This is a genomic window from Prevotella sp. MA2016 (assembly GCF_000619825.1).
Lineage (GTDB): Bacteria > Bacteroidota > Bacteroidia > Bacteroidales > Bacteroidaceae > Prevotella.
This window is the reverse complement of sequence record NZ_JHUW01000006.1, coordinates 634386-675167: the sequence shown is the minus strand read 5'-3', so window position 1 is coordinate 675167 and position 40782 is coordinate 634386. Positions and strand designations below refer to the sequence as shown.

The 40782-nt window shown below is 49.3% G+C and carries 27 protein-coding genes (1 of these 27 cut by a window edge); 11 read left to right on the top strand and 16 right to left on the bottom strand.

Annotated features, from left to right (window positions below; genetic code table 11):
• Window positions 1-174 precede the first annotated feature (174 nt).
• Genes tsaB through rseP form a run of 6 tightly spaced genes read left to right on the top strand, consistent with a single transcriptional unit; the run spans window position 175 to window position 5898 of the window.
• The gene (tsaB, locus tag T360_RS0102490; protein WP_028911393.1) at window positions 175-876 is read left to right on the top strand and encodes a tRNA (adenosine(37)-N6)-threonylcarbamoyltransferase complex dimerization subunit type 1 TsaB; all 702 of its coding nucleotides are present in this window, start codon (window positions 175-177) and stop codon (window positions 874-876) included.
• A 35-nt stretch (window positions 877-911) separates the two neighbouring features.
• On the top strand, window positions 912-1502 hold the full coding sequence (locus T360_RS0102485) for a DUF4290 domain-containing protein (protein ID WP_028911392.1): 591 nt from the start codon (window positions 912-914) through the stop codon (window positions 1500-1502).
• Between the two features lie 5 nt (window positions 1503-1507).
• On the top strand, window positions 1508-2830 hold the full coding sequence (gene murA / locus T360_RS0102480) for a UDP-N-acetylglucosamine 1-carboxyvinyltransferase (protein WP_028911391.1): 1323 nt from the start codon (window positions 1508-1510) through the stop codon (window positions 2828-2830).
• Entirely contained in the window at window positions 2827-3336 is a 510-nt protein-coding gene (gene rimM / locus T360_RS0102475; RefSeq protein ID WP_028911390.1) for a ribosome maturation factor RimM, read from the top strand. Before murA ends, rimM begins: the two co-directional genes overlap by 4 nt.
• The gene (locus T360_RS0102470; RefSeq protein ID WP_028911389.1) at window positions 3333-4490 is read left to right on the top strand and encodes a 1-deoxy-D-xylulose-5-phosphate reductoisomerase; all 1158 of its coding nucleotides are present in this window, start codon (window positions 3333-3335) and stop codon (window positions 4488-4490) included. The genes rimM and T360_RS0102470 overlap by 4 nt, the downstream gene beginning before the upstream one ends.
• Before the next feature lie 22 nt (window positions 4491-4512).
• A complete protein-coding gene (gene rseP, locus T360_RS0102465) occupies window positions 4513-5898 on the top strand; it encodes an RIP metalloprotease RseP (protein WP_028911388.1) in 1386 nt (461 codons plus the stop codon).
• Window positions 5899-6010: 112 nt separating this feature from the next.
• On the opposite strand, the gene T360_RS14460 is transcribed toward rseP, so the two are convergent.
• Genes T360_RS14460 through T360_RS0102435 form a run of 5 tightly spaced genes read right to left on the bottom strand, consistent with a single transcriptional unit; the run spans window position 6011 to window position 18342 of the window.
• The gene (locus T360_RS14460) at window positions 6011-8230 is read right to left on the bottom strand and encodes a glycoside hydrolase family 2 protein (protein ID WP_081772660.1); all 2220 of its coding nucleotides are present in this window, start codon (window positions 8228-8230) and stop codon (window positions 6011-6013) included.
• A gap of 1 nt (window position 8231) precedes the next feature.
• The gene (locus T360_RS16690; protein WP_081772659.1) at window positions 8232-12854 is read right to left on the bottom strand and encodes an alginate lyase family protein; all 4623 of its coding nucleotides are present in this window, start codon (window positions 12852-12854) and stop codon (window positions 8232-8234) included.
• 9 nt (window positions 12855-12863) lie between these two features.
• A complete protein-coding gene (locus T360_RS0102445) occupies window positions 12864-13463 on the bottom strand; it encodes a hypothetical protein (RefSeq protein ID WP_155949355.1) in 600 nt (199 codons plus the stop codon).
• A 32-nt stretch (window positions 13464-13495) separates the two neighbouring features.
• Complete coding sequence (locus tag T360_RS0102440; protein ID WP_028911386.1) at window positions 13496-15169, bottom strand: RagB/SusD family nutrient uptake outer membrane protein; 1674 nt, start codon at window positions 15167-15169, stop codon at window positions 13496-13498.
• 50 nt (window positions 15170-15219) lie between these two features.
• Window positions 15220-18342 (bottom strand): SusC/RagA family TonB-linked outer membrane protein, encoded by a 3123-nt coding sequence (locus tag T360_RS0102435; protein WP_369793477.1) that lies wholly within the window; start codon window positions 18340-18342, stop codon window positions 15220-15222.
• Between the two features lie 281 nt (window positions 18343-18623).
• Here T360_RS0102435 and T360_RS0102430 point away from each other — a divergent pair, with 281 nt between their 5' ends.
• Together T360_RS0102430 and T360_RS0102425 are read left to right on the top strand one after the other, a co-directional pair.
• Window positions 18624-21347: a triple tyrosine motif-containing protein gene (locus T360_RS0102430; protein WP_197019254.1), complete on the top strand. Its 2724-nt coding sequence runs from the start codon at window positions 18624-18626 to the stop codon at window positions 21345-21347.
• A 44-nt stretch (window positions 21348-21391) separates the two neighbouring features.
• A complete protein-coding gene (locus T360_RS0102425; protein WP_231488040.1) occupies window positions 21392-22291 on the top strand; it encodes an AEC family transporter in 900 nt (299 codons plus the stop codon).
• Here the strand turns inward: T360_RS0102425 and T360_RS14445 are convergent.
• Window positions 22233-23417: a ComEC/Rec2 family competence protein gene (locus tag T360_RS14445; RefSeq protein WP_051523298.1), complete on the bottom strand. Its 1185-nt coding sequence runs from the start codon at window positions 23415-23417 to the stop codon at window positions 22233-22235. The two genes, T360_RS0102425 and T360_RS14445, sit on opposite strands and share 59 nt — an antisense overlap.
• Before the next feature lie 139 nt (window positions 23418-23556).
• Between T360_RS14445 and T360_RS0102415 the strand changes: the two genes are divergently transcribed.
• The gene (locus T360_RS0102415) at window positions 23557-24507 is read left to right on the top strand and encodes a TerC family protein (RefSeq protein ID WP_028911382.1); all 951 of its coding nucleotides are present in this window, start codon (window positions 23557-23559) and stop codon (window positions 24505-24507) included.
• Between the two features lie 3 nt (window positions 24508-24510).
• Window positions 24511-25572 carry a M20 family metallo-hydrolase gene (locus T360_RS0102410; protein ID WP_028911381.1) on the top strand — a complete coding sequence of 354 codons (1062 nt, stop codon included), beginning with the start codon at window positions 24511-24513 and terminating at the stop codon, window positions 25570-25572.
• Between the two features lie 11 nt (window positions 25573-25583).
• Here the strand turns inward: T360_RS0102410 and T360_RS0102405 are convergent, their stop codons facing one another.
• From T360_RS0102405 to dut, 4 genes are read right to left on the bottom strand one after another with little or no spacing between them, the layout of a single operon-like run.
• Window positions 25584-27185, bottom strand: coding sequence for a peptidoglycan DD-metalloendopeptidase family protein (locus T360_RS0102405; RefSeq protein ID WP_081772667.1), 1602 nt, complete (start codon window positions 27183-27185; stop codon window positions 25584-25586).
• A complete protein-coding gene (locus tag T360_RS0102400; RefSeq protein WP_028911379.1) occupies window positions 27185-28045 on the bottom strand; it encodes a DUF4292 domain-containing protein in 861 nt (286 codons plus the stop codon). The genes T360_RS0102405 and T360_RS0102400 overlap by 1 nt, the downstream gene beginning before the upstream one ends.
• Window positions 28045-29637 carry a tetratricopeptide repeat protein gene (locus tag T360_RS0102395; protein WP_231488036.1) on the bottom strand — a complete coding sequence of 531 codons (1593 nt, stop codon included), beginning with the start codon at window positions 29635-29637 and terminating at the stop codon, window positions 28045-28047. The genes T360_RS0102400 and T360_RS0102395 overlap by 1 nt, the downstream gene beginning before the upstream one ends.
• A gap of 9 nt (window positions 29638-29646) precedes the next feature.
• Window positions 29647-30084, bottom strand: a complete 438-nt coding sequence (gene dut, locus T360_RS0102390; RefSeq protein ID WP_028911377.1) for a dUTP diphosphatase — start codon at window positions 30082-30084, stop codon at window positions 29647-29649.
• Window positions 30085-30235: 151 nt separating this feature from the next.
• Here dut and dgt point away from each other — a divergent pair, with 151 nt between their 5' ends.
• On the top strand, window positions 30236-31573 hold the full coding sequence (gene dgt, locus T360_RS0102385; protein WP_028911376.1) for a dGTP triphosphohydrolase: 1338 nt from the start codon (window positions 30236-30238) through the stop codon (window positions 31571-31573).
• Here dgt and T360_RS14440 read toward each other — a convergent pair.
• The 6 genes in view from T360_RS14440 to T360_RS0102355 are tightly spaced (at most 49 nt apart) and all read right to left on the bottom strand, a layout consistent with a single transcriptional unit that may run on beyond the window.
• Complete coding sequence (locus T360_RS14440) at window positions 31570-32718, bottom strand: glycoside hydrolase family 18 protein (RefSeq protein ID WP_081772657.1); 1149 nt, start codon at window positions 32716-32718, stop codon at window positions 31570-31572. The genes dgt and T360_RS14440 overlap by 4 nt on opposite strands.
• 14 nt (window positions 32719-32732) lie before the next feature.
• Window positions 32733-34088 carry an IPT/TIG domain-containing protein gene (locus T360_RS14435; RefSeq protein ID WP_028911375.1) on the bottom strand — a complete coding sequence of 452 codons (1356 nt, stop codon included), beginning with the start codon at window positions 34086-34088 and terminating at the stop codon, window positions 32733-32735.
• Window positions 34089-34122: 34 nt separating this feature from the next.
• Complete coding sequence (locus T360_RS0102370; protein ID WP_231488050.1) at window positions 34123-35778, bottom strand: RagB/SusD family nutrient uptake outer membrane protein; 1656 nt, start codon at window positions 35776-35778, stop codon at window positions 34123-34125.
• 49 nt (window positions 35779-35827) lie between these two features.
• The gene (locus T360_RS0102365) at window positions 35828-38605 is read right to left on the bottom strand and encodes a SusC/RagA family TonB-linked outer membrane protein (protein ID WP_028911373.1); all 2778 of its coding nucleotides are present in this window, start codon (window positions 38603-38605) and stop codon (window positions 35828-35830) included.
• A 34-nt stretch (window positions 38606-38639) separates the two neighbouring features.
• Window positions 38640-40595: a RagB/SusD family nutrient uptake outer membrane protein gene (locus tag T360_RS0102360; protein ID WP_028911372.1), complete on the bottom strand. Its 1956-nt coding sequence runs from the start codon at window positions 40593-40595 to the stop codon at window positions 38640-38642.
• A gap of 11 nt (window positions 40596-40606) precedes the next feature.
• On the bottom strand, window positions 40607-40782 hold the final stretch of the coding sequence (locus tag T360_RS0102355; RefSeq protein ID WP_231488034.1) for a TonB-dependent receptor. 2938 nt of this gene lie beyond the right edge of the window; the window shows 176 of its 3114 coding nt (coding positions 2939-3114); its start codon lies beyond the right edge, outside the window; it ends in the stop codon at window positions 40607-40609.

The following is a 40782-nucleotide window of genomic DNA, read 5'->3' as shown; positions in this document are numbered from 1 at the left end:
CCTGCTCCCAAAAACCGTGAGTTAACTCAAAAGTCTTTCTGAGCTAATTCAAAAGTCTTTTTGAGTTAACTCACGTCATTTTGAGGGTTGATTCGTTAATTTCTGATAAAAAGGTGGCGGTTGATAAAAAAATGCGTACCTTTGCACTTTATTAAAATACGATTTTAAAAAAGTATGTCAACGATATTACATATTGAAACCAGCACGGATGTTTGTTCCGTAGCTGTTTCGGAGGATTCGCACGTCATCTTCCAGCAGGAGGATCATAGCGGTCCTAATCACGCTGAAAGTCTTGGTACCATGGTTGACGAGGCACTCTCGTTCACCGATAATCATGCCATTCCGTTTGATGCGGTGGCAGTGAGTTGCGGTCCTGGTTCTTATACAGGACTGCGTATTGGTGTATCGATGGCAAAAGGAATCTGCTATGGTCGCAACCTGAAGTTGATAGCTGTTCCTACTTTGGAACTGTTATGCGTACCAGTACTATTGAGAGAGATACCAGAAGAGAACGCCCTGCTCTGCCCTATGCTCGACGCACGCCGTATGGAGGTGTATGCCGGTATCTACGACAGAGCTTTGAAACCTGTTCGTGAGATAGGTGCCGACGTGGTGACTGCAGAGACCTACAAGGAATATCTGGACGAACGCCCTGTGTATTTCTTCGGCAATGGTGCCAAGAAATGCATGGAAACCATTAATCACCCCAATGCCCACCTGATAGAGGGCATCGAACCACTCGCCAAGTGGATGCAGCCATTGGCAGAGAAACGTCTGCTGAACGATCAGACCGAGGACGTGGCTTACTTTGTGCCTTACTATCTGAAGGACTTTGTGGCCAAGAAACCGAAGGACTTATTGAAGATTGAACGTTGAAGATTGAACGCTGAAGATTGAACATTGAACATTTTATGGATATAAAAGGATTAGATTACAACACACAGCGCGAGAAGCTGGTGATGTCGGAATACGGACGCGAGATCCAAAAGATGATTGAAGTGGCTTGCGAGTTGCCTACCAAACAGGAGCGACTGCAGTGTGCTCAGACCATCGTGAAGCTGATGGAGACCAAGAACCCTCAGTTGAGGGAGAACGACGACTATGAGCAGACCCTCTGGAACCATCTGTATCTGATGAGTCATAGAGAGTTGGAGATTGACTGGCCTTTCGACATCAGCGAAGCCGACAAGATTTTGGCCAAGCCCCAGCCCATGAAGTTGCCCAAGGACGGTGTACATCTGCGCCACTACGGCAGACTGGTAGAGGAGCTGTTCAAAAAGTTGAAGACCATGCCAGAAGGCGAAGAGCGTGATGTGTTGGTGAGATATACCGCCAATCAGATGAAGCGCGACCTGGCCCTGTTCGGACATGGTTCGATGGACGACGAGCGCGTGGCCAGCGACCTGGCTCGCTTTACCGACGGTGTTATCCAGATAGATCTGAACGCCTTCAGATTTGAGAAGGTGTCTCAGACAGACGAGAAAAAGAAGAAAAAGAAGTAACCTATATGGCATCATTTATCATCGAAGGCGGCCATCTGCTGCAAGGAACTATCACCCCACAGGGTGCCAAGAACGAAGCCCTGCAGGTTATCTGTGCTTCATTGTTGACAGAGGAAGAGGTGATTATCCGCAATATTCCCAATATACGTGATGTCAACAACCTCATCCAGCTGCTGCGTGATATTGGTGTACAGACCTCCCCCATCCCCTCCCAAGGAGGGGAGAATGCCTATTCCTTTAAGGCTGATGATCTGAACCTCGACTACTTGCAGAGCGACGAGTTCGTCAAGAAATGTGCAGAACTGCGTGGCAGTGTGATGATGATCGGTCCGCTGCTGGCCCGCATGGGAAAGGCAGTCATCACCAAACCAGGTGGTGATAAAATTGGTCGTCGCCGTCTGGACACCCATTTCCTGGGCTTCCAGAAGTTAGGTGCCACCTTCAACCGTGTGGAAGGTCGTGACGTCTTTGAGATTTCGGCTAAGGAGTTGAAGGGCTCATATATGTTGCTCGACGAAGCTTCGGTGACGGGTACTGCCAATATCATCATGGCAGCCGTGTTTGCCAAAGGCACTACTACTATCTATAATGCAGCCTGCGAGCCCTATCTGCAGCAGCTCTGTAAGATGCTGAACAGCATGGGTGCCCGTATCAGCGGTATCGCATCCAACCTGCTCACCATCGAAGGTGTGGAGCGCTTGCATGGCACCGACCATCAGATTCTGCCCGATATGATCGAGGTAGGCTCGTTTATTGGCATGGCTGCCATGTGTGGTGATGGCGTGCGCATCAAAAATGTAAGTGTAGAGAATCTGGGTATCATCCCCGATGCCTTCCGTCGCCTGGGTGTGAAAATCAAGGTTGAAGGCGATGACCTATGGGTACCACGCCAGAAGCACTATGAGATACAGTCGTTTATCGATGGTACCATCATGACACTTGCCGATGCTCCTTGGCCAGGTCTCACCCCCGACCTGCTGAGTGTGCTGATAGTAGTAGCCACCCAGGCTCGCGGCAGTGTACTGTTCCATCAGAAGATGTTCGAGAGCAGATTGTTCTTTGTTGACAAACTTATCGACATGGGTGCTCAGATTATCCTCTGTGACCCGCACCGTGCAGTGGTGGTGGGTCACGACCGTAAGATCACCCTTCGCGGTGGTCGCATGTCGAGTCCTGATATCCGTGCCGGCATCGCCCTGCTGATAGCAGCCATGAGCGCTAACGGTACTAGTCGTATCGACAATATTGAACAGATAGACCGTGGCTACGAGAATATCGAAGCCCGTCTGAACGCCCTCGGCGCGAAAATAACGAGAAGTGAGAAGTGATTAGACAAGAAGAAGTATATAAGATAGGTAAGCTGGGCAAGGCGCACGGCGTGAAGGGAGAGATCAGCTTTCTCTTCGACGACGACGTATTCGACCGTACCGATGCCGACTACCTGGTGCTCGATATGGATGGTATCCTTGTACCTTTCTTTATAGAGGAGTACCGTTTTAAGACCGACGATAATGCGCTGATGAAGTTTGAAGGCATCGATACTCAGGAGCGCGCTCGAGAGTTGACCGGCTGCGAGGTTTATTTCCCCCGTGAGATGGCCGAGGATGAAAACGAGCAGTTATCGTGGGCAGCCATTGTGGGCTTTGAGTTGGTGGATGCCAACACCGGTAAGACCGCAGGCAGAATTGCTTCGGTTGATGATGCCACCATCAATATCCTCTTTGAACTGGAAGACGGCAAACTGATTCCTGCTTCAGAAGAGTTGATTACCCAAGTAGATACAAAGAAACAACAAATAATAGTAAAACTGCCGGAAGGCATTTTAGAATTATGAAGAAACAAATAGCTATTCTCGGCTCTACGGGGTCGATAGGAACTCAGGCACTCGAAGTGATCGAGGAGCATAGCGACCTTTACGAGGTCTATTGCCTGACTGCTAATAATAAGGTAGAACTGTTGGCCGAACAGGCTCATAAGTTCAAGCCAGCTGCTATCGTGATAGCCAACGAGGCACGTTACGACGAACTGAAGTCGCTGATGAGTGATATGCCCGACGTAAAAGTATATGCCGGTGCACAGGCACTCAACGAGATAGTAGAAGCTGGTCCCATCAATATGGTGCTGACAGCGATGGTAGGTTTCTCTGGTTTGAACCCCACCATCCACGCCATCAAAGCTGGTAAGACCATCTGTCTGGCCAACAAGGAGACACTGGTTGTTGCCGGTGAGCTCATTCTGCAGTTGGCCCAGCAGTACCACACCCCTATCCTGCCTGTTGACAGTGAGCACTCTGCCATCTTCCAGAGTCTGGTTGGCGAGGATCAGAACCCGATTGAAAAAATTCTGCTGACAGCTTCTGGCGGTCCATTCCGTCTGAAGTCGATGGAGGAGATAGCCCACGTGACCAAGGCCGATGCCCTGCGCCACCCCACATGGGATATGGGTGCCAAGATCACCATCGACTCAGCGTCGATGATGAACAAGGGATTTGAGGTGATTGAGGCCAAGTGGCTGTTTGGTGTTGATGCCAAACAGATTCAGGTATTGGTTCACCCCCAGAGCATTGTGCACAGTGCCGTTCAGTTCCAGGACGGTTCGGTGAAGGCCCAGTTGGGTGTGCCCGATATGCGCCTGCCTATCCAGTACGCCTTCTCGTTCCCCCAGCGCCTGCACCTGAGTGGTGAGCGTCTCGACCTGTTCAAGGCCCAGCATTTGGAGTTCTTCGAGCCCGACTTGGAGAAGTTCCGTTGCCTGGCATTGGCTTTCGAGGCTATCGACAAGGGTGGTAACATGCCCTGTATCGTGAATGCTGCCAACGAGATTGTGAACCGTGGATTCCTGGAGGACAAGTGCGGTTTCCTGCAGATGGGCGACATCATCGCCGAGACCATGCAGCGTGCCACCTTCGATAAGAACCCCAGCTACGACACCTACATCCAGACAGATGCCGAGGCTCGTCGTATCGCGACAGAGTTGATGGGACGTTGAACATTGAATATTGAACATTGAAATGGAAATATTTTTAATTAGACTTTTACAATTCATGCTGGCCATTGGCCTGCTGGTGCTGCTCCATGAGGGTGGCCACTTCTTCTTTGCCAAGCTCTTTGGCATCCGTGTAGAGAAGTTCTATCTCTTCTTCGACCCCTCCATCTGGAAGTGGGACGGCAGTCTGTTTAAGTTCAAGCCCAAGAACAGCGACACGCAGTATGGTGTGGGCTGGTTGCCCCTGGGCGGCTACTGTAAGATTGCCGGAATGATTGATGAGAGTTTTGATACCGAACAGATGAAACAACCCGCCCAACCTTGGGAGTTCCGCAGCAAACCCGCCTGGCAGCGCCTGTTGGTGATGATTGGTGGTGTGCTGGTCAACTTCCTGTTGGCTCTCTTCATCTATTCAATGATTCTGTTCTACTGGGGCGACACCTATATCCCCACCAAGAACATGACCCTGGGTATGAAGTTCAACACCGAAGCCAAGCAGTATGGCTTTAAGGATGGTGATATTCTGGTAGGTACCGAGAACGGCGAGTTCAAGGACTTTTCTGCTGATATGTACCGTGCCCTGAGTGAGGCTACCCGTGCCGACATCATCCGTGATGGCAAGGAGATGAGCATCAGTCTGCCAGGAGACATCAACCTGTTGGGCATGCTTAAGGCAGAACCATCGTTTGTACGCCCCTTGATTCCTGCTACTGTAGATAGCGTCGCCGACAATTCACCTGCCGCACAGATTGGACTCAAAAAAGGTGATCAGATTGTGGGCATCAACGGCAAGCCCGTGGATAGCTATAATGAGTTTATCGACCAGCTCGGTGTGCTCGAGGATATGATGACCGATGCCAAGTCACAGGCCGACAGCTTGAAGATTCGCACCGCAACCATCATCTTCGCTCGCGGCGAAGCACAGGACACAGCCACCATCACCCTGACACCCGACCTGAAGCTTGGTTTCTTTGTGCAGACCATCGCCGGTCTCTACAAGCCCGTTACCAAGGAGTATGGTTTCTTTGAGAGTTTCCCCGCAGGTATTGCCTATGGTTTGAATGTGCTGAAGGGTTATGTAGGCGACATGAAATATGTGTTTACAGCTGACGGTGCAAAGTCGATTGGCGGTTTCGGAGCTATCGGTAGTCTGTTCCCACCCGTATGGGATTGGTATCTGTTCTGGAAGATGACTGCCTTCCTGAGCATCATCCTCGCCTTCATGAACATCCTGCCCATCCCAGCATTGGACGGTGGACATGTGCTGTTCCTGTTTTATGAGATGATTACCCGCAGAAAGCCATCAGAGACTTTCATGATCCGTGCCGAATATTTCGGTTTTGGATTGCTCATCCTACTGATGGTATTTGCCAACCTCAACGACATTCTTCGTTGGTTAGGTTACATGTAGTTTTTTGTATCAATAAGATACGAGAGTGATAGGTAATTTCAAACCATCACTCTCTTTTTCTTATCATCTTTCACAACAAAACAACTTGTTTTGCTATCTAAAATCTATTGTTTTACCTTGTAAAATGTATTGTTTTAGAGCACAAAACAAGTTGTTTTACTATCGAAGAAGTATGAGATAACCTTGCAGAAACTATCATTTTGCCCTTGATATCCACACGAATGGCAGCTCTGCCATTGGCAGCTTGGATGCGATAAGAACCAGTGTTGGTACCTTCGTTCTGATGCATCAAACCATCGCCAACCATCGAAAACTCCACCCAATCCTTTGAATCCAAACAAGGCACCCCATCTTGGTCGCATATCTGCGCTGTCACCAAACCATCCTGACAGGTCAGTTTAATCTGTGCAGGTGCGCCCCATTTGGCCGTTTGGTAGTCGCATGTGATCTCATCAGTCAGGCGCCCCGACACCGCACGGATGTGATTCTTCCCAGCCACAAACGGCACCATCCAATGAAAACCCTGTGCGGGATAATCGGTCAAAGAGCGCTGTTTCTTACCATACGAAACGCCGTTGACAAAGAGTTCCACCTCGGGTTCGTTAGAATATACCAGCACCTCTTTCTGTTCGCCCTCATTGCCCCAGCGGATAGGCCAGGTATGTCCATAGATATGCAGCATCGGTTTTTTCGACCAATAACTCTGAAACACATAATAGCTCTCCTTAGGTGTGCCATCGCGCTGGCAAACGCCCTTCTGATTTACATAGGGTATCGGGTTATTGGGGCGCAAGGGGGTACAAAAGTCCTTAAAAGTCCAGAAAGCCGACCCCGTCAGGTTGGGCATCTGTGCCTGTTCTTTCAGATGCCAGTCAAATAATCGCACCATATAACTCTCCGACCAATCGCCATTTCTGTCGCCAGCTTCTATGTCAAATCCGCTTTCTGCATGGCGCCCAGCATGACTGTCACCGCCCCATTCGGCATGTAAGAAACGCGGAAAACGGTTGATAGCCGTCTGTTCCATCTCGCGATAATCGGTAAACCTACGTGCATACCAACCGGCCCAGATGGAAGGCGAATATACATCCACGATGTCGGCACAGAAATCACAGCGCCGAATGGTAGTGAGGCGATTAGCATCCAACTGATGCGCCAAGGTATTCAGCGAAGTCATCAACCGTCGGATGCCCAGGGTGTCCACCTTCGTCCCGAAATCGCCCGGCCAGTCGTTCTCATTACCTAAGCCCCAGAGAATCACCGAAGGGTGATGGCGATGTTGCTGAATCATATTGGTCAGCATGCGATGCGCCTGTGCCTGATAGCGCTCGCCCCCCACTCCGCCTCGGCACCAGGGAATCTCTTCCCATACCAGTAAGCCCAGCGAGTCGCACAACTGTAGCACCAGATCATTCTGCTGATAATGTCCCAAACGGATAAAGTTTGCCCCCATATCCTTGATTTGTTGCATCTCACGACGAATCTGCTCGTCGGTCATGGCAGCCCCTACCCCGGCATGGTCTTCATGGCGGTGGGTACCATTGAGCAACAAACGGCGACCATTGAGATAGAACGGTCCATGCGTTTTAAACTCGAATGTACGCAATCCAAAATGTTTCTCTATCTGCTGCTCACCATAACGGATGCGAGCCGTATAGAGTTGGGGATGATCCACATCCCAAAGCACAGGCTTCCTAATGGTAATCGGTCGACGGTTGGTACCCTTAAACACGCGTTTGCCATCAGGCGCCATGATTTCTACCTGGAGTGGGTACTGCTGATCGATGACCACCTGGTTTCCACACACATCGATACGTACATCTTCGATATACTGCTTGGGCATATACAACAGATTGACGTGACGATAGAGGCCACCATAAAGACAGAAATCTGAGAGGTCCGAAGGTATCATCTGCACATCGCGACTGTTATCGCAGCGCACCACCACAGGCAGTCGGCCATTGCCATAACGTGTGATATCAACCGTCCAACGGTCGTAGCCACCCACATGTGTGCCAACCAGCATCGTATCCACATACACCTCGGTTTTCTGTCCTGCGCCTTCAAACTCCAGTAGCGTATACCCTCCAGGATACGGATTCGCAACCTGTAACGTGGTACGATACCAGCCCGCGCCCTGATAATATTTCACATCAGGGTTCACCCCATCGAGGGCATTATAGCAATGAGGCAGGTTTACCGACTGCCACGCATGAGCCGCATCCTGGCGTGCAAACTGCCAACCGGCATCAACACAAAGTTTAACCTGCGCGCTGGCAGAAGTCGCCAGCACACAGGCCGCAAGTATGAATCGAAAAGAATGTTTCAACATATTATAATCTCCTTATTTTAATACCCGACAAAGCAGTAACCGATGCCATAGGAATCACCAGACGGCTACCGGTATGATTCACAAAAAGTCTGCGTCGTGTAGCCACACCACCACCTCGTGCATCCTGTCGGCCTAACAGATAAGCACTCGACGATTGGGACTTGCGAGGTTCTACCAGCAACAGTTCAACCTCATACCGTCCAGTCGGCACGTCAAAGCAATAAGCCTCCATATTCTCGCGCATGGTCTGGTAGAGCGGTCCATCGGCCGTTAGCTGTATCTCCGTCTGCGTTTGAACGGCCTTACCGCCAATATATCCCCAGCCACCCTCGCTATAGGGCTGGTCGGGCAACCAAGTAAGTGCAGAGGCATCCGACTGGAAATAGCAGTTACTCCCCACATTCACAGCTATCTCGCCAGAAGGCTGTGCATAATTTACGATGGTCATATCCTCCACACCGTCAGCAACGGCATGCAATGTATTCCTGCCACAGGCAAAAGCCACATCAAACACGGTCTGATGGTTCTCAACCTTCTTTCTGCCTAACGAGCGGCCATTATGTATCAGCTCTACTTCCGACTGGTTTGAATAGACTTTCACAGGCATCACGCACTCAAACGAAGTACGTTCAGACCAGTCGCGTGTGGCAATGTGAACCACCGGTTTCGGCAACCATGAGGCTTGGAAGAAATAATAAATGTCCTTAGGCTTACGGTCGTTGGTTACCAGACCTTTATTGTTAATGCGGGGCATCGACTCATCACGATTGGCCGAAGCAAAATCGATGAAGTTCCAATAAGCAGCGCCACAAACATAGGGTGTTTGTTCTATCACAGGCAGGTAATGCTCGGCGTAACGCTGCTGGTATTCCATCGAGAAGTCGAACGCCACGGCATTGACAGGCTGATGCAGTCGGCGGTCGCTGCCTGCACCATACTCGCTCACGATGATAGGATGCGACGGCTGCTGACGATGCTGGCGATCCAGGAAGCGCTCAAAATCATGCATATCCGAACCATACCAACCCTGATAAAGGTTCCAACCCACCACCTGGGGGATATCACTCAAGCCCACCTTATTATAATCGTTGCTACCATGAAATGCCATCACGCTCACACGTGTCGGGTCTTCTTCACGAACGATATCCTCCAGGCGACGTGCCAATTGCAGTGTGCGCTGAATGGTAGCATCCAGTTGTGCCCCCTGATAACGGCGTTGCGTCTGCAACAGGATTTCATTCATATAGCCCCAGAGAATCACAGAGGTATGGTGCTTATGCTGACGAATCATCTCACGCAACTGACATTCGCAATTCTTGGCAAAGGCATCGCCTTCGGGTACGATATCCACCACAGGAATCTCCTCCCATACCAGCATACCCTCGCGGTCGCACATCTCCAACAGGGCCTCATCCTGCGGATAATGTGCCAGGCGCACAAAGTTCACGCCCATCTCCTTCATCAGTCGGAAGTCGCGACGATGCTGGTCGTCATCGAGTGCGATACCGAAAGGTTTCTGGTCCTGGTGAATACAAACACCATGTAGTTTATAGGGCTGGCCATTCAGCAGAAATCCCCGCTGGGCATCGAAAGCATACCAACGGATACCTACATAACGCTCCACGCGATCGAAAACCTCCTTACCGTCACCACGTTGAAGTGTGGTGACCACCTTATATAAGTAAGGTGTTTCGGGCGACCACAGTCGAGGCTGCTTGGGCAGGGGTAATTCCAGGCGGATACTATCTGCCGCCTGTTTTCTACTTTCCGATAGCAGATGTCCTTCGGCATCCAGCAATCTGGTCGTCACCTCACAGTCGGCAGCCCCAACCACCCTACAGTCAACAGTCACCTGACAAGTGTCGGCAGTCACGTTCACGCCATCCAACAGTTCAAAATGCTGTGGTGCCTTCTCTACCAGCCACACATCACGGTAGATGCCGCCCATAAAGGTAAAGTCAGCCGAGATGGGGGCAATGGTCTCATCCTGATTACCAACTTTTACCTGTAGCGTATTAGCACCTTCGTGCAGATAAGGCGTGAGGTTAAAGGCAAACGCCGTATAACCGCCCACGTGCTGGCCAACGGTATGTCCGTTAACCAGCACCTCGGCATGTTTAAAGGCCGCATCTATCTTCAGCCACGTTTCATGGTCGTTTCGCTCCCACATCAGTTGCCTCTCGTAAGTAAAAGTACCCTTTTGGTAGTCCTTCACCGTATAGGCATCGACATTCCACGTATGTGGCAGGTTAACGGGTGTTCCCTCGAATGTCCAACCATCGTTCAGGCTCCTCGTCGGCCAGTCAGCCGTCTGCCAGCCCGAGCGGTGCAGCGCCTCCAGGAAATAATAATCGGCATAGTTAATAGGCACATCAATCTCATCTTTGGCAGGATAGTTGCCTGTAGAATGTAGAAGCAGGAAGCCTTGCATGGTATTAGGTTCAGACCGATATCCTGACAACAAAGACGAGATGATTTTATCAGCGATACGCCGATATTGCTGAGCCTGTTGAGCATCAGAGTAAGTGGCCAGTTCATAGAGTCCCGATGCAAAGACAGCTGCCGCCGATGCGTCGCGAGGAGCATTGGGAATGGCAGGATCGCGCATATCCCAATAAGGTATCAGGTCGGTCGGCATCTGCTGCTGTCCAAAGAAGAAACGGGCAATTTTCTGAGCTTGGCGCAGATACGCCTCATCATGGGTATATCGATAGCACATGGTGAACCCATACAACCCCCACGCCTGACCACGACTCCACACCGACTCATCGAACAGTCCCTGATGGGTGATACGCTTGATGACCTTACCATTCTCGGGATTATAGTCAACCACGTGATACGACGAGCCGTCCTCACGGAAATGATTTCGCAGTGTGGTATTGGCATGACTCACTGCCATGTCGTAATAGCGCCGGTCGTTGGTGAGTCGCGACGCCTCGAACAGCAGTTCCAGATTAATCATATTGTCGATAATCACAGCAAACTGCCAACGGTCGGGCGTGCCCCAACTCCAGCTGCGGATACACCCCACCCGCTCGTTGAAACGCGTGGCAAGTGTCTTAGCCGACTGGATCACCACATCACGATAGGCCTGATCGCCAGTCAAGCGATAAGCCTGACCAAACGAATTATACATCATAAATCCCAGATCGTGCGTACCGCCATGATACTTCACGTTCTCAATCAGCCACGTGTTCTCTGCTGCCTTTTCACGCCAGAAATCATCTTTCGAGTACTCATACATCTGCCATAGCGAGCCAGGGAAAAAGCCCGAGCACCAGTCGCGCATGCCAACCAGACGCAAAGAGCCGTCTTTCTCCACACAGCGTGGCATCATCTTACTTTTGTCGGTCGCATGCTGTCGAGCAGCCTCGGTATTCTCCAGCAGGTAGCGCAACTGTGTGTCGGCAGCTGCAAAGGCATGATCAATGTTTCCTGGCCGATAATACAACAGGAAGAACCTATCGGCAAAATGCTTCACCACATGCTGCTGCGCCAAACGCAGATAATCAGAGCGTTTCGTATCCAACAGATACAAGCGATACAGGTCTTTGGCAAACAGGTTCTGCTTATAGTCCCACTCGCTAATCTGCTGATAAGGCCACTCCTGCACCTTCTTCCCTAAATACTTGGCCAGGAAGTCGGCAGCTTTCTCTAGCAGCGGAAGCGCTTCGGGCTGCATGCTGAACGATGCGGCGCGTGCTATCTGAAACACATCGATGATATGACTCAGGTTATACTGCGAATAGCCGAAAGCCAACGTGCGACGCAGTTCACGGGGCTGTTTGCCATCAGGTTCTATCTGCGCCACCATCCGCTTGGTAAAGAATTCACTCAGATACTGTTTCAATACCTTTTGATTATCCACATATCTGGCATAGGCTATCACCTGAACATCGCGCGCCGTAGAATGATTATTCAACTGCTGCCCTTCCTCTACACCTTGCTTACTGGTCAGTATCCAATTCAAGAACTGGGCAAACCAGCGCTTCATGCTTTTAGAATCGTTGACCGTAAACGCTTTTGAATGCTCTAACAATTGCACCGCATCCAGCATCTCTACAAAAGAGTAGCCATCAATCACCCCATAGCAGCGCCCCATACCGCCAAACTTACCTGGGATGGTTTGGGCATAGTTCAGATGAGGATTCATACGGGTGTGCTTATTGATAAACCACGCCCGCAACTGCTCGGTAGCTTTCTGGGCATAGCGCTCGTCGTTACTGAAGTACCATGCCAGCGCCAGGGTGGTTACACGTCCAGCCATCTCGGCCAGTTTGGGACGATCATAATGTTCGAGTTCGGGATTCGACTCGCCATCACGCACCACATAAGGCAATCCATCCGGTTCGTTGGGATCAGGCCAATAGTAGCGCGACAAACTCAGATAATCGTGTTTATTGCCACTCACAGCTGCTTTCTCCTTCATCATCACCGACACAGGTTCGGCAGTCATCAGCCTGTCGGCACTCCTTATCAGCTGGTGATAGGCCGTAGCATAGGCCGGCTGCTCCAGGCAGGATTTCACCTGGGCCAGGTGCGCGCTGTCCCAAATAGACTGCGCACCTGCCTCGGCAACTAACAAAACCAACTGTATGAATACAACTAACCTATTCTTTATCATACCAAGCAATTACTGAATAGTTACTTTCACCTTGTAGTTTTGTGTTAAGCAATGTACCTCGTACTGACTATTGATGTTGTTAGGCGTATAGATCACGCCATCGGTCGAGCCATTCGAGATTCTCACCTTACCATCGGCATCTACATCCTTCGGGTCGAAAGTAGTGATCGTTACATCGCCCTTGGCAACGTTAAGCGCCTTCAGGTAGATGTGCTGCACACGATGGTTGTTGGTTGTATCCGTGCCCGTAAGCTGCCATGTCATGGCGAAAGCACCTTTGGCGTCCTGCTGCAGTTGATGGCCATCAGCATCAACAATCAGGAAGTCGGTGCCCAGCGTCAGGGAGCTATCTACATAATAAAAAGCCTCAGCATCGAAAGCACGCGAGCCCGCACACCAGAACTGAACAGGTATCTCTACCGTCTGTCCCTGAGCTACGGTATAGCCCACACCATTGTTCAGTCGGCCCCAGTCTTCAAAGCCGAAGTAGAACACATTCTCTGTTTCGGGATTATCGTTTCCCCAGGCATCATCGCTACAGCTTGAGAGCGACATGCCCATGATCATTGTGCACAAGGCACAAGCAATTATATGATATATCTTTTTCATAAATAAGCTTCTTTTGAGTTTGTTTTTATTGTTTACCAGCCGGGATTCTGTACCACATTGCCTTCGGATGTAGCAATCTCATAGGTTGGTATCGGGTAATAATAGTCTCTGCCGGTATCAAACGAGCGTGTTCCTGCCTCCTCTATCACATAGATATCGGCCTGATCGCACACTTTCTGGCCCTTATACATGCCGCCCTCGGTGGTCAGCCTGCTCTGCAAGTCCTCGCGCTGGGCACTGGTGTCGTCTTCATGATACTTCAGTCCGAGCATGGTTACTGGCAGCACCTTTTCGGCTATCTTCCAGCGGATGATATCGTTGTAGCGCAGACCTTCGTCGATAAACTCTACCAGGCGCTCACGACGAATCTCATCCAGGATGTTCAAACCATTCTGCTTGGCAAAGTCATTGGTGAGTTTAGCCTCAAAGCCACTACGGGCACGTACGGCATTCACCGTCTGGTTCAACTGCTGGTCGGTGATGCTGCCATTCAACTCATACAGCGCCTCGGCATACGACAGCAGCACCTCGGCATAACGGATTATCATCTTATCAACCGTTTCCTTGCTGTTGGTGGTCCACTCATCGAGCATAAAGCCCTTCTTGATGCCATAGCCATTGCCATGCTGATTGCTGAACGGGGTATAGCCGCCTTTGTAGGCCTCCTCGTCCTTATGATAGATAGTCATAGCCAGACGTGGATCGCGGTTTTCGAACACATCGTCGTAGCGGGTCTCAGGTATCATCGCCAGGGCGCTCTTCTCGCGAGGCAGACCATCGGTATAAAGATACTGGTCGATGGTCTGACGGGTAATGCTCACGCCATTCTCCAACTGTCGCGAGTTACCATGCATGATGGTGGCACCGGCACCATTAGGACCATACACCTTTACAAACACGTTCTCCTTGTTTTGACGGCCTTCGCCATCAAAGTAGAACAGTTTCTGATAATCGGGATAAAGCGCATGCTTCCCGCTATTGATGATACGCTCAGCAGCATCTACTGCCACCTTGAGATGTGCTTTCGGGTCGCTGGTCAAACCATGATACTTAGCAAATGTACCCTCGTAGAGGCCAATACGCATCATCAAGCCACGTGCAGCCGACTTCGATACGCGCCCCCAATCGGCATCACTGCTCACGGCATCAATCTCGGGCAACCACTCCTCGGCAAACTTCAAGTCGCTATAGCACTGTTGGATAACCTCTTCGCGGGGTGTGCGTGGCATCTTGATATCTGGATCGCCAGTAGAGTCGAAAGCCTTCAGTATCAGAGGCACATCGCCATATTTCTTTACCAGATCGAAGAAGTGGAAAGCACGGAAGAAGTAAGCCTCGGCTATCCAGCGGTTCTTCTGGGCATCGCTCAAAGGCGCCTGACTGCCCTTGGTGATGATGTTATTACAGATACCTATCTTATTATAAGGGTTGGTCCAGTCGCCTGATGTCGAAGGCAGACTCCAGTTGCCGCTCGATGTGCCATTGGCTGCTGTGCCGATAATATCGTCGGCACGACGGTCGTGGTCGAAACCAGGCAAATCCACATATAGTTTATTACAAGCACCACGCAGGTCGGTCTCACTCTGCCAGAAGGTATTATCGGCAAGTGTTGTTTCTGGCAGGCGGTCCAACTCGCAGCTGATCAGCATCATGGCTCCACAAGCCATAGCCACAGCACTTATTGATTTGAATATATTCTTTTTCATATTACAATTTTTCAACTCTTCAATTCTTCAATTCTTCAACTCTTCAATTCTTACAAAGTCACGTTTACGCCAAAAGCCCAGGTACGGAAGAAGGGGTAGTAGTTACGTCCCACATTGTTGCCCGACTCTGGATCGAACACCTTCAGGATGTCCGACTTCTCCCATACATCATTACCGCTGATATAGACGCGCAGTTTCTGGATATAACGCTTAGATATGGGGATGGTATAGCCCAGTGTGATGTTCTTCAGTCGCAGATAAGCTGCATTCTGCACCCACTTATCTGATGGCTGAAAATTGAACATATCGCCATTATAGTTGTAAAGACGTGGCCATGCTGCCTGCTGATTATCCTCAGTCCAATAGTCGCGATGGATGGTCCAAGGCATCTGGTAGGTGCGCCCAAAGGGGGCGATGGCTTCGGTATCTATCAGTAGTTTGCGTTTGCCCACGCCCTGGAACATCATCGAGAGGTCGAAACCTTTCCACTGAGCCGAGAGGTTCAGGCCGTAGAGATAACGTCCGTTGGCATCGCCCAGATATACCAGGTCGCCGTGGTTTTCCTTGGTTCCATCGCCAGCACCTACCTGATGACCTATGTTACCATCCTTATCAGGCAGCGCAAGATAGCGCACATCACCACCATTCACCTTACCATCGCTGAACGACTTGTAGCCAGGATGGTCCTGCTTGTACTGTTTGTACTCATCAAGACTGTTCCAGTAGCCATCGGTTCTGTATCCCCAGATGGTGTTCATGGCATAGCCTTCGAGCAATCCTACTGTTCCGGCATAAATCACATCGGCACCGTCGTATTCCATCAACTTGTTCTGAGCGTCAGAGATATTGAATGCCACCTGATAGCTGAAGTCGCCAATACGGTCGTTCCACTTCACTTCGAACTCCCATCCCCATGTCTTCAGCTTACCAACATTCACATTAGGAATGCCGATACCGATGGTGTGTGGCAGCTGCAGTTTCGACAACATGTCGTTGTTGTACTTCCAATAATAATCGAAAGAAGCGTTCAATCGGCCATTCAGCAAACCTAAGTCGATACCCACGTTAGTGGTCTCGATGGTCTCCCAAGTCTTATCCTTCGAGGCCAGCTGACTCTGATAATACGACTTCTCACCCATATACACCGTGCTTTGAGCGATGGTAGGGATATAATCGTAGAGCCCCAGGATGGCACCGTTACCAAGTTGTCCCCACGAGGCACGCAGTTTCAGGTTGCTCACCCAGTCGAGTTTGAACCACTCTTCCTGACTGATACGCCAGGCAGCCGATACTGATGGGAAAGCCTTCCAACGCTTCTCTGGAGCCAGGCGCGATGAACCATCGTAACGGATGTTGGCCTCGAACAGATAGCGATCGGCATAGTTGTAGTTCAGACGACCGAAGTATGACATCATCGACCATGGGGCGATGTTATCCCCCAGCGTGGTGTTGGTAGCCTCGGCTGTGTCGTAATAGTTGAACGAATAGAAATCGTTAGAGTTCATGTTCTTGGCGGTAGCCGAGAACTCGTCCTTGCGGTAGTTCTCATACGAAGCACCAGCCAACAGTTTGAAGTTATGACGCTTCACGTCGAACTCGTAGTTCACGGTAGCCTCAAACAGATCGTGGAAATCGTTGTTTTTGATACGATACAGCGAGTTGGGATTATTATAAGTCTGACGAACATTATTGCCAGTCATGCCATACCATACCAGATAATGGCGCTCGGTACGACCGGTATAATAGCCAGCACGGCGACTGGCATTCAGGTTGATGCGCAGCCCCTTCACCAGGTTTTTAATCGTCAGGTCGCCCTTACCAATAAAGGTTTCATAAAGTGTTTCCGACTGTCCGCCCTCCTTCATCACCTGGATGGGGTTGAACTGCAGGTCGCCGTTATAGGGGTTCACATCGTAGTTCACGTCGTCGGTTGGGTTGTACACCAGCTGTCGGGCACGCGAGCCATACAGGTTATTCAGAATAGCACCTGCACCCGCCGAAGGCGCGTTGTTTTTCTTCGACTGGTACTGCATGTTCACACCCACGGCAATGTACTTATTCAGTTCGGCATTCACCTTGGCATGCAGGTTCACACGGGTATTATCGTTTTTACCATACTTCAGCATACCATTCTTATAGAAGTAGTTGCCCGAAATCAGGTAGTTGATATTCTTTGAACCACCCGACACCGAGATGCTGTGATTGGTCTGGTCGGAGTGATTACGCGTACCCTCGTCCACCCAGTTAGTGGCCGAGAACTGATCCCAGCGACCATTGGTGTTGTTAGGACGATAGTTAAAATTGCGGTTGCCCACCCAGCTCGACTGCTCTGGGTTCCACTCAGGTTTACCACCCTGATTCTGGCGACCGATGTTGATCCACTCCTGCTCTTCCCAGGCAGTCAGGCGCTCAGGCATGTTACCAGGCAGGTTGGTGGCATAATAACCGCTATAGCTGATTTTGGGTTTGCCCTCACCACCATTCTTAGTGGTAACCAGCACCACGCCTGCAGCAGCACGGGCACCATAGATGGCACAGGCCGAGGCATCTTTCAGCACCGAGATGCTCTCGATATCATCAGCATTGAGCAGCGACAAGTCGCCCTCTACACCATCTATCAGCACGAGTGTTGAGGTAGAGTTGACCGATGAGAAACCACGAATACGCATGCCACTGGTCTCGTTACCTGGCTCACCACTGCTACGCAGCACAGCCACACCAGGCAGTTCGCCCTGCATGGCATCCAGCACATTACTTGATGGTTTAGCAGCCAGTTTCTCGCCATCGACAGCCGACACAGCTCCCGAGAGATTCACCTTCTTCTGCGTGCCATAGCCCACAACCACAATCTCACTCAGCGTCTTGTCGTCTTCGCTCATCAGAATCTCACCATGAATCTTGGCTACCGGTAACGACTGACTCTTGTAACCGATAAACGAAAACTGGATGGTGGCACTGGCTTTTACACCCGACAGTGTAAAATGGCCATCGAAATCGGTAACGGTACCATTCGATGTTCCTTGCACCAGCACACTTACACCTATCATCGGCTCGTGCGTGTTCTTATCCAGCACGGTGCCTTTGATAGTCTGGGGGTTTTGTGCCCAAGCACCTACTCCCATGAGTAACAACATACAGCTCACCAGTAGCAGCTGTACGCTTCTTGTTGACAATGTTTTTTTTCTCATATAAAAACAGGTATTTAGTTTGATAATAAAAAAATTGATGGCGCAAAATTACGTCTTATCTGCACTCGCCACAAACTTTCGGCCACATCTTGATTACTACAAACCAGCAAAAGCGCTACATCATCTGTTTCTCAGCGAAACCCTATTCAACTATGAATCAAGCTGTTACAAAAGCGAATCACTACATCAGCTCCCATCATTATTTTCTCATATATTATTGCACGATTCAATAATTATGCTTATCTTTGCCGAAAAATATGATAGGTATGATGAAATGGTTATTAGCACTCATTGCCTTCGTTGCAATACCAGTGATGGCCCAGACGCCTTGGCAGCGGGCTGTGGTTAACTATTCGCGCCAATCTTACCAGTCGGGCAACCAGAACTGGCAGATAGGTCAGAGTCCTGAAGGATGGATGTACTTTGCCAACAACAACGGTCTGCTGGAATACGATGGCACCAACTGGACCACCTACCCCCTACCGGGCAACACCAAGGTGCGTTCGGTGCTGCCTGTAGGCGACACCATTTATGTGGGTGCCTTAGGACAGTTCGGCAGATACATCCGTAATGCCAAAGGAAAAATGATATACCAGAATCTATCAGGAAAGACCAACCAGAAAGAGCGTGTAAACATCTGGCATATCCACCGCATTGGCAACGACATATTTTTTCAGAGCGATGAGGCCTTTTATATCAACAATGATAAGATGCGGCTCGACTGCCGTCCTGGCGTACACTACTCGGCTGTGGTGTACAACCGACTTTACGTCACCTCTTACAAAGAGCTCTCGGTGCTTGTGGGCAAAAGGTTCGTACCACTGCCAGGCATCGACATCCGCAAAACGTCCGACATCGTGGCCATACTCCCCTGGCAACAGCAGTTGCTGATTGTGACAAGCCACAAGGGACTGTTTACCTACAGTCACCATCAACTACGACCTTTCGCCATTGCTACCGATATCAACAACCTGCAACTATCGTGCGCTGCATTGTCGGGATCAACGCTGGCCTTAGGAACCATGCAGGACGGGGTGATACTGATTGATATGAACCAGCATAAGGTGGAACGCCTGTCAACCAACAACGGCCTGCAAAACAAAACCGTGCTCTCGGCCACCTTCGATGCCGACAAGAATCTATGGCTGGCACTCGACAATGGTCTCGACTGCGTTCAGCTATGGTCGCCACTCCGCTTTCTCAACAGTCGCCAGTCGCCCATCGGTAGCGGCAACTGCAGTGTGAGCTATCAGGGCCAACTCTACCTGGGTACCAATCAAGGACTTTATGCCATGACCGATGGAAAGATAAGATTCATTGAGGGCACTGGTAGTCAGGTACTGTGCCTCGACACCATCGGTGGTCAGCTCTTCTGCGGCGGGCGCCAGTTCTTTCTCAGCATCAACGACCAGCACATCACCCACTACGACAACCGCGGTGTGTGGGCCGTACGCCCATTGGCAGGCCATCCCGATGTGCTGTTAACCAGTTCGTATTGGGGCCTGCGCCTCATGCGTCGCTCATCACAAGGCTGGCACATGGCCGAAGAGGTGAAGGGTGCCGGAATCTCGGCCAAGACGCTATACATAGAAGATATTACCAATGCTGTGTGGGTGGCCAATAAGGAGAAAGGCCTTTACCGACTGGTGCTCTCGCCCAATCTGCAGAACGTTGTCAGTAAGAAATGTTACAACTCAGCCACGCTGCCCAAGGGCGACAATGTTTTTATTGCCAAGGTGAATGGTGAGATGGTGATAGCCAGCCGACAAGGTTTGTTCCGCTATGATGCCAGCCACGACCAGCTGGTACGCCACACATCGCTCGAGGAACAGTTAGAGGGGCATACCGCCTACAACTATATCTCTCAGACGCCCGACGGACATATCTGGTATGCCACCGATGGTGCCATGCATGTGAGCAACGGCAAGTGGCACCGCAGCTATCTGAACAACTGTTTGATGGAGGACTTCGAGAGCGTGAGCTATACCAACCGACAGCAAGCCGTGATAGGCACCGAAGACGGCTTTGCCCTACTCTACACCCAACAGGCACAGGACAGCACACGCGCCATCCAGCCCTACATACGTCGTATCATCATTGGCAATAACGCCGACACACTCTACTATAAAGCCGAACAGCCACACATCAGTTGGAGGAATAACTCCATACGCTTTGAATACAGTGCCAACAGCTACGACCCTTCGCAAGCCGTGCGGTTCAGCTACTGGCTCGAAGGCTCTGGCGAACAAGACTGGAGCCCATACACCCGTCGGCACGTCAAGGAATATACCAACCTGACCGAGGGGCACTACACGTTCCACGTCAAAGTGATTAATCCCGACGGCAGCATTGGCAACGAAAACAGTTTTGAGTTTACCATCCTGCCACCCTGGTATCGCTCCTGGTGGGCCTATGCCCTTTATATCATCAGTATCATGGCAGCCATCTATGCACTGTATCATCGCATCATGAAGAGCAGGCAGCAACTGATTAAAGAGAAAGACGAACAGATTGAGAATCTGGAGGAAGAGAAGCTGCAGATAGAACTGCGCGCCCGCCAGGACGAACTGGTACGTTCGCGCATGAATGTGGTACGTAAGAACGAGATGCTGCAGGAGATTAAGAAGACTGCCGTGAGCATCAACAACGGACTGAGCGAGGAGAATCTGCCAGCCATCAAACGGCGTGTGGTGCGACTGATCGGACAGATTGATACGAATATCGAGCACGACGACGACCTGGAAGCCTTCCGCAACTCGTTCGACAATGTGCATCATCACTTTCTGAAGACCCTTGGAGAGCGCTATCCACAGCTGTCGCACAAAGAAAAAATGCTTTGCGCCTACATCCGTATGAACCTGATGTCGAAAGAGATTGCGCCGCTGCTCAATATTTCCATCCGTGGTGTAGAGATAGCCCGCTACCGCATTCGACAGAAGTTAGATTTGGAGTCAAAAGCCAACCTCACAGAATTCCTGCGGAATTTGTAGCATAACTAAAGAAAAAGTTGTACCTTTGCACCATGTTTGTAGTGATGATGACACTGTTTGTCATAGTATTAGTGGGCTATGGCGCAGGCAAATTGGGATATTTAGGAGGTGATTTCGATAGACAATTGTCGAGATTGGTAATCAACATGACTTGTCCGGCACTGATTCTGTCATCGGCAATGACAGGTGAGCTGCCCGACCGCGAGTATATTCTGCCCCTATTGCTGATCAGCGTGATTACCTATGTTGTGCTGACAGGAGTGGCTTATCTGCTACCACACTACCTGACCAAGAAAAAAGAAGATGAAGGCATCATCGGTTTTGCACTGATGTTTGGTAATGTGGGCTTTATGGGCTACCCCGTGGTGGCCTCGATATTCGGACACGAAGCAGTGTTCTATGCAGCTGTGCTGAATGTGGTGAACACATTTGCCGTGTTTACCGTTGGCACCTTTCTGATAACCGGTAAGAGCGATGTAGAGCAGAAGCGATTCGAGAAGAAGGTACTCTACTCCACCCCTATGCTAGCCTGCTATCTGACGATGCTGATTGTGGCCCTGCGCATTGATAACATCCCCGAAGCTATCAGTCAGCCACTCACGATGATTGGCAATATCACTGTGCCTGCAGCCCTACTGATTATCGGTTCGTCGATGTCGAACCTCCCACTCAAATCATTGTTGGGCAATGCCACCGTCTATGCCACCACCCTCTTCCGACTGGCTATCCTGCCCATCGGCATGTATTTCTTATGCAAAGCATTGGGATTCAGCGACTTTGTGGTGAATATCAACACCGTGGTGATTGCCATGCCCGTAGCCACCTATGGCACTATTCTCTGTCTGAAATACGGTAAGGACACCACCACGATAACCGAGGTAACCTTTATGACGACTCTGGTATCGATGCTCTCCATTCCAGCAATGGTTTTATTCTTCCTATAAGAAGATAGGTGCAGAAGATGATCACATAGGTCATCATCAACTGAATCAGCGACGGATGCAAGCCCTCGATACTAGCCCCCGGCAGTGTGGCGATGCAATGCAAAACGGCATACTGCATTTGCACTATATATAATAATAGGTACGCGAGGGAAGGAAACACCAATACCAGCATCGAAAGCCAGAGAATCACAAATGTTACTGGCACCACCACAAAGTTGGTGAGCAGGAAATAGGTTGAAAACCGTCCGAAATAATAGGCTATCAGCGGTGCCACACCCAGTTGGGCTGCACACGACACCGCCACCATGCCCCACACCCATTTGAACCAGCGATGGGTCATGAGATACTGTGCCGAGAACACCTGCTCGAACAACGGCACAAAAAGCAGGATGGCTCCTACAGCCATGAACGACATCTGAAAGCCTACATCAAAAAGCCATGAAGGATTCCATAAGAGCATCAGTATGAGTGTAAAAGCCAGCACGTTGACCGACATCTTCTGACGATGCCCCAACGACAGCAACCCATAGACCGTAAGCATGACAGCCGAACGCACAACGCTGACCGGCATGCCAACCAGAAATACAAACGCCCAGACTACCAGGATGGTGAACAACTGCGACAAGGCCGGCCATCGGCGACGAGGCAAAAACAGTGACAGCAGCATGTAGATGATGCCTAGATGCAAACCGCTGAGCGCCAACACATGTGAGGCACCACTTACAGAATAGGTATCCTTGACTGTCTGCGAGAGCGCCGACTTATCGCCTAGTGCCATGGCAGCCACCACAGCATAAGCATCGCCATCAAGACCATGACTGGTGAAGCGCGACAACAGTTTTTCACGTTGATCCAGGAAAAAAGACTTAGAAGACGTTATCATGGTGGTAGCAGACGACTCGGCCGACAGCTGCTGATGGTGTTGCATCACAAACATGCCCAACAACAGGAAACACACTATAACAGCTACCGACTGCGCATTTGAAAACCTATAAAGCAGACATGCGATGACCACCAGACCAGCCAGTACTGGTAGGACAGGCACGGGTATCGGCACACTGGCAGCAATGACAATGCCCACAATCAGGCTCACTGCCAAACGCACCAAAGGAAACTTATCGAACATCCGGTTTTGCATACCAAGGTACAAAAATACAACTATTTTTTGGAAAACCGAAGAACCTCTCAATTTTTTCCTCCATTTTGACACGAGTGAACGGAATTTTTCAGTACCTTTGCAGCGCATATAAAAGAAAAGAATAATAATGGAAATGATAAACTTACCTATTTGGACGTGGATTTTATTCTACATATTGGTGCTCATCATGCTGCTGATTGACCTAAAGTCGTTTGGTAAGAAAGGACAACATGAAGTGAGCGTATCCGAAGCACTGAAGATGACTGCTGTTTGGATTGGCGTGTCACTGTTGTTCTGCGGTGGCATCTACTTGTTTTATCCAGGCGATGCCCACGAGAAAGCCATGGAGTTTCTGGCAGGCTATCTGATTGAAAAATCATTATCGATGGACAACCTCTTTGTGTTCCTGATGCTCTTCTCCTTCTTTGGTGTGAAAAACAAGTATCAGCACGAGGTGCTGTTCTGGGGTATTTTCGGAGCATTGGTATTACGCAGCATTTTCATCTTTGCAGGCACAGCCATCATCTCGCAGTTTGAGTGGATTCTCGGGGTGTTCGGTTTGTTCCTTATCTATACGGGATTCAAAATGTTCAAGCATCATGATGACGAACAAGTTGATCCTTCAAAGAATATCTTTGTGAAGTTGTTCAAGAAGTTCTTCCCCGTGACCGACAAGATGCACGAAGACAAGTTTTTCATCATCGAAAACGGCAAACGCCTGGCCACACCACTCTTCATCACCCTGTTGGTGATAGAGACTACCGACGTAGCCTTCGCTGTCGACTCCATCCCAGCCGTCTTCTCCGTGAGCCGCGATCCGTTTATCGTGCTCACCTCAAACATTTTCGCCATCCTGGGCTTGCGCGCCCTCTACTTTGCACTGGCTGCCGTAGCCAAGTATTTCACCTATCTGAAATACGGACTGGGTATCATCCTGAGTTTTGTAGGCATAAAAATGCTGATGGAAGTTATCTGGCATTACAAGGTGCCCACACCCTGGTCGCTGGCCATCATCTTCGGCGTACTGGTGCTCTCGATGCTGCTATCAGTATGGATATCGAAAAACAAAAGCAAATAAGATATGGAAACCAAAAACTACACCTATGATGCCGTAGGACTGCTGAAGGAGTTGATCGCTACACCTTCTATCAGCAGAGACGAGACCAAGGCAGCAGACAAATTGTCAACCTACCTACAAATGTGGAACCTGCCGTTTGGTCGTGAAGGCAACAACCTCTGGGTGGGCTGTCCCGACTGGGACAACAACCGTCCGACAGTGATGCTGAACGCCCATATAGACACCGTGAAACCTGTTAGCTCGTGGACCCGCGACCCGTTCACCCCTACCCAAGAGGGTGACATTCTCTATGGACTGGGCTCCAACGACTGTGGTGGCGGATTGGTTGCGCTGCTACAAGCCTATCGCATCATGCTCTATCGCCCACGCAACTATAATCTGTTGTGGGTAGCATCGGCCGAAGAGGAGATTTCAGGGCAGAACGGTCTGACCAGAGTGCTGCCATTCCTACCACCAGTAGATGTAGCGATTGTGGGAGAGCCAACAGGCATGCAACCCGCCATAGCTGAGAAAGGATTGATGGTTATTGATGGTTATGCCCATGGCAAGTCGGGGCATGCAGCCCGTAACGAAGGTGTGAATGCCATCTATGAGGCACTAGACGACCTGGTATGGCTGCGCGACTATAAATTCAGGAAGGTGAGTCCGCTGTTAGGACCTACGAAGATGACCGTCACCGTTGTAGAGAGTGGTACCCAGCACAATGTGGTGCCCGACACCCTGCACTTTGTGATAGATGTACGCACAAACGAGTTCTATCAGAATGAATATCTGTTTAACTTTCTCTGTAAGAAGATGACCAAGTGCGAACTGCGGGCGCGTTCGTTCCGTTTGCACTCATCCGCCATCTCGCCCGAGCATCCGCTCATCAAGCGATGCCTGGACAGAGGTATGCAGCCTTTTGGTTCGCCCACACTGAGCGACCAGGCGCTGATGCCATTCCCCTCATTCAAGTTAGGGCCAGGCGAATCAAGCAGGTCGCACTCAGCCAATGAGTTTATTAAGATTTCAGAGATTGAGCAGGCTATTGATACCTATGTAGGTTTGCTGGATGGGCTATACTAACTAGACAGAGCCTATCTGGCCAGCCAGCCTTCGGGGTTCAGTTTTGCACTGCCGTGGCGCAACTGGAACTGCATCAAACCCTCAGCACCCACATGACCAATGGTCTGTCGGGTGCTTACTTTTTGACCGCGGCTCACATTGACAGATGCCAGATCGCAATAAACCGACAGGTAGCTACCATGGCGCACGATGACCACAGTGGTACCGGCATAACTGAACACCGCACTCACCTCACCATCAAACACACAGCGCACTGCAGCTCCCGGCTGTCCTTTGATATCAATACCTTTCTTATCTAGTGTCACATGACCTTTCACATCATTCACATGATTGGTACCGAAATGGTTCACGATACGATATCCACCTGTGATAGGCATAGGCAGACGCCCACGATTGCTCTCGAAGTTGCCACTGAGCTGACGGTCTTCGCTCGAAACTGTATAGACAGGTTCAGCCTTCTTGGCCTCAGCCAGTTCCTTCTCGTGCGCCTTAGCATCAGCCGCTGCCTTGCGCTCTGCAGCCAGGCGCTCACGCTCAGCTGCAGCGGCAGCACGTTCTGCGGCAGCTTTCTCTTCTGCATTCTTACGGGCAGCGGCAGCACGGGCTTCAGCCCTGGCTTTCTCCTCGCGCGCCTTAGCCTCAGCAATACGACGCTCATTCTCCCTGCGGGCAGCCTCAGCAGCAGCCTTCTTTCGAGCCAGTTCCTCAGCCTTACGTTTAGCCTCAGCCTCAGCAGCCTTACGACGCGCCTCAGCCTCAGCACGTGCTTTGGCACGAGCTATCTCCTGTGCAATCAGACGGTCGATCTGTGCATTCAACTCTGCATCACGTTTCTTCTGCTTGTCGATAATGCTCTGAATGGTCTTCTGCTGTTTCTGCAGTGACGACACCATCTTCTTCTGCTCCTCCTGCTTGCCTTCGAGCGAACGGCGCTCCTGCTCATCGCGTACCAACAAAACACTTTTCTGTTTCTTGGTATCGGTCAACTCATCATGCACCTCGGTCACCTGGTCTCTCATAGACTTCACAGCCTCGGCCTGATTCTGCTGGTAGGCAGCATACTCACGTACAAAACGCAAGCGGCGGTACATCTGCGACAGATTCTTGGCACTGAACACAAACATCAGTCGGCTTTGCAGATTACGATTGCGATGCATATACTTCATCGACTTGATGAAGCGCTGCTTACGCGCTTGAAGTTCCTTGTCCAATGTTTCTATCTGTACCTCTAAGGTATGGATATTACCATCCAAACGATTGATATCGTGACGGATGGTGTCGATAGACTTACGCTTATCGGCAATCTCATTATTGATAATCAGCAGATTCTGCAAACGCTTCTTCACATCACGCTCGTTGGCTTGCAACTTGCGCTGCTGCTCCTCAATCTGCTTGCGCACCCGCTGCTGCTCGTTTTTCAAACTGTTCACCGTCACAGGCTTGGCAGTAGAACTCTTCTTGGTGGTAGTCTTCTTAGTTGTTTTCTTCTTACCTGTTGTGGCAGTACGCTTAGGGGCAGATTTCCCCTTCTGCTGAGCAACAGCAGGTGTAGAAAACGCGATGAGTGCTGCCAGCACCATCACAACGAAATCAAAACGCAACACCCGATTCATCATAGTGCCATGAATCGGCGGAGTATCTCATCTACTGTCACCTCACGATATTTGTTAGACACTTCAGTACGTGCATCCCACTGTGAATCGGTGCCCAGATAATTCAGCACCAGACCTAACTTCACTTCCTTATCCGGCGTGGTCAGTGTGATGTTATGCTTCTTGGGGAACAACTTACGACCAAAAACCTCATAGTCGGCATAGTCCCAGTTGAGCTGGGTGTTACCCTTGAAGCGGTCCTTATAGAGGATGTTCGACATACGGATCAATGCTGTGTTCTTACTGGCCAGCCAGCTGTAGGACATCTTACCATCCTCCAGACCGATAATTATATCATCGCCATTCTCAACAGTGGTGAAATTACCTTCACCCTCCTTACTCTTATCGATAACCACGGCCTCGCTACCCTGGTTAGGTTCGAAGAGCTCGTTCCAGAACAGTGCCTGCAGCGCATTGAAATTCAAACCACTGTTACGCAGGAAGTCAATCTGACGATAAGGCGCCTTCAGGAACTGCTTATTGATACGGTCCATGATCAGCACGTATTCCTTGGTGAACTCCAGGCGTCCAGCCTCAACGAAACCAAAGGCCATCAGCTGCAATCTGATGACATCATTGCGACGCATCTTCAGATTGCCTGTCAGCGTAAGCTTCTGAGGACCAACCTCTACTGAGAATTTCACCTTTGAGGTGATAAACTTGTTGGTTTGCTGATTATCACGCACCTGATTCACAAAGTCAGTTGTCTGACGCTGTTCAAACATAGGTTTAGCATCGGTAACCTTTTTGTGCGACTTACACGAAACAAGCACCAATGGCAAAGCCAAAACGGCCATTCTTACGATACTCTTCAGTTTCATTATTGATTTGCTTTTTGTTTTATTTTATCTGCATGTTCCTTAATCACGGAGTTGTCTTGCGACTCATCCATATTCTGTAGAGCCTGGTCGATGTATATCTTGGCCTCGGAATAGCGTCCCATCATATACAAAATCCAAGCATAGGTATCCAAATAGGTAGCATTTTTTGGTTCGGCCTTGATGGTCTTAAAGCTCATCTGCTCGGCCTTGGACAGTTGCTCACCACTCTCGCTCAGGAAATAGGCGTAGTTATTCAGGCACCCGATATTATCATCCTTCCACTGTAAACAAGAGTCGTAGGCCTCGTAAGCCTCTTGTACCAAACCCTTCTGATGCAGGATGTCGCCCATCACGGCATAGAAGTCGGACACGATGGCAGGATCGCTATCCTCCTTGATCACGCCAATACCGTTTTTGAATGCCGAGAGTGCAGCATCCAAACTGTCGCGGCGGTAATAAGCCACACCTTGATAATAATAGAATGCCATCTCGTCGGGGTTATACTGTCGGGCATCCTGACAGAGCGAAATGACACGTTCCATGTCATCATTCTCCCAGGCATAACCTATCAGCTGCAAGCGTGCCGATGAGTTGTCGGGGGCTATCTGCAGTGCTTTGTCGAGCACCTTACTGATGCTATCCTTAGACATCTTCTTCACATTCATATACGAGGCACACAGGATGGCCATGTGCTCATCTGTCTGTGGCTGTTTCAGAATCATATCAAACAACTGCAGCACACGGGTACTATCGCCACCAGCATTCTCGCTGGCTGAGATCTCCTGGCGAAGCAGCTGCACCTTCTCCTCGATAGTGGCATTACGGTTCAGCAGCACACGCTCTGTCAGTGAGTCGGCAATTGCCTGATGCCCCAATGCCTGATGATAGGTGCGCAGCGACATGAGCACACGGTTATTATCGGGCTCGCCCTTCAAGATCTTGTCATACACCTTCAGTGCTTTCTTCAGTTGACCGTTCATCATCAGCGTCTCACCATACGAAGCCTGATAGTTGCCATCGTTGGGAAACTTCTCTGCCAGTGCCTTCATTTCGGCAATAGCTGCTTTCTTATTGCCCATACGGGTATAGAGTTCGCTCTTGGCTACCGACAGGCGCTCATTCTTACCGTCGATGGCCTCGATACGGTTCAGCACTTCTACCGCAGCATCATAATCGCGCACCTGCTGGTAGAGTTGGAACAGCATCTCCAGCAAGTCCTCACGCTCTTTATCCCGTTCATAAATCTTCTCAACTACAGGGATAGCAGCTTCATAGTCCTGCTGCCGGATATAAGCCTGTGCCAATGTTTCCATATAGGTAGCATTGTCAGGATCGAGCGAAGCAGCCTTTTTGATATAAGCCATACTTTTTTCCCCATCCTTCAAGGCATTATAATACTGCGCCAGGAAGTAGTAAGCCTCGGGAGCCTCAGGGTTGATTTCCAGACAGTGGCGCAACAGATCGAAAGCCGCGTCGTTGTTACCCTTCTGGCGCTGCACCATGGCTTCAAGAAAAAACTGGTCGTACTCACGCTGTCCGTAACCAGTGGTCACAGAGAGCAGTAATAACAACGACAGTCCTAATTTCTTCATCAACATGAGCTATTTCACACCAGTATGTCCGTAACCACCTTCGCCACGTTCTGTCTCGTCGAGCACCTCGACAGGGATAAACTCACCTTGCTCATGACGGGCGATGACCATCTGAGCGATACGCTCGCCATCCTCGACAACAAAATCCTCGTTTGAGAGGTTGATAAGCACCACGCCAATCTCGCCGCGATAGTCGGCATCAATCGTGCCAGGCGTATTCAGAACGGTGATACCCTTCTTCAGTGCCAAACCACTACGCGGACGCACCTGAGCCTCATAACCTACGGGCAGTGCGATATGCAAACCAGTGGGAATCAGGCGGCGCTCCAGAGGTTTCAGGGTGATGGCTTCATCTATATTCGCTCTCAGATCCATGCCGGCACTCTGCACTGTGGCATACTGTGGCAACGGCTGGTGACCTTTGTTTACAACTTTTATTTTCAGCATCTTTAAAATAATATTTTAATCTAATGTGCAAAGGTACGCCTTTTACCTTAGAAATCACCCTTTCATGGTCTATTTTTTTGATTTTTTCGTTAATTTCTGCGAAATATGCCGCTACTGCGCGTATTTTTCGTACCTTTGCAGTCTGATTATGATGAATTGGCAACAACTGATATCCAACAAACGGCTTGGTCAGGAGCACAGGCATCCTGAGCGCCATGATGACAGAACAGAGTTCAAACGTGATTACGACCGTTTGATTTTCTCTGCTCCGTTTCGCAGATTGCAGAATAAGACACAGGTATTCCCACTCCCAGGCAGTATCTTTGTGCACAACCGTCTGACCCACTCGCTCGAGGTGGCCAGTGTAGGTATGTCGTTGGGAAATGATGTGGCTGCCAAGCTCATCCAGAAGCACCCAGAACTGAAAGATACGCTGTTTCAGGAGATTGGACAGATTGTGGCTACCGCCTGTCTGGCTCACGACCTGGGCAACCCGCCCTTTGGTCATAGTGGCGAAAAGGCCATCCAGGCCTTCTTTACTGAAGGTGCCGGCTACGACCTGCAGCGCCAGGTGAACAGCAACTTCTGGAACGACCTCACCCACTTCGAGGGTAATGCCAATGCATTCCGTTTACTCACCCATCAGTTCAAGGGCAGAAGACCGGGCGGTTTTGTCATGACTTATTCCACTCTTGCCAGCATCGTAAAATATCCATATGCCTCGAGCGCAGCAGGTAAGAAAGGAAAGTTCGGATTCTTTGATTCTGAGAAAGCCGACTACCGTCGCATCGCTGACGAGTTGGGCATTCCCTGCAAATCCGAGATAGGCGAGTCCTTGCGTTATGCCCGTCATCCGCTGGTATATCTTGTAGAGGCTGCCGACGACATCTGCTATGAGATTATGGACATTGAGGATGCCCACAAACTTAAGATTATTTCGCACGACGAGACCATGCGCTTGCTACTAGGTTTCTTCGACGAAGAGACACAAAACCGCATTCAGAGCCGCCTCATCGAAGAAGGTGTGGACGACAATAACGAAAAGGTGGTATATCTGCGAGCCTGTGTGATTGGCAAACTCGAGAATGAATGTGTACGCGTGTTTGTAGAGCACGAAGACGAGATACTGAGCGGTGCGTTCCAAGGCAGTCTGATAGACCATATCAGCGAGCTTCCCCAACAGGCCTACAAGCACTGCTGCGAGCTCTCGGTAGAATATATCTATAAAAGCCGGCCAGTGCTGGATGTTGAACTGTCGGGTTATCAGATTATCCAGACCCTGATGGAGACGTTTATCAATGCCGCCGTTCATCCAGAGCGTTTCTACTCGAAGCATCTGATCAGTCGCGTGTCGAGTCAGTATGATATCGATGCCCCCGACCTGGAGACGCGTATCATGGCCATCATCGACTATATCAGCGGCATGACCGACGTGTATGCCCTCGACGTATTCCAGAAGATCAACGGCATCTCACTGCCGATTATTTAAAAATTCTGATAATACTTTCGCCCGTTCTTGATATATAAGCCTCCAGGTTTAGGTGAAGTAATGCGATGTCCCAGAAGGTCGTACAATCCCGTTTTGCGGTCGTCAGTCTCATCTAAAGTAAGTACTTCGGCTATACTTTCAGTGAGAGCACTACCTACCAGTTTTTGGTAAACAGTAGTGCGCTCAGTACCTTGATTATCATCATTACAATACTCCCAGTACATACCGCCAGCAAGATGGTTATCTATGATATACTGACACTTGATGGCAAGCGAACGGTCGTCATCATAGCCATAGGCAAACTTACCTTTGGAATCCGTTACATAGGGAACTTTCGCAACATCATCCCAATGATCAGTCCATTTGCCGCTCTCTATTCCCTTCTTAATCTCCTCCAGCGAAATCTGACTACCCGCACCGCTGTTACCATAGAAAGGCATGCCCATGACCAGTTTGTCGGCAGGGATACCAGCTTTCAGATGGTGCTGAATACTCTCATGAGTCACTAACCAACCATTGCCTACTGTACCACCACGATACAGCGCCGAATGATGGTTGGGAGGGCCCGACATATCGTAAGTCATCACATTCACGAAATCCAGATATTCTATACATCCCTTGAAGTCGTAGTACCCTGGATCGGCCGAAGAAGCCATTGTCAGCAGGTATTTCTCTCCTAAGGCCTCACGCAAGTCACGCATCAGAAGAGTGTAGTTCTTTTTCTCATCGCCAGGAGATTTCTCCCCACTTGAGTTGTTACCAGGAAACTCCCAGTCGATATCAATCCCGTCGAGATGATTATTCTCACAGAACTTAACGCACGACTCTGCAAAAACCTTACGTCGTTGAGCACTGGATGCCATCGGTGTAAAATTGCCACGTCCCCAGCCTCCAACAGAAATCAAAACCTTCAACTGCGGATTCTTTTCCTTGAGTTTCACGATCTTCTGCAAGCGACTTGTGTTATCACAATATACTTTGAAGTTATCGCCCACACCGCCAAAGGCATAGTTGATATGCGTCATCACCATCGGGTCAGGAATAGTCTGCGTCCATGATGTCACATAGGCGACCACGATTTTACCTGCAGCCTCTGTTTGAGTCCAGTAATTCAGGAACAACAATAATAATAAAAGTTTTCTCATTTCTAACAGGATGTTTAATCAGTTTTTATCTGAATCTTAGTGATGGTGATATCGCCACCAATGATAAGCGCTGTTTCTGAACCACCATTCATGGTAGCTGCCATACCTTCTGAAATTTCAAATTCCAAGAAATCTTCACCTGCAGAAAGTACAATATTATTATCGCTTTCGCCACCATCGCGAATGTAAGGAGCTCCCCACCATCCGTCGCACAAACAGAAAGTCTGCGGTGCATCATGGTGAGCAAAAGTAAACCTTATGATCTGCCCAGCCTCGGGTGTGATGCCCGAAAGATCGAGCTCGGAAGCAGGAAGATACCACCACCAGCCCGTCGTGTACTCACCCGACCAGAGTGTGGGATACTCACGAAACAGTTCAATCTTCTTCAGCGTGTAGTTACCACCACCAATGATGATGCCACCACCAGCAGTCAACGTTTCAACCATGCCCTGTGATATAGGAAATTCCAGTTCGGTGGTGCCTGCTGCTACCCACACGGTGTTATTACCCTGCCCATCAACATTAGGTGTACCCCAATTGGCATCACAGACACACACGCTGGCACCATCCGGATTATCAAAGGTTAGACGCATCATCAGTCCTTCGCGAAGCTGAATACCTTCAAGATTCAACTGATCTGAGCTCAGATACTGCCAATTAGCCCAATCATAAATATAGACATCATCTTGCCAGATGGGGACATATCTCTCACCGCCAGTCTCTTCGGTACCTCCTGACACCTCGTCAGACAATGTGACCTCTGGCAGACTATACTTCTTCCCGCTACAATCCTCGAGAACCACCTGGGCTAGTCCGGCCTTAACGCCCATGGGAGAATAGATTGAAAGAGCCCCTGTTGCCTTACGTCTAAACAGGTTGGCATTAACCACAACCTCATGCCCATCAGCACCAGGGAAATAGGCTTTAGTCATAAACTCGAGGTCCTTTCCATAGACTTCAACACACTCGTTGATTTTGATGGGTTGATCGAGTGGTGCTACGCGCAAAGGAGCAGGGTCGCCGACAGTCAGGCGCATAGGAGCTTCGGCCGATTCACCATTAGCTTCAACGATGATGGCTCCACCCCCTGCTGCAATACCAGCAGGGGTGGTTACTGTCATATAGTCGTTGCCCAACTTATTGATGTTGTTCACAGCGACATTGCCTGGGAACACAACTGACGTGGCACCATCAAGTCCCGTTCCTGTGATGGTGACAACCTGACCTTCCATGACTTTCGTGGGTAAGACAGACTTCACTTCAAGTAGCTGGTTGGCATCAACAGCATCGTCATGACTGCATGAGGACATCACCAGAACTGCCAGCGCTGTAAGACATGTGGCCAGAAGGCCTGTAATATATTTCTTCATCTTTTACTTATTTATTGATGTGATTGATTGAATTTTACCAATTGGGGTTCTGATTCAGACGACTGTTTTTCTGAATCTCAGACTGCGGGATGGGATAGAGATTGTATTTCTCGTCCCACTGGCGACTCTTAGTAATCCTATTAAGAATCAAGTGACCATTGTTGTCCAACTTGAATGAGGCCACGTCCACATTCTTAAAGAAAGCTGCACCTTTCTTCCAGCGGCGCACATCCCAAAAACGCTGACCTTCGAAAGCAAGTTCCACCATGCGTTCACGCATATAACGCTCTTCGAAACCTTTGTTACCATGAAATTCCGGCATCATAATATCAGGACGGTTGCGGAGCACATTAACAGCCTCATTAGCCGACAAGCCGAATTCTCCCTTTTCATCGGCATTACCATAGTAGTTGTACATCGCCTCTGCATAGTTAAGATAAACTTCGGCCAGACGCATCACAATCCAATTGTGGCGTGTGGAAGTCTGGTTATTAGCGGTGGTGATACAGTTACCATCAACAAACTTCTTCAAATAGTAGCCAGTAGGGGTAGCACCATATTTGGGCGCACCATTGAAACCATTCTGATAAGTCTCTATAGCGATTTGCTGAGCCGTATTGGCTGGCCATAGGTCGCCATTCTTTACAATTGTCAGTGCAAAACGCGGGTCAAGACCATCGTATGGTGTCTCGGTAGTCACATCAACATCACCTGGATGTTTCTCTTTGAACGTCCTGCCATCGGTCTGATATTCGTAAGCATCGACCAATGCCTGTGTGGGACAATTGCCCGAGTTTCCGTTCTCCACGCCGACAGGATAATTGTTGCACTCGAAGGTATTGCTGGCCTGAGTACCAAGGACAAAGATAAATTCGGGGTTCGTAAAAGTATCATGCCCCCAAAGGTTGGCATAGCTACTGAGTTTGTAGCCCCAACGTTGTGCATGATCGATAATCACCTTGCTGGCAGCAGCAGCCTCTTTCCACAGTTCTTTATTACCATTTGGATTAAACAGAGGCGAGGCCTGATAAAGCAATACGCGGGCCTTCAGAGCAAGTGCTGCGCCACGTGTTGCACGACCTATCTCCTGTCCTGGAATATCTTTGTACGAAACAGGCAGATATTCTGCCACAGCATCTAACTCATCAATAATAAACTTAAACACCTCGCTGGCTGGTGTGCGTTCCACGCTGTTGGCTTGTCCATTGGGCAGACTTGTAGTCACCAAGGGGACATCCCCATAGGCTCGTACCAGCTCAAAATAAAAATAGGCACGAAGGAAACGCAACTCGTAAGGAAACAGTTCGAATTGCTGCACCATATTCTGATAGTCGGGGGCATACTCATAATCCGACAGATCAATCTGATGGATGCGCTCAAGATACATATGTATCTGCGTGATGGCACGATAGGACCTATCCCATGTATCACGGAAGGGGTTAGATGGGTTCCATCCACCATTGTAATAGTTGTGAATGGCAGAGTATGAAAGCGAGAACTCAGCCTCATCCGTAGCACTGGCGGTCATTGCCCCCATACCATAGAAGTCATCCTTAAACTCACTTGGCATTTGTGCATAGACATCATAGACCAGAGCCTTGACGCCATTAAGAGGACTATTATAGGTCCACGCCTCATCACGACTTGAAGCCTCGTTGTAATCCAAGTCTGCACAACCGGCAAAAAACATTGTTGCCAAAGCCCAAAAAGACAATTTTATCTTATTCATAATCATCATATTAGAAAGTTAATGTAACACCAATGTTGACACCTTTGAACATAGGATAAGCGGTAGAAAGCACCTCAGCATCCATGGCATCCACATTATCGAAAGAAAGGAGGTTCTCGCCCTGTACAAACACCTTGGCATCGGTCAGTGAGAGTTTTGAGAGCACCTTGGCAGGAACTTTATAGTAAACCTCCACATTGCGCATTTTCAAGAAATGAACAGGCTTTATCCACACATCGCTTGCTTGATTGTTATTACTGCTATTCAGGGTTGTCAAACGTGGATAGAGCGCTTTGTCGCCAACCACATCCCAGCAGTTATTGAAGTAGTCAACAGACAGATTACCGTTATTGGCCATACCACCCCATATGGCAGAAGGGAGTGTCTTCATATAATTGCCCGTACCTTGGAACCAAGCATTCAGACCAAGCCCTTTATACTCTACCCCCACATTGAATGCATAGTTAAGTTCCGGGATGCCAGTAGGACCATCCAGACTGGTTTCATCGAAGGCATTGATAACCTGGTCGCCATTCAGGTCTTGGTATTTAATATCACCAGGTGTTACTACAGAATATTCCTGACGGTGGCTGGTGTTAACATCATCCTGGTTCATAAAGAAACCTGCCGACTTGAGTCCCCAAGCCTCGTTCACACGATGCCCCACAGGATCGAGCAAAGGATAAGTAGGTGTGCCGATATATCTGGTTACCTCATTGCGTGCCCATGATAAGTTGGCTCCAATATGAAGATGGAGGTCGCGCACAATCTGCTTGGCATATTTGGCCGCAACCTCAAAACCATAGCTCTTAACCTTTCCCACATCATTATATGACGACTGTATGCCTACTACCGAAGAGTTTTCATTGCTTGCAGAAAGCATGATATGACTGCGAAGCTGATAGAAAGCATCAAACGAGAGGTCGAGGGCATTTGCCAGACGCAGATCGGTGCCCAAATTGAAGTTTGTTGATGTCTCCTGTGAGAAATCGGTGGTAGGAAAAGAGCCGAGCGAGGCGCCCCATGTCGCGCTATAGTCATTACCAATAATCACATATCCATGCGAAGCATCCCAAGTGGGGAGCCACATGCCATAGGTAGGCATATAGTCGGTATGCTGTATGCCTGCCGAGGCGCGCAACTTGCCATAATTGAGCAGATGTTCATGGTCATTGGCATAGATCCAACCGAGCGATAAGGTGGGTGAGAATGCCCATTTTGTAGGATAGGTGCGATTAGAGCCATTACCAGCAAGTACAAGGTCGGCTATATAGCGATTCAGAAAGTCGTAGTGGAAGACACCCATGATATTCCGACGATAGATGGTGTTTCCCCGTCCGTCGGCACTGGAACCGCTATTGGTATAGATGGCTGTGGCACTGAAATGGTCATCGCCAAAGAACGACTGCTTATAGTGGAGTCCAATGCTGGATTTAGCTTTCCACCACTGACCAGCATTCCAATTACTGAAGGTGAGGTTAGTCTCCTTATTGCCGAATGTGGTCAGGGCAACATGACTGATATCACCGATAGCACCAGTGTAGCGTTCGTAACCATATTCATGCGCCTTGTGCATGTTCTCTGCATAGATCGAAGAGTTGGCATAGCCAGCACTGACAAACAGGTTCAAACCTTTGAGTAGGAAATCCAGACTCTGAGTCAGCTTAGCATCTACCCACAGTTGGCGCTGGTGAGTCTTATAGAAGCCTGACTCCTGAATTTTAGCAATGGGGTTAGCATCGCCAAAGGTCTCGTTACCACCCCACACACCTGTTGTTGTCATCAGGGGGAAGGCACTTGCCGGCAGACTATAGATAGCATAGACAGCATCGTCAGCCCCTAAATCAGAAGGGCGTTTGGTTTCCTGGAACATTCCAAAGAGGTTCACCGACATGAGCGTTGTCTTAGAGAGATTGAAGTCGAGATTGGTACGGATGTTTGCCTTCGATTGTCGCAGCTGCGCATTATAGTCGGTCAGTTTAGTATCCCTCAAAGCCCCTCGCGCATCGGTATAATCAATATGTGTATAGTATTTCACCTTAGCCGTTCCTCCATAGACAGAAAGATACGCATGATCTTCCTCTGCTTTGTTTTTGAAAGTCAGATTACGCCAGTTGATGTTGGGATAGAAGTATGGATCAGAACCATCCTTGAAGAGGTTCAGTTCCTGTTCAGTATATGCTGGTGCAAGTCCGTCGTTGATGCGTGCACGATTGAGTGCAGTAACATACTGGTAGCCATTCACCATATCCGCAAATTCCGGACTGAACAAGAACTTATGTCCATAGCCAGCCTTCACATGCGTTTTACCTTCAGCACCGCGTTTCGTCTTCACAAGTATGGCGCCATTGATTCCCTCGTGACCAAGAAGAGCAGTTGCCGCAGCATCTTTGAGCACAGTAACACTCTCTACCTCCTCTACGGTCAGGCGGTTGATAGGTCGCTCATAACCATCCACGAGTATCAGGATACTTTTGTCATTGAGTGTATGATAGCCTCGGATATTAAATGAAGCCCCCTTATCTTCGTCACCAGAAAAGCCACCTGTAGAAAGAGCCGTGAGACCAGGAAATCGCCCATAGAGTGCCTGAGCAAGGTTGGCTGCTGAAGTTTGTTGCAATTCTTCGCCTGTGACTGTGGTTGCGGAAGCCGTGCTAAAAAAATCGCTGATTTCCACACCATATCCCAAATCATAGGCATTTGCATTCTTATCGTTGAGTCTCACCTGCGCATTTGCCGTCAGAGAGAAAGCCACCGCTGCAACGATCAACATTCTATTTGTTTTCATATTCTTTAAGTCTTATTGATATTTTTAATCCGAATTACCAACCGGGGTTCTGGTTCAGACCATAGCCCTTATTGATTTCATCTCGTGAGATAGGTGAAAGATACCATTTATCGTTCCACTTGCTGGTCTGGCTATTGGTATCCCACCATACACGGATATTATTGGTACAAGGCACCTTTTCATAGATACAGTCAGGCCATGGTTCGCCAGGCTGAAGGCTCGTATCGCCATGATAGTCAGCAGGATCCATCTTCTTTCCATTGGCATCCTTACGCCATACACGTAATTGGTGCACCTGCTTCTTGAAGATATCTGATCTCTTGTAACGTATCAGGTCATACCAACGAGAGTCTTCATATCCAAATTCGCAAGCACGCTCTTTGAAAAGTTGCTCGATAAAGTTATCTTTGTTGGATGTGAGGTTGAGTTTTGGATTCATCACCTCTACCTTACCTAATCCTACACGTGCACGTACCTTATTCATTTCGTCGCAGGCTTTCTGCAAGTTACCTGTCTGTGCCAATGCCTCAGCATAGCAAAGGTGAATATCAGCCATACGCAGATAAGCATAATTGGTGGGATAGTAAGCAGCATAACCGTTGTCACGGAGATATTTAAATAGTTTCAGTCGTGTTGACCAAGGGTTATCGGTGACTTGGGGATTGAAGTTCTGATCGACATTACCACCCTGCCAGATTTCTGTGCTCGACAGTCCGTTATACTGTTCAACCAGATTATTGCGATTCACCACCATCGTCTCATAGAGACGTGGATCGCGATTGGCAAAAATATCCACATTATCGGAGTTATCAGTATTGAACACATCGTCGTAAGGGAAGTTACGTCCATCAGCCATACCAAACATCTCCATGTACTCTAGGGTGAAGAGGGCCATACCAAACTCATCCATACCTTCTACGTTCCAGTCACCATTCCAGGCATTGTTACCAGGACCAGCATGCACTTCAATCACCTTCTCGCTGTTGCCACGGAACCAGTAAGCTGCACGGAAAGCATTACAATAGTCTTGTTCAGTATTACCTTCAGGCTGAACAAGAGCGAAATAATTGCCATTCGCACTATTGGCCTGGAAGAAATCCTCGCAAGCCTTGAGCGCCTTCTGCCACAAATCCGCCTGATAGCCACCTGTCCATATCTGGTGAAGGTCCTGATTCTCTTCATGACGCGTAAACTGCAGATAAGGTTGGTCGCTATTGAACAAAGGAGAAGCCACGAAATTCCAGAGTTTCACACGCAGACCATAAGCCGAGCCCTTAGTCAGTCGACCAGAATTCGAAGCCTGGTCCTGAACATAGAAGGGCAGACCTGGTTCATCGATGGCCGCCTGAAGGAGCTGGTCGATAAATTCGGCAGTTTCGATAACGCTCATACGTTTGCCATCTACGATATCAGCAGCTTGGTAAGAACGATCTACTTTGGGAAGACCACCGAAATTACGGAAGGCATCGAAATAGCGCGAGGCCATGATAACATAGACCTCACCACGCAACTGACTCTTCTCTGATTCGCTCAAGTCGGGGACACGATCGATATTCTCCATAAAGATCCACCCTTCACGAATCGTACGCCAGATGCCAGCACGACTATTACCATCACCATTAGCAATAAAAGGGAATTTAACAAAACCGCCATTATCCTGATCTGTTTCAGTTAGGTCGCCACCATAGTATTTTCCCAAATTATGCCATCCACAGTATGACTGACAGATATCAGTAAGCGCATCGGGATGCGAGTACCATACTGCACCAGTATAGGTGAAGGGGTTATGCATGGCACCATACATGTGCCAGAGAAAGCGTTTGGCACTCTCTCCTTTGACAAAAATGGTGTCCATGGTCACATCGACGCCCGGCTGCTTATCGAGAAAGCCATTTCCAATATTTATATCATCTACACACGAAGCCAGTGAGCTCGCAGCAACACAGAGCATGGCAGCGGTCTTCATTTTGAGTTTTTGGATATAATTCATTGTCTTGATTGTTAGAAGTTAAAGTTAATTCCGAAGTTATAGACGCGAGTCATGGGGTAACGCGTGCTACCATAACCGGCTTGCGCCTCTGGGTCATTAGCCTTGAAACTTGTGAAAGTAAGAAGGTTGTAGCCATTGGCATAAACACGGATATTATTGATGGGTATTCCTGGTATGCGGAACGAAT

Excerpts from the sequence above, each read along its gene's own strand:
- tsaB (WP_028911393.1), top strand. The coding sequence starts at position 175 with ATGTCAACGATATTACATATTGAAACCAGCACGGATGTTTGTTCCGTA.
- T360_RS0102485 (WP_028911392.1), top strand. The coding sequence starts at position 912 with ATGGATATAAAAGGATTAGATTACAACACACAGCGCGAGAAGCTGGTG.
- murA (WP_028911391.1), top strand. The coding sequence starts at position 1,508 with ATGGCATCATTTATCATCGAAGGCGGCCATCTGCTGCAAGGAACTATC.
- T360_RS0102470 (WP_028911389.1), top strand. The coding sequence starts at position 3,333 with ATGAAGAAACAAATAGCTATTCTCGGCTCTACGGGGTCGATAGGAACT.
- rseP (WP_028911388.1), top strand. The coding sequence starts at position 4,513 with ATGGAAATATTTTTAATTAGACTTTTACAATTCATGCTGGCCATTGGC.
- T360_RS14460 (WP_081772660.1), bottom strand. The coding sequence starts at position 8,230 with ATGTTGAAACATTCTTTTCGATTCATACTTGCGGCCTGTGTGCTGGCG.
- T360_RS16690 (WP_081772659.1), bottom strand. The coding sequence starts at position 12,854 with ATGATAAAGAATAGGTTAGTTGTATTCATACAGTTGGTTTTGTTAGTT.
- T360_RS0102445 (WP_155949355.1), bottom strand. The coding sequence starts at position 13,463 with ATGAAAAAGATATATCATATAATTGCTTGTGCCTTGTGCACAATGATC.
- T360_RS0102440 (WP_028911386.1), bottom strand. The coding sequence starts at position 15,169 with ATGAAAAAGAATATATTCAAATCAATAAGTGCTGTGGCTATGGCTTGT.
- T360_RS0102430 (WP_197019254.1), top strand. The coding sequence starts at position 18,624 with ATGATGAAATGGTTATTAGCACTCATTGCCTTCGTTGCAATACCAGTG.
- T360_RS0102425 (WP_231488040.1), top strand. The coding sequence starts at position 21,392 with ATGATGACACTGTTTGTCATAGTATTAGTGGGCTATGGCGCAGGCAAA.
- T360_RS14445 (WP_051523298.1), bottom strand. The coding sequence starts at position 23,417 with ATGTTCGATAAGTTTCCTTTGGTGCGTTTGGCAGTGAGCCTGATTGTG.
- T360_RS0102415 (WP_028911382.1), top strand. The coding sequence starts at position 23,557 with ATGGAAATGATAAACTTACCTATTTGGACGTGGATTTTATTCTACATA.
- T360_RS0102410 (WP_028911381.1), top strand. The coding sequence starts at position 24,511 with ATGGAAACCAAAAACTACACCTATGATGCCGTAGGACTGCTGAAGGAG.
- T360_RS0102405 (WP_081772667.1), bottom strand. The coding sequence starts at position 27,185 with ATGAATCGGGTGTTGCGTTTTGATTTCGTTGTGATGGTGCTGGCAGCA.
- T360_RS0102400 (WP_028911379.1), bottom strand. The coding sequence starts at position 28,045 with ATGAAACTGAAGAGTATCGTAAGAATGGCCGTTTTGGCTTTGCCATTG.
- T360_RS0102395 (WP_231488036.1), bottom strand. The coding sequence starts at position 29,637 with ATGAAGAAATTAGGACTGTCGTTGTTATTACTGCTCTCTGTGACCACT.
- dut (WP_028911377.1), bottom strand. The coding sequence starts at position 30,084 with ATGCTGAAAATAAAAGTTGTAAACAAAGGTCACCAGCCGTTGCCACAG.
- dgt (WP_028911376.1), top strand. The coding sequence starts at position 30,236 with ATGAATTGGCAACAACTGATATCCAACAAACGGCTTGGTCAGGAGCAC.
- T360_RS14440 (WP_081772657.1), bottom strand. The coding sequence starts at position 32,718 with ATGAGAAAACTTTTATTATTATTGTTGTTCCTGAATTACTGGACTCAA.
- T360_RS14435 (WP_028911375.1), bottom strand. The coding sequence starts at position 34,088 with ATGAAGAAATATATTACAGGCCTTCTGGCCACATGTCTTACAGCGCTG.
- T360_RS0102370 (WP_231488050.1), bottom strand. The coding sequence starts at position 35,778 with ATGTTTTTTGCCGGTTGTGCAGACTTGGATTACAACGAGGCTTCAAGT.
- T360_RS0102365 (WP_028911373.1), bottom strand. The coding sequence starts at position 38,605 with ATGAAAACAAATAGAATGTTGATCGTTGCAGCGGTGGCTTTCTCTCTG.
- T360_RS0102360 (WP_028911372.1), bottom strand. The coding sequence starts at position 40,595 with ATGAATTATATCCAAAAACTCAAAATGAAGACCGCTGCCATGCTCTGT.